Origin of the sequence: Enterobacter sp. AN-K1 (assembly GCF_020971765.1) — a bacterium.
Taxonomy (GTDB): domain Bacteria; phylum Pseudomonadota; class Gammaproteobacteria; order Enterobacterales; family Enterobacteriaceae; genus Enterobacter; species Enterobacter hormaechei_C.
The window spans coordinates 4,236,290-4,292,757 of record NZ_CP087390.1; the positions used below are offsets into that span (position 1 = coordinate 4,236,290).

55 protein-coding genes (2 of these 55 running past the window's edge) are annotated in these 56,468 nt (G+C 55.4%); 19 read left to right on the forward strand and 36 right to left on the reverse strand.

The features are described 5' to 3' along the window. Positions 1-450: the 5' portion of a YdgA family protein gene (locus tag LOC22_RS20160; RefSeq protein ID WP_039270897.1), read on the reverse strand. 1,077 nt of this gene lie to the left of the window's left edge; only the first 450 of its 1,527 coding nucleotides appear in the window; it begins with the start codon at positions 448-450; its stop codon lies off the left edge, out of view. Positions 451-549: 99 nt separating this feature from the next. Next, positions 550-1,725 carry a mannose-6-phosphate isomerase gene (gene manA, locus LOC22_RS20165; protein WP_230239156.1) on the reverse strand — a complete coding sequence of 392 codons (1,176 nt, stop codon included), beginning with the start codon at positions 1,723-1,725 and terminating at the stop codon, positions 550-552. Between the two features lie 199 nt (positions 1,726-1,924). Between manA and fumA the strand changes: the two genes are divergently transcribed. Continuing rightward, complete coding sequence (gene fumA, locus LOC22_RS20170) at positions 1,925-3,571, forward strand: class I fumarate hydratase FumA (protein ID WP_230239157.1); 1,647 nt, start codon at positions 1,925-1,927, stop codon at positions 3,569-3,571. Positions 3,572-3,753: 182 nt separating this feature from the next. Continuing rightward, positions 3,754-5,148 carry a class II fumarate hydratase gene (gene fumC / locus LOC22_RS20175; RefSeq protein WP_045332164.1) on the forward strand — a complete coding sequence of 465 codons (1,395 nt, stop codon included), beginning with the start codon at positions 3,754-3,756 and terminating at the stop codon, positions 5,146-5,148. On the opposite strand, the gene tus is transcribed toward fumC, so the two are convergent. The 3 genes from tus to LOC22_RS20190 form a co-directional block, all read right to left on the reverse strand. Then, the gene (gene tus / locus LOC22_RS20180) at positions 5,149-6,078 is read right to left on the reverse strand and encodes a DNA replication terminus site-binding protein (RefSeq protein WP_230239158.1); all 930 of its coding nucleotides are present in this window, start codon (positions 6,076-6,078) and stop codon (positions 5,149-5,151) included. It abuts the gene before it with no gap. Positions 6,079-6,152: 74 nt separating this feature from the next. Beyond that, the gene (gene rstB, locus LOC22_RS20185) at positions 6,153-7,451 is read right to left on the reverse strand and encodes a two-component system sensor histidine kinase RstB (RefSeq protein ID WP_023296465.1); all 1,299 of its coding nucleotides are present in this window, start codon (positions 7,449-7,451) and stop codon (positions 6,153-6,155) included. Positions 7,452-7,732: 281 nt separating this feature from the next. Continuing rightward, on the reverse strand, positions 7,733-7,960 hold the full coding sequence (locus tag LOC22_RS20190; RefSeq protein WP_017384578.1) for a hypothetical protein: 228 nt from the start codon (positions 7,958-7,960) through the stop codon (positions 7,733-7,735). A 151-nt stretch (positions 7,961-8,111) separates the two neighbouring features. Here LOC22_RS20190 and LOC22_RS20195 point away from each other — a divergent pair, with 151 nt between their 5' ends. Continuing rightward, the gene (locus LOC22_RS20195) at positions 8,112-8,276 is read left to right on the forward strand and encodes a YnfU family zinc-binding protein (protein WP_213083756.1); all 165 of its coding nucleotides are present in this window, start codon (positions 8,112-8,114) and stop codon (positions 8,274-8,276) included. A 161-nt stretch (positions 8,277-8,437) separates the two neighbouring features. On the opposite strand, the gene LOC22_RS20200 is transcribed toward LOC22_RS20195, so the two are convergent. The 3 genes from LOC22_RS20200 to rstA form a co-directional block, all read right to left on the reverse strand. After that, positions 8,438-8,656, reverse strand: a complete 219-nt coding sequence (locus LOC22_RS20200) for a cold shock domain-containing protein (protein ID WP_017384577.1) — start codon at positions 8,654-8,656, stop codon at positions 8,438-8,440. Positions 8,657-9,043: 387 nt separating this feature from the next. Further along, a complete protein-coding gene (gene iraM, locus LOC22_RS20205; RefSeq protein ID WP_015570651.1) occupies positions 9,044-9,463 on the reverse strand; it encodes an anti-adapter protein IraM in 420 nt (139 codons plus the stop codon). 390 nt (positions 9,464-9,853) lie between these two features. Next, a complete protein-coding gene (gene rstA / locus LOC22_RS20210; protein WP_015570649.1) occupies positions 9,854-10,570 on the reverse strand; it encodes a two-component system response regulator RstA in 717 nt (238 codons plus the stop codon). A gap of 127 nt (positions 10,571-10,697) precedes the next feature. Between rstA and LOC22_RS20215 the strand changes: the two genes are divergently transcribed. Continuing rightward, entirely contained in the window at positions 10,698-11,033 is a 336-nt protein-coding gene (locus LOC22_RS20215; RefSeq protein ID WP_032670034.1) for a GlpM family protein, read from the forward strand. On the opposite strand, the gene folM is transcribed toward LOC22_RS20215, so the two are convergent. From folM to ydgH, 3 genes are all read right to left on the reverse strand, one after another. Then, complete coding sequence (gene folM / locus LOC22_RS20220) at positions 11,030-11,752, reverse strand: dihydromonapterin reductase (protein WP_062932604.1); 723 nt, start codon at positions 11,750-11,752, stop codon at positions 11,030-11,032. The genes LOC22_RS20215 and folM overlap by 4 nt on opposite strands. 39 nt (positions 11,753-11,791) lie before the next feature. Beyond that, a complete protein-coding gene (locus LOC22_RS20225) occupies positions 11,792-13,174 on the reverse strand; it encodes an amino acid permease (protein WP_003857548.1) in 1,383 nt (460 codons plus the stop codon). 185 nt (positions 13,175-13,359) lie between these two features. Then, the gene (ydgH, locus tag LOC22_RS20230; RefSeq protein WP_000769339.1) at positions 13,360-14,304 is read right to left on the reverse strand and encodes a DUF1471 family protein YdgH; all 945 of its coding nucleotides are present in this window, start codon (positions 14,302-14,304) and stop codon (positions 13,360-13,362) included. A 535-nt stretch (positions 14,305-14,839) separates the two neighbouring features. Between ydgH and pntA the strand changes: the two genes are divergently transcribed. The 3 genes from pntA (at position 14,840) to LOC22_RS20245 (ending at position 18,985) form a co-directional block, all read left to right on the forward strand. Beyond that, the gene (gene pntA / locus LOC22_RS20235) at positions 14,840-16,369 is read left to right on the forward strand and encodes a Re/Si-specific NAD(P)(+) transhydrogenase subunit alpha (protein ID WP_047727403.1); all 1,530 of its coding nucleotides are present in this window, start codon (positions 14,840-14,842) and stop codon (positions 16,367-16,369) included. A 10-nt stretch (positions 16,370-16,379) separates the two neighbouring features. After that, positions 16,380-17,768 carry a Re/Si-specific NAD(P)(+) transhydrogenase subunit beta gene (gene pntB / locus LOC22_RS20240; protein WP_003857541.1) on the forward strand — a complete coding sequence of 463 codons (1,389 nt, stop codon included), beginning with the start codon at positions 16,380-16,382 and terminating at the stop codon, positions 17,766-17,768. A 107-nt stretch (positions 17,769-17,875) separates the two neighbouring features. Further along, positions 17,876-18,985, forward strand: coding sequence for a mechanosensitive ion channel family protein (locus LOC22_RS20245; protein WP_017694101.1), 1,110 nt, complete (start codon positions 17,876-17,878; stop codon positions 18,983-18,985). 42 nt (positions 18,986-19,027) lie between these two features. Here LOC22_RS20245 and uspE read toward each other — a convergent pair whose 3' ends face one another. The 6 genes from uspE to LOC22_RS20275 all read right to left on the reverse strand — a co-directional run bounded on the left by uspE (position 19,028) and on the right by LOC22_RS20275 (position 25,903). Then, on the reverse strand, positions 19,028-19,978 hold the full coding sequence (gene uspE / locus LOC22_RS20250; RefSeq protein ID WP_006808916.1) for a universal stress protein UspE: 951 nt from the start codon (positions 19,976-19,978) through the stop codon (positions 19,028-19,030). Positions 19,979-20,115: 137 nt separating this feature from the next. Further along, the gene (fnr, locus tag LOC22_RS20255) at positions 20,116-20,868 is read right to left on the reverse strand and encodes a fumarate/nitrate reduction transcriptional regulator Fnr (RefSeq protein ID WP_000611906.1); all 753 of its coding nucleotides are present in this window, start codon (positions 20,866-20,868) and stop codon (positions 20,116-20,118) included. Positions 20,869-21,051: 183 nt separating this feature from the next. Continuing rightward, positions 21,052-21,567 carry a methylated-DNA--[protein]-cysteine S-methyltransferase gene (gene ogt / locus LOC22_RS20260; protein WP_015570643.1) on the reverse strand — a complete coding sequence of 172 codons (516 nt, stop codon included), beginning with the start codon at positions 21,565-21,567 and terminating at the stop codon, positions 21,052-21,054. A 9-nt stretch (positions 21,568-21,576) separates the two neighbouring features. Next, entirely contained in the window at positions 21,577-23,103 is a 1,527-nt protein-coding gene (abgT, locus tag LOC22_RS20265) for a p-aminobenzoyl-glutamate transporter (RefSeq protein WP_017694100.1), read from the reverse strand. Between the two features lie 44 nt (positions 23,104-23,147). Then, positions 23,148-24,593: a M20 family metallopeptidase gene (locus LOC22_RS20270; protein ID WP_017694099.1), complete on the reverse strand. Its 1,446-nt coding sequence runs from the start codon at positions 24,591-24,593 to the stop codon at positions 23,148-23,150. Continuing rightward, positions 24,593-25,903 (reverse strand): M20 family metallo-hydrolase, encoded by a 1,311-nt coding sequence (locus LOC22_RS20275; protein ID WP_045339709.1) that lies wholly within the window; start codon positions 25,901-25,903, stop codon positions 24,593-24,595. The genes LOC22_RS20270 and LOC22_RS20275 overlap by 1 nt, the downstream gene beginning before the upstream one ends. 175 nt (positions 25,904-26,078) lie before the next feature. Between LOC22_RS20275 and LOC22_RS20280 the strand changes: the two genes are divergently transcribed. Continuing rightward, positions 26,079-26,984 carry a LysR family transcriptional regulator gene (locus LOC22_RS20280; protein ID WP_032648168.1) on the forward strand — a complete coding sequence of 302 codons (906 nt, stop codon included), beginning with the start codon at positions 26,079-26,081 and terminating at the stop codon, positions 26,982-26,984. Positions 26,985-27,334: 350 nt separating this feature from the next. After that, positions 27,335-27,898 carry a DNA endonuclease SmrA gene (gene smrA, locus LOC22_RS20285; RefSeq protein WP_015570640.1) on the forward strand — a complete coding sequence of 188 codons (564 nt, stop codon included), beginning with the start codon at positions 27,335-27,337 and terminating at the stop codon, positions 27,896-27,898. A gap of 32 nt (positions 27,899-27,930) precedes the next feature. On the opposite strand, the gene tcp is transcribed toward smrA, so the two are convergent. Further along, on the reverse strand, positions 27,931-29,592 hold the full coding sequence (gene tcp, locus LOC22_RS20290) for a methyl-accepting chemotaxis citrate transducer (protein ID WP_017384568.1): 1,662 nt from the start codon (positions 29,590-29,592) through the stop codon (positions 27,931-27,933). 145 nt (positions 29,593-29,737) lie between these two features. Here tcp and LOC22_RS20295 point away from each other — a divergent pair, with 145 nt between their 5' ends. After that, a complete protein-coding gene (locus tag LOC22_RS20295; RefSeq protein ID WP_015570639.1) occupies positions 29,738-30,604 on the forward strand; it encodes an aldo/keto reductase family oxidoreductase in 867 nt (288 codons plus the stop codon). 46 nt (positions 30,605-30,650) lie between these two features. On the opposite strand, the gene LOC22_RS20300 is transcribed toward LOC22_RS20295, so the two are convergent. After that, positions 30,651-30,851 (reverse strand): hypothetical protein, encoded by a 201-nt coding sequence (locus LOC22_RS20300; RefSeq protein ID WP_015570638.1) that lies wholly within the window; start codon positions 30,849-30,851, stop codon positions 30,651-30,653. 325 nt (positions 30,852-31,176) lie between these two features. On the opposite strand from LOC22_RS20300, the gene LOC22_RS20305 reads away from it, so the two are divergent. Then, positions 31,177-31,596, forward strand: a complete 420-nt coding sequence (locus LOC22_RS20305; protein ID WP_003857514.1) for a translesion error-prone DNA polymerase V autoproteolytic subunit — start codon at positions 31,177-31,179, stop codon at positions 31,594-31,596. 346 nt (positions 31,597-31,942) lie between these two features. Continuing rightward, positions 31,943-34,372 carry a glucose/quinate/shikimate family membrane-bound PQQ-dependent dehydrogenase gene (locus LOC22_RS20310; RefSeq protein WP_063859267.1) on the forward strand — a complete coding sequence of 810 codons (2,430 nt, stop codon included), beginning with the start codon at positions 31,943-31,945 and terminating at the stop codon, positions 34,370-34,372. Positions 34,373-34,458: 86 nt separating this feature from the next. Here LOC22_RS20310 and pqqF read toward each other — a convergent pair whose 3' ends face one another. The 9 genes from pqqF to yajD all read right to left on the reverse strand — a co-directional run bounded on the left by pqqF (position 34,459) and on the right by yajD (position 43,082). After that, positions 34,459-36,729 carry a pyrroloquinoline quinone biosynthesis protein PqqF gene (pqqF, locus tag LOC22_RS20315; RefSeq protein ID WP_230239159.1) on the reverse strand — a complete coding sequence of 757 codons (2,271 nt, stop codon included), beginning with the start codon at positions 36,727-36,729 and terminating at the stop codon, positions 34,459-34,461. A 5-nt stretch (positions 36,730-36,734) separates the two neighbouring features. Next, positions 36,735-37,877, reverse strand: a complete 1,143-nt coding sequence (pqqE, locus tag LOC22_RS20320; RefSeq protein ID WP_023296519.1) for a pyrroloquinoline quinone biosynthesis protein PqqE — start codon at positions 37,875-37,877, stop codon at positions 36,735-36,737. Next, the gene (pqqD, locus tag LOC22_RS20325; RefSeq protein ID WP_003857508.1) at positions 37,864-38,142 is read right to left on the reverse strand and encodes a pyrroloquinoline quinone biosynthesis peptide chaperone PqqD; all 279 of its coding nucleotides are present in this window, start codon (positions 38,140-38,142) and stop codon (positions 37,864-37,866) included. The genes pqqE and pqqD overlap by 14 nt, the downstream gene beginning before the upstream one ends. 2 nt (positions 38,143-38,144) lie before the next feature. Then, on the reverse strand, positions 38,145-38,900 hold the full coding sequence (gene pqqC, locus LOC22_RS20330) for a pyrroloquinoline-quinone synthase PqqC (RefSeq protein WP_003857506.1): 756 nt from the start codon (positions 38,898-38,900) through the stop codon (positions 38,145-38,147). A gap of 2 nt (positions 38,901-38,902) precedes the next feature. After that, on the reverse strand, positions 38,903-39,820 hold the full coding sequence (gene pqqB, locus LOC22_RS20335) for a pyrroloquinoline quinone biosynthesis protein PqqB (RefSeq protein ID WP_017384563.1): 918 nt from the start codon (positions 39,818-39,820) through the stop codon (positions 38,903-38,905). 55 nt (positions 39,821-39,875) lie between these two features. Next, on the reverse strand, positions 39,876-39,947 hold the full coding sequence (gene pqqA / locus LOC22_RS20340) for a pyrroloquinoline quinone precursor peptide PqqA (protein ID WP_002905689.1): 72 nt from the start codon (positions 39,945-39,947) through the stop codon (positions 39,876-39,878). Positions 39,948-40,085: 138 nt separating this feature from the next. Then, positions 40,086-41,105, reverse strand: coding sequence for a dipeptidase (locus LOC22_RS20345; protein ID WP_032653397.1), 1,020 nt, complete (start codon positions 41,103-41,105; stop codon positions 40,086-40,088). Positions 41,106-41,209: 104 nt separating this feature from the next. Continuing rightward, entirely contained in the window at positions 41,210-42,475 is a 1,266-nt protein-coding gene (locus tag LOC22_RS20350; RefSeq protein WP_032609083.1) for a Y-family DNA polymerase, read from the reverse strand. A gap of 259 nt (positions 42,476-42,734) precedes the next feature. Then, positions 42,735-43,082 carry an HNH nuclease YajD gene (gene yajD / locus LOC22_RS20355; RefSeq protein WP_006808895.1) on the reverse strand — a complete coding sequence of 116 codons (348 nt, stop codon included), beginning with the start codon at positions 43,080-43,082 and terminating at the stop codon, positions 42,735-42,737. Positions 43,083-43,289: 207 nt separating this feature from the next. Between yajD and LOC22_RS20360 the strand changes: the two genes are divergently transcribed. Then, the gene (locus tag LOC22_RS20360; RefSeq protein WP_017384559.1) at positions 43,290-44,324 is read left to right on the forward strand and encodes an LLM class flavin-dependent oxidoreductase; all 1,035 of its coding nucleotides are present in this window, start codon (positions 43,290-43,292) and stop codon (positions 44,322-44,324) included. Beyond that, positions 44,317-45,264, forward strand: coding sequence for a zinc-dependent alcohol dehydrogenase family protein (locus LOC22_RS20365; RefSeq protein ID WP_230239160.1), 948 nt, complete (start codon positions 44,317-44,319; stop codon positions 45,262-45,264). Before LOC22_RS20360 ends, LOC22_RS20365 begins: the two co-directional genes overlap by 8 nt. On the opposite strand, the gene LOC22_RS20370 is transcribed toward LOC22_RS20365, so the two are convergent. Continuing rightward, on the reverse strand, positions 45,261-46,301 hold the full coding sequence (locus LOC22_RS20370; RefSeq protein WP_003857467.1) for an AI-2E family transporter: 1,041 nt from the start codon (positions 46,299-46,301) through the stop codon (positions 45,261-45,263). The genes LOC22_RS20365 and LOC22_RS20370 overlap by 4 nt on opposite strands. Positions 46,302-46,721: 420 nt before the next feature. Here LOC22_RS20370 and mdtJ point away from each other — a divergent pair, with 420 nt between their 5' ends. Continuing rightward, entirely contained in the window at positions 46,722-47,084 is a 363-nt protein-coding gene (gene mdtJ, locus LOC22_RS20375) for a multidrug/spermidine efflux SMR transporter subunit MdtJ (RefSeq protein WP_015570633.1), read from the forward strand. After that, entirely contained in the window at positions 47,071-47,400 is a 330-nt protein-coding gene (mdtI, locus tag LOC22_RS20380; RefSeq protein ID WP_003857463.1) for a multidrug/spermidine efflux SMR transporter subunit MdtI, read from the forward strand. Before mdtJ ends, mdtI begins: the two co-directional genes overlap by 14 nt. A 5-nt stretch (positions 47,401-47,405) precedes the next feature. Here the strand turns inward: mdtI and LOC22_RS20385 are convergent, their stop codons facing one another. From LOC22_RS20385 to LOC22_RS20400, 5 genes are all read right to left on the reverse strand, one after another. Further along, entirely contained in the window at positions 47,406-48,227 is an 822-nt protein-coding gene (locus tag LOC22_RS20385; protein ID WP_230239161.1) for a trypsin-like serine peptidase, read from the reverse strand. Between the two features lie 102 nt (positions 48,228-48,329). Continuing rightward, positions 48,330-48,413: a hypothetical protein gene (locus LOC22_RS22335; protein WP_057979992.1), complete on the reverse strand. Its 84-nt coding sequence runs from the start codon at positions 48,411-48,413 to the stop codon at positions 48,330-48,332. Between the two features lie 92 nt (positions 48,414-48,505). Further along, a complete protein-coding gene (asr, locus tag LOC22_RS20390) occupies positions 48,506-48,811 on the reverse strand; it encodes an acid resistance repetitive basic protein Asr (protein ID WP_003857459.1) in 306 nt (101 codons plus the stop codon). 149 nt (positions 48,812-48,960) lie between these two features. Continuing rightward, complete coding sequence (locus LOC22_RS20395; RefSeq protein ID WP_015570631.1) at positions 48,961-50,445, reverse strand: carboxypeptidase M32; 1,485 nt, start codon at positions 50,443-50,445, stop codon at positions 48,961-48,963. Between the two features lie 74 nt (positions 50,446-50,519). Continuing rightward, positions 50,520-51,773 carry an MFS transporter gene (locus LOC22_RS20400; RefSeq protein ID WP_230239162.1) on the reverse strand — a complete coding sequence of 418 codons (1,254 nt, stop codon included), beginning with the start codon at positions 51,771-51,773 and terminating at the stop codon, positions 50,520-50,522. Positions 51,774-51,894: 121 nt separating this feature from the next. On the opposite strand from LOC22_RS20400, the gene LOC22_RS20405 reads away from it, so the two are divergent. The 3 genes from LOC22_RS20405 to bioD all read left to right on the forward strand — a co-directional run bounded on the left by LOC22_RS20405 (position 51,895) and on the right by bioD (position 54,967). Then, positions 51,895-52,800 carry a LysR family transcriptional regulator gene (locus tag LOC22_RS20405; RefSeq protein WP_165729922.1) on the forward strand — a complete coding sequence of 302 codons (906 nt, stop codon included), beginning with the start codon at positions 51,895-51,897 and terminating at the stop codon, positions 52,798-52,800. Between the two features lie 121 nt (positions 52,801-52,921). Further along, positions 52,922-54,142: a sugar metabolism global transcriptional regulator Mlc gene (gene mlc / locus LOC22_RS20410; RefSeq protein WP_003857451.1), complete on the forward strand. Its 1,221-nt coding sequence runs from the start codon at positions 52,922-52,924 to the stop codon at positions 54,140-54,142. A 129-nt stretch (positions 54,143-54,271) separates the two neighbouring features. Continuing rightward, a complete protein-coding gene (gene bioD, locus LOC22_RS20415) occupies positions 54,272-54,967 on the forward strand; it encodes a dethiobiotin synthase (protein WP_015570628.1) in 696 nt (231 codons plus the stop codon). Here the strand turns inward: bioD and clcB are convergent. Then, positions 54,902-56,212 carry a voltage-gated ClC-type chloride channel ClcB gene (gene clcB / locus LOC22_RS20420; RefSeq protein ID WP_023296525.1) on the reverse strand — a complete coding sequence of 437 codons (1,311 nt, stop codon included), beginning with the start codon at positions 56,210-56,212 and terminating at the stop codon, positions 54,902-54,904. The two genes, bioD and clcB, sit on opposite strands and share 66 nt — an antisense overlap. A gap of 105 nt (positions 56,213-56,317) precedes the next feature. Then, positions 56,318-56,468 carry the end of an osmoprotectant ABC transporter ATP-binding protein OsmV gene (gene osmV, locus LOC22_RS20425; protein ID WP_003857446.1) on the reverse strand. 998 nt of this gene lie beyond the right edge of the window, so 151 of the gene's 1,149 nt are visible here — the last part of the coding sequence; its start codon lies beyond the right edge, outside the window; it ends in the stop codon at positions 56,318-56,320.

Sequence of the window (56,468 nt, forward strand, 5' to 3'; positions counted from 1 at the left end):
GGCATAGCTGATGCGGGTATTGATCTCAAACGGCGACTCATTTTTCGCCATATCGAAAATCGGCTTCGTCACCTCGTTATTCACCAGTACGGTTCTGGCGGATGCCATGGAGGGGATCAGGTTAAACTTTTTCAACTGCGCCAGCGGGAACGGACCGTGGCTGACCACTTCATCCAGCACCACGCTCTGGCCCGGTTTCAGCCAGGCGTTCTGATTACCCGCAACCGGCTTCACCACCACCTGCATATGGCTGGTAAACACGCCACGCTGGTAGTTCTGGTAGCTCAGCTCCAGACCTGCTTCAGGCGCGCTGCGCTTAATCTCGCTGTTTGCCTGCGTCATCATCTCTGCCAGACGGCTTTCCAGCTGTTTCCCGGTATACCAGGAAGCACCCGTCCAGATCACGCCTAAAGCAACAATCACTCCTACCGCTACGACCGATTTTTTCATTGCGATTATCCCTAAAATGAAACCAGGCGGTTAAAACCGCCTGGTGTTACAACGCCTGTTACTAGCTTAGCAAGAGTTGTTAAAAAATTCAGTAAGTCCCTAAAGCTTATTAAAAACACGCGCCAGGCGACCGGTGCCGCTCACCCGGACAGGCGACTCGTTGGCCGCGACAAAGGCGGATTCACCCGGTTTAAGCACCAGACGCTCGCTATCTTTGTGCAACGTCGCTTCGCCTTCTACACAGAACAGGATCGCGGCGCTCTCCTGTGCAATGGCGGTTTCGTCTGCGCTGAGGTCGTGCAGCGAGAAGGCAAAATCGTCAACCGGAATCGGGAAGTCCAGCTCTGCGCCGTTTTTCACCGGCTGAGTAAGCAGCTCCGCAGCAGGTTTTGCCACGAACTTCACGTTGGCAACCAGCTCAGGGATGTCGATGTATTTTGGCGTCAGGCCCGCGCGCAGTACGTTATCGGAGTTAGCCATCACCTCCAGTGCCACGCCGTTGAGGTAGGCGTGCGGGGTTTCAGCGAACAGGAACATTGCTTCGCCCGGGTTGAGCTTCACCACGTTCAGCAGCAGCGGAGAGAAGAGACCGCTGTCGTCCGGATAAAACGCGGAAATTACGCGAATGGTGTCCCATGGCTCACCCTGCTGGCTGTTCAGCGCGGCTTTCAGCACCGCCAGCGCGTGGGATTTTTCCTCGCCCTGCATATTCAGCAGGCTGGCAAACAGCTCGCTCAAGGCTTCTGCGTTCGGGTTTTCCAGGAAATGGGCGATCGCGTTGTGAGCCCCGGCGACCGGTTGCAGCAGGGAGATGATCTCGGAAAACTCGCGGAAGGCATTCATCGCCAGGAAAGGGGTAAGGGCGAAAACCAGTTCCGGCTTGTGGTTAGGATCTTTGTAGTTACGCTCTGCGGCGTCTAATGGAATACCGGCGGCATTTTCTTTGGCAAAGCCCAGCTCAGAGGCTTTTTTGTTCGGGTGAACCTGAATGGAGAGCGGCTGGTCGGCGCACAATACCTTGAACAGAAATGGCAGCTCACCAAAACGATTCGCCACTTTATCGCCGAGCAGTGCGGCTTTGTCGGCGTCGATGACGTCACGCAGGCTGCGAACCTGGCTGCTGGCATCTTCAATTTTTGAGCTGCTCTTCGGATGCGCGCCCATCCACAGCTCTGCCATCGGCAGGTTGTCCGGGTTGGCGATGCCGTAGAGATCCGTTAACGCAGTTTTACTTCCCCAGGCGTAGTTTTGCACTGAGTTGATGAGTTTTTGCATTATCAAGCCCTGATTCATATGTGGAATTAACTCCGCGTATTAAAGCAATAAACCGAATGGAAGTAACCTGCGGATGTAAAAAGTCGTACTAGTCTCAGTTTTTGTTAAAAAATTGTGTAGGATAAGCTGACTCGCTTTTAAGCCGGGCAGCGGAACATCTGCCCTGAATAAACAGACCGAAGCAGTAAGTGAGAGAACAATGTCGAATAAACCCTTCCATTATCAGGATCCTTTCCCCCTCAGTCAGGATCAGACCGAGTATTACCTGTTAACCCGCGATTACGTTTCTGTCTCTGAGTTTGAAGGGCAGGAGATCCTCAAAGTTGACCCGCAGGCGCTGACGTTGCTGGCGCAGCAAGCCTTCCATGATGCTTCCTTTATGCTCCGTCCGGCGCATCAGCAGCAGGTTGCTGATATCCTGAGCGACCCGGAAGCCAGTGAGAACGATAAGTACGTTGCCCTGCAATTCCTGCGTAACTCTGATATCGCGGCGAAAGGCATTCTGCCGACCTGCCAGGACACCGGCACGGCGATTATCACCGGTAAAAAAGGCCAGCGCGTCTGGACCGGCGGCGGTGACGAAGCGGCGCTGGCGCGCGGCGTTTACAATACCTACACCGAAGACAACCTGCGCTATTCGCAAAACGCGGCGCTGGATATGTACAAAGAGGTGAACACCGGCACCAACCTGCCTGCGCAGATTGACCTCTACAGCGTCGACGGTGACGAGTACAAATTCCTCTGCATCGCCAAAGGTGGCGGTTCAGCCAACAAAACCTATCTTTACCAGGAAACCAAAGCGCTGCTTACCCCGGGCAAGCTGAAGAATTATCTGGTCGAGAAGATGCGCACCCTCGGCACCGCGGCCTGCCCGCCGTACCATATCGCGTTTGTGATTGGCGGTACGTCTGCCGAAAGCACCCTGAAAACCGTTAAGCTGGCCTCAACCAAATACTACGATGGCCTGCCAACGGAAGGTAACGAACATGGTCAGGCGTTCCGGGACGTGCAGCTTGAGCAGGAACTGCTGGCCGAAGCGCAGAATCTGGGCCTGGGCGCGCAGTTTGGCGGCAAATACTTCGCTCACGACGTGCGCGTGATCCGTCTTCCGCGTCACGGTGCTTCCTGTCCGGTGGGGATGGGCGTTTCCTGTTCAGCGGACCGTAACATTAAAGCGAAGATCAACCGCGACGGCATCTGGATCGAGAAGCTGGAGAACAACCCGGGCAAATATATCCCTGAAGAACTGCGTAAAGCGGGCGAGGGGGAAGCGGTACGCGTTGACCTGAACCGTCCGATGAAAGAGATCCTCGCGCAGCTTTCGCAGTATCCGGTCTCGACCCGTCTCTCCCTGAACGGGACGATTATCGTGGGCCGCGACATCGCCCATGCGAAGCTGAAAGAGCGCCTGGACAACGGCGAAGGGCTGCCGCAGTACATTAAAGATCACCCGATCTACTACGCAGGCCCGGCAAAAACGCCTGATGGATATGCTTCCGGCTCGTTAGGCCCAACCACGGCGGGCCGTATGGACTCCTACGTCGACCAGTTGCAGGCAAACGGCGGCAGCATGATCATGCTGGCGAAAGGCAACCGCAGCCAGCAGGTGACGGACGCGTGCCACAAGCACGGCGGCTTCTACCTCGGTAGCATCGGTGGCCCGGCAGCGGTGCTGGCGCAGGGCAGTATCAAGAGCCTTGAGTGCGTGGAGTACCCGGAACTGGGTATGGAAGCGATCTGGAAAATTGAAGTGGAAGACTTCCCGGCGTTCATCCTCGTGGATGACAAAGGTAACGACTTCTTCAAACAGATCCAGTCTTCCCAGTGTTCGGCGTGTGTGAAGTAATTCTGTAAATTGCCGGGTGGCGCTGACGCTTACCCGGCCTGCATTCTCGTAGGTCGGGTAAGGCGCAGCCGCCACCCGACATCAAAAAGAGCGCACAAAGCGCCATAACGTTTCTCAGAAGTCATCAATACTTATCTCTTAAGCATGTGAGCAATCCCATCTTTGTTATCAAGGAGTAAGTAATGACAATGCATCGCCGCGAGAAAGACTCCATGGGCGCCATCGACGTCCCGGCCGACAAGCTATGGGGCGCACAAACCCAGCGTTCGTTGGAGCATTTCCGCATTTCGACAGAGAAAATGCCCGTCTCGCTAATCCAGGCGCTGGCGTTGACCAAACGCGCTGCCGCCAAAGTCAATCAGGATCTGGGCCTGCTGGATGCCGATAAAGCCACCGCCATCATCAATGCCGCCGACGAAGTGCTGGCGGGCAAACATCCCGACGAATTCCCCCTTGCCATCTGGCAGACCGGCTCAGGCACCCAGAGCAACATGAACATGAACGAGGTGCTGGCGAACCGTGCAAGCGAGCTGCTTGGCGGCGTGCGCGGCATGGAGCGCAAGATCCACCCGAACGATGACGTGAACAAAAGCCAGAGTTCCAACGACGTGTTCCCGACGGCCATGCATGTGGCGGCCGTCATCGCTATCCGCGAGCAGCTTATCCCGCAGCTCAACGTGCTTAAATCTACGCTTAATGAGAAAGCGCAGGCCTTCCGCGACATCGTTAAAATTGGTCGTACGCACCTTCAGGACGCCACGCCGCTGACGCTCGGCCAGGAGATCTCCGGCTGGGTGGCAATGCTGGAGCACAACCTTAAGCATATCGACAATAGCCTGCCGCATCTGGCGGAGCTGGCGCTCGGCGGGACGGCGGTGGGCACTGGCTTAAACACCCATCCCGAGTACGCGGTGCGTGTGGCCGAAGAGCTGGCGAAGATCACCGGGCAGCCGTTTGTTACCGCTCCGAATAAATTCGAAGCGCTGGCGACCTGTGATGCGCTGGTACATACCCATGGCGCGCTGAAAGGGCTGGCGGCCTCGCTGATGAAAATTGCCAACGACGTGCGCTGGCTGGCCTCCGGCCCGCGCTGCGGCATCGGCGAAATCAGCATTCCGGAAAACGAGCCGGGCAGCTCCATTATGCCGGGTAAAGTGAACCCGACTCAGTGCGAAGCCATGACCATGCTGTGCTGTCAGGTGATGGGTAATGACGTGGCGGTTAACATGGGCGGCGCGTCGGGTAACTTCGAGCTTAACGTCTATCGCCCGATGGTGATCCACAACGTACTGCAATCGATTCGTCTGCTGGCCGATGGCATGGAGAGCTTTAACGAGCACTGCGCGGTGGGCATTGAGCCTAATCGCGAGCGAATCAGCCAGCTGCTGAATGAGTCTCTGATGCTGGTAACGGCGCTGAATACCCATATTGGTTATGACAAAGCGGCCGAAATCGCTAAAAAAGCGCATAAAGAGGGGCTTACCCTGAAAGCCTCTGCGCTGGCGCTGGGCTACCTGACGGACGCCGAGTTTGATGCCTGGGTCCGCCCGGAAGCGATGGTGGGCAGCCTCAGGTAATCACTGCGCCACATACAGGTGCAGCCGCGGAATAATCAGCTGTAGCGGCTGCGCCTGGGGTTTATAGCGATGCTGAACGTTTTCAGCATCGTAGTTCAACAGTTCCCCGATATCCGGCACCACCGCACCCTGATGGGCATCGTAGAGCGCAATCAGCGGCGTCGGGCAGGCGTATTGCACCTGCTTTTGTTGCCCGGCGTACCAGACGCGGGCGATAGGCTGCACCTTCACCGGACGCTTTATTTTAAGACGAGTATCAGCTGGCAGGGAGGCAATGCTGTGGTATTCCTGCTCCAGCCGTTCAATCCACTGTTCCCGCGACCACGGGGCGACCGTTCGCGGCGATTTCAGGCTTTTCTCCAGCTGAGCCATGATCTCATCGCGCGTGAAATTTTTAATGATGTGCTTGTTGGCCCAGCCGAAGCGCAGCGTGGCGGGATGGCGCAGTACCGTCAGCGTGCGGTAAGCATTCAGGGTGATCAGCCCCGGAAGCTGGCGATGCACCCATTCAAAACGGGCAGCCGGCGCCAGCCCGGACTCAACGGTTACAATCTTCTCAAACGCGGCTTTCAGCGTATTGATATGCGTAATCTGCGCCTCAATTCCTTCACGCGTTGCGGCATCCGTTTGCAGGCAGATGACGCCGGGCAGGCGAACGGCGGCCTTACTGCTGCGATTTTCGGACTGCTGCTGGATGAAAAGGCGACGAAAGTGCTGCAACGTCATTTCCAGCGCCGCCTTGCCAATATGCTGCGTCACCTCAATGGTGTTCAGCGGGTCGTGCTCCGCGCCTTTCGCCACCTCGGGCAGGGAAAAGACGCGGGCGGCCAGCAGGCGGCAGTCCTGAAGTTGCCCCGTGAGGGTCAGTAACGCCTGCTCTATTTCCCGAAATGTGGTGTTAAGCCTTTCGATGAGATCGTAAGTTGCCATGGCAGCCCTTAATTAGTTACAACATACTACTGATATAGCATAACACGCCGGGTCAGGCCAGCGTGCGGTTTAGGTCAGGCAGGTACGGGAAGGGGAAGATTGTGATAGATCGGCCAGCTAAAGACGAACCGGGCTCCACCCAGCTCGCTCGCTTCGCAGCGAACCGAACCGCCCATCGCCTGGGCAATAGAACGGACAATAGCCAGCCCCAGACCACAGCCGCCGGTAGCCCGGTCGCGGCTGGGATCGAGGCGCACAAACGGCTCAAAAACTTTTTCACGCTCCGCCGGCTCAATGCCGGGGCCATCGTCTTCCACACACAGAATCGCCTGGCTTCCCTGCAAATCTAAACCTATGCGCAGCGTCGTTTCGCTGTAGCGCATGGCGTTGTTCATCAGATTATCCAGCACGCGTTCCATCAGGCGCATGTCCAGTGCGCCGTACGCGCCGGGGGTAATGGCTGTCAGCAGTTTTCGCTGAGGGTTAACGCTCTGCACATCGTTAATATGCGTCTGTAGCCAGACGGGGAGATCCGGTGAACTGAGGTGCAACTCCGTCTGAGGCCGATCGAGGCGGGCATAGGTCAGCAGCTCTTCAATCAGCGCTTCAAGCTGGCCAATATCCCGATTGAGCGCCTGCGATTCCGCCCCGGTGAGGTTCTCGCTCATCTCCAGGCGATAACGCAGGCGTACCAGCGGAGTGCGCAGTTCATGCGCAATGCCGTCGATCAGCTGCTTCTTGCTGGCAATCAGGGCGTTGATGTTATCGGCCATCTGGTTGAAGGCAATACCGAGCCGGTCAAAACTGGAACCGCTGTCGAAATGTATGCGTTCAGTTAAATGACCCTCCCCAAAACGCTGTGCGGCGGATTCTAGTTTCAGCATGTCCTGCCAGTGCGGTCGCATCCAGATGAACACAGGTAAAGCGAGCGAAATGGCAATAAAGCCCAGCAGAGCGAGATCCAGCAGGCGCATCTGGTGCAGGTAATAGAGATAGGGCACTGGCCCGACGGCCAGAACATAATGGCTGCGTGGAATACGCTGAATGAAGGTATATTTCTCGTCCAGTGCGACGATGTCTCCGTCGCGCAGACGCTGCATCGCAGGCGGCGCTAAGTCAAAATCCTTCATGGGTTCGATACGCAAATCAAACGACAGATTCAGATCCAGCTCTTTTAACGTGCGCGCCCAGTCATGAGGAGGAATTTCTCGCAGCTCGCTACGCATCAGATAGAGCGAGCTTTTCATCAGATCGTCCAGGGATTGCCTGCCCGCGCGCTCTGCGGTGAATTTGTAGACCAGCCCGACCAGCATGGTCATCACCAGAAAGCAGACAAACAGCAGGAGATAAAACTGCACAAACAGCTTTTTCATTGGATAGCACCGCTAAATCAATCAATTAAGAACCCGGCTTTACTTCGTCAGCCCTGCGTGGACATCCATATCACCACAGGAACGAAGAAGGTTGATGATACACTTTCTTCGGAAACAGAGGGAGCAAAGTGAACAGCACGATTATGCGGAATAGTTAAATTTAAAGGGCAATGTCGTAAAAAAGCCTGCATTTTGCAGGCATTAATAATGATGGATTGTAATTTTTCTCATTCTGAGTGAAATAAATGCTGTGTTGTTAACCGGACTAGTGACAGAAAATATTATAAATATTGTTTGGCAGCATCAGATATTTCCTGAGAGGTAAGTTCCCTGTCTGAAGCAACATAGATAGAATTATGATCTCCCGTCAACGACGGAAAGCTTGCAGTCATGATCTGAAGATTAATTTCTTCACCATCCGGATATGTCTGGCGTACAGACGTTATGCCCTTAAGCACGATAATGACTTTGCTGGGGTTGGCATTAAAAAAAATGATCACCTTTTTCATATATCACTCTATATCTCTTTGTTATTGTGCAAGGTAAGAATGTTCCAGAAGCGTGGCTCCTTTCCTTTTTTTGCTCTCTTTGGGAAATAAAAGCAAGCAATATCCTGCCTTAACGTGTATGGTGGCAATCCTTTTCATTCAGGAGCAGCCTATGTCGGGACGTAAAAACTCGCAACTTCGTCGCAATTATTTAGTCAAATGTTCATGTCCAAACTGCGCTAAAGAGTCAGAGCACAGTTTCACTCGCATACAAAAGGGGGCCCAGCTTGTCTGTCCCTACTGTAGCGCTTTGTTTAAATCCTCTCAGCGTCTCTGAAGAAATACTCATACAAGAAGTGGAAGAGACGATGTTTTTCGCGGCCGCCTGACCTCAATAACACTTTACTGATTTACAAGCAGTTAGCATCGGATTGTAGACTGCTTGTGCAGTCCACGAGCCAGAAGCAACATCATCGTCAACGCGGCTGTGTGCTGATATTATTTATCGCAAAGCGTTACATTCGCAGCAGCAGGGCCTTTATCGCCGCTTACGATGATAAATTCGACTTTCTGACCTTCAAAAAGTGTTTTGAAGTTCTCTCCCTGAAGGGCAGAGAAATGCACGAAAACATCTTTGCTGCCATCTACAGGGGAGATAAAACCAAAGCCTTTATCTTCCTTAAACCACTTAACCAGACCTAAAATTTTTGATGACATAAAGACTCCATTTGAACATTTCCGAAGTGATATAAAAGCTAATAAACATATAATGCTAAGGTGTGGACTCAAAAGGAGGGGATATCAGCGATAGCGCCTGGTTATGAGAATTGTCATGCAACTTGTCCAACTATTATTGGATCGGACTAACGAGACCATTAATGCACGGGCAGGGTTAATTAGCAATTTTTATTTTAGCCTTCCGGATGGCTTGCTTAAAATTGCACAATAAAAATTAATTTGGTACAAGAAGCCAGAGTTGCCAGGCGTGACTACAGCCCAAATGTCCCCACAGGAGCATTTGGGCTGTAGTCACGGAGATTTATCCGGACAAAGGCGGTGCAGCAGAAATATTAATTATCTTGATCTCAATATTTCCGATTTTCGCTAATGTCTGGATTTACCTGTGCTGACAATCAGTGGGTTGGTGGCAAACCCATGCGGGCATTTCCGCGCGTTGCAATGCACCGCGTAAGTGCATATCTCCTCGTGCTGGTTTCGATTGTATGGGCAGGCCATCTTGTTTTTAATTTCACTCCACAACATTTCGTTGTAAGGTGATATGTTGTATATCGATATAGGCTTGAAAACACCATTTATGAAGACGCCATTTTTTGTCGGATATATCCTGTCACCGGGGTACAAATAGACATCGCTTTCATACCAAATGATGAGTTTCAAGAACTTGAGTCCCAAGATGCTTGAATAAACGATTCCCGTGTTAGGACAAATTACCGAGCTAATGACTCTCCATGACATTGCTATACCTCTTTCATTAAATAATTGAGAGAGTATAAGGTTTAGCATGAGAATTAGATTTCTGCAAACACGTAAGCTATTGAAAAAGATCGATATTATTTATATGTTCGCCATTATCCCCTTTGTTTTCATAAGGATAAGATAATGATTGAGTCAATTGTAAAGATCATTTTTAGCCTAATGTGCATTTAAGTGACGGATTTTTGATCGATGATGGTGCCTGCTCTGCTGAATATATATTGTACTATAGCAATCAAATACATTAGCGCTACTTTTGTTTACGCGAAAAATGCACATCGAAATAGAACTGGAGAGAGGAATCAGACCAGGGGATATGTCATAACTGACGATGCATATAATCGATAACTTTCGACGAATATCGATAACAATTCCGATGCATCGTCAGTTATTTTTCGAATATTCCTGTTTGCTCCTTTTTCAGGTTTCCCAGGCGTGCGGTGCAAACAGATAGCCCTTGTTGCGTACGGTTTTGATGCGGTAAGGTTCCGTGGCGTTATCCAACAGTTTTTTACGCAGTCGTGAAATCGCCACATCAACGCTACGATCCATTCCGTCGTAACTTACGCCGCGCAGATTTTTCAGTAATGCATCCCGGTCCATAATTTGTCCGGCATGGGTTGCCAGCTCCCACAGCAGGTCAAAATCTGCGGTTGAGAGCGCAATCAGCTCCCCGGAAAGCATAACCTGTCGGTTGACCGGGTCGATAGAAAGTGTGCCGAAACGCATCGCTTTATGCGGCGTTAAGGAGGGCGCAGGCGCTTCACGCTCAGCGCTGGCACGCTGACGCAGATGGAGGCGTAAACGGGCTAGCAGAACCGCCGGCGGCGTGGTTTTCAGGATGTAGTCGTTTGCGCCCATCTCAAGCGACAGAATATGATTCATATCGCTGTCGAGAGAGGTCAGCAGCACGATCGGGCCGTCCCATTTCGCGCGCAGATCCCGGCAGAGCGTCATACCATCTTTCCCGGGCAGCATGATGTCCAGCAACACCAGATCCGGATTTTCGCGGTTGACGACGTCTTCAGCGCGATCGCCACGAGGCTCGACAACCACTTCCATATCATGTTTACCCAGATAAGCGGCGATTAATTGCCCCACCTCGGGTTCATCTTCAACATAAACAATCTTATTCATACAACGTCTGTCATCGCGAAAAACGTCAACATACACCGCGCAACCTTAACCTTCCATTAATCTTTCAAAATTAGCCGGAGTTCCGTTATCCTGCACGGGAATGTTATTTGATTGTTAAGGGAAAAGAATGGGGCTGGTGATAAAAGCCGCGCTGGGTGCGCTGGTCGTGCTGCTGATTGGGGTGCTGGCTAAAACGAAGAACTATTACATTGCCGGACTGATCCCGCTGTTTCCCACCTTTGCGTTAATCGCGCACTATATTGTGGCCTCTGAGCGGGGTATTGAGGCGCTGCGCGCCACCATTGTGTTCGGGATGTGGTCGATCATCCCGTATTTTATCTACCTGCTGTCGCTGTGGTACTTCACCGGTTTTCTGCGTCTGCCCCTGGCGCTGGGCGGGGCGGTGGTCTGCTGGAGCCTCAGCGCCTGGGTGCTCATCTTCTTCTGGAGCCGCTTTCACTAGCGCAGCGGGCGGCCGCCGTCCACGGCAAACGTTCGGCCCGTGACGTAACAGCTGGTCAGCAGATAATCGACCAGGTCGATCACCTCTTTCTCGCCGGGCGCGATTTTCATCAACGACTTGTTGAGCGCCTGCTGACGATACTCGGCATCATCGCCTTCGTTAAATAAAATCATCGCCGGAGCAATCGCGTTGACCTTTACCTCGGGCGCCAGCTTGCGCGCGAACGAGCGGGTCATATTATCCAGCGCGGCTTTGCTGGCGGCGTAGGCGATGTGTTTGTCGCTTCCTCGCTCTACCACGTAATCGGTGAAATGGATAATGTCGCCTGCGGCATGGCCGTGTCCGCGCAGCAGATCCTGTAGGGCGTGGTTGAGCAGATAAGGCGCATTAACGTGGATCTGCATCATGCAGGCGAGCGTTTCGCTGAGCGAATGTCCTGCTTTTTCGGGAAGCCAGGTACTGGCGTTGTGAATAACCGCCCGCAGCCCGTGGGTGGTCGATTTCACTTTGTCCGCGAAGGCGAGAATACCTTCATCCGTGGAGAAATCCGCCTGAATGCAGACTGCTCCGGCATTTCGTAGCCCTTCAATGGAGGGATATTCCGTGCGGTAACTGACGATAACCGGATGGCGAAGGTTGAGAAAGTGATGGGCGAGGGCGAGGCCGATGCGACGGCCTGCGCCAGTGATCAATATTGGGCGTTGCTGCGTGTGTCCCATCGTAATCTCCTTTTCAGTTCAACAATGGGACAGGCGGCGCTATCCCATTAACATCCACGTTGCCGGTACGGCAGCGACTAACAGCAAACCTATCAATGCCATTTCGCGGCGCTTAAGGGCATTATCAAGCTGATGTGTACGGCGAGCGTAGATAAACACCAGCAGGCCCGGCGCGTAGAGCACCACGGACAGCAGCAGATGCATCGGTCCGGAAGCATACAACAACCATAGACCGTAAATACAGGCGCCGACGCCTACCGCATAGTGTGCCGGGCGGGTCGCAATTTTTAACAGATATGCGCCCACTAAGAAATAGGGTACCAGAATCATCTCGGAGGCAATGGTCAGCAGCGTGTTATAGTCCGATCCTGTGAGCCAGATCAGCACCAGACAGACCTGCACGCTGATGTTGGTGAGCCACAGAGAGGCCGATGGTGCACTGTTTTTGTTCTGACGGGCAAACAGGCGCGGGAAAGCTTTGTGCGTGGCGGCCAGGAACGGGACTTCCGCTGCCATAATGGTCCAGCTCAGATAGGCGCCGCAAACGGAAACAATCAGACCCGCCGCGATAATCACGTCCCCCCAGGGGCCCAACATTTTCACCATCAGCCCGGCCATGGACGGGTTACGCATTTCCGCCAGTTCAGGGCGGGCCACCACGCCGAGCGACAACAGCGTCACCAGCAGATAAACGCCCAGCGCCGCCAGTACGGCCAACAGCGTGGCGCGTCCCACATCGCGCTTGTTACGCGCGCGGGCAGAGACCACGACGGCACCTTCAACGCCGATGAACACCCACAGGGTGATCAGCATGGTATTTTTCACCTGTTCCCAGACGGGGACGCCCAGCGCAATGCCGCTGAAATCGAGCGTAAAGACATCGAGACGGAAGGCGAGGAAGGCCAGCACGACGAACAGGCCAAGCGGCACCAGCTTGGCCAGCGTCGCCACCAGGTTAATGCTGGCTGCGGTCTGGACGCCACGCAAAATCAGCCAGTGAACTATCCACAGCAGGACCGAGGCGCCGACGATGGACTGCCAGGTATTGCCGTCGCCAAACAGGCGCAGTTCGGGCGTATCGGTAAAGAAGCTGAGCGCCGAGAAGACGATAACCAGATAGGAGACGTTGGCGATCACCGCGCACAGCCAGTAACCCCAGGCGGAGCAGAAGCCGATCAGCTCGCCGAAACCTTCCCGGGCGTAAGTGAATATTCCGCCGTCCAGATCCGGTCGGATACGGGTCAGCAGCAGCATGGCGAACGCCAGCAGCAAAATCCCGACACCGGTAATGCCCCAGCCAATCAGTAATGCGGCCGGGCTGGCGACGGCCGCCATGTTCTGCGGCAAACTGAATACGCCCGCGCCCAGCATTGAGCTCAATACAAGTGCAGTTAAAGCACTCAGGCCAAGTTTCTTTTCCATTGGCTTCCTGTTATGAAAAGTCCAAATCCAGAATAATTATTTCGCTAAGGCGCATAAAAATGGTGGATCACGCTAAGGCGCGGGATTTTACGGAGTGTGAAGGATGCATGCAATGACGTGTGGCAGAAATCAGAAAAAAAGTAACAAAAAAGGCGGCACTGCGCCGCCTTTATGAAACCGTTTTGTTACTTGTACAGATCGGCGCTGATGGTCAGGTTGTTACCACGTTCCTGCCACTGGCGGGTGATGTGGTAATACTTCGCGCCTTTCTTCGCAGCACGCTTCGCCACCTGATAGGAGATTTCCGTCATGTTGCCATAGTTGCCCGTAAACTTGATGCTGTCGAACGGAACCATCTGCGCGGCAGTGGCTTTGTTCAGCTCTTCAATTTTCGTGCCGTCTGGTAACGTAACGGTATAACGACCGCCTTTGGTGGATTGGGTTTCAAAGAAACGACCCACTTCAGCGCTTGGTGCCGCCGAGGTTGCAACGCCCGGAATTTCCACTTTCTTCGCTTCTTCACCGCCTTTCGCTAACGCGGCACGTCCCGCATCTGAATCCGCTGGAATGGCATCCGGGCTTTGTACTACGCGTTTTTTCGCATCTTGCTTATAGATGAAGGCGGTGATGCGCTGGTTTCCGCCCTGGTTGGCATCAACCTGACGCACGATATAGAACGCGTAAGCGCCTTTTTCTCTCGCGGCTTTGGTGATGGCATCGTTAACTTCAGGCTGGCTGCGGTAGAAGCCCTGAACGGTCACGGTGTCATACGGTTCCAGCTGAACAGCCTGATCTTTCGGCAGTTCAACAATGCCGTTAATCACGCGGTTTTTCTGTTCATCTGCTTTTGGGGCATTCTCTTTGTACAGCGCAATCGTCACGCGCTGGTTGCCGCTGTTGCCCTGATCGGACTGGTCAACAACGTAAAACGAGGCAGCGCCGTTTTTATCGGCGGCTTTTGATGCGGCGGCGACGGCATCGCCAATAGAGTTATAGCGACCCACAATGACCGTATGGTCAAAAGGTTTTAACGCTGCCGCTTGCTCCGGCGTCAACTCTGTCGCGGCATTCGCAGACAGGGCGGTCGCGGAAAGAAGTGCGGACGCCAGGAGTGTGTTCTTAAGCTTCATAAAAATAATCCTTCGCCTTGCGCAAACCATGTACTGGTGTTGTTGTTAATTTGAGACGGTCCCGATTATGGCATTTAACACCCGTCGCTGTCTGCGGCATTTTTCACAGCCTGTGCTCACCAAAGGACCTGATTCGATAACATTTTGTGATATGTGGAAAAAACAGGCGCTTCACAAGCAAAACTGATTAAGCATATGACTTTTACAAGTTAATTTAATGTTAATGAGTTGTTCTTTTATGGCGCTATATCATGTTTTTACCGCTTCGCTTGCGCGATTTATCGGTCCTGAAGGCGAATTTAAGGTAAATATCTCTGTCAGTGACCCCGATCGCTTATTTTTCACAGATAAAGTAAGAAATAGTGTTTTCTGGCGGTAGATCACGGGCGCTATTTTCAGTAGGTTATAGAAAGTTTGTTACTGTTTTATTTTCCGGGGTTAATCATTCTCCGTCGATATCTCGATGGTGAAAATTGATACAAACCGTGGGCAATTATCGACAAACCATCATCAAAAACCGATGGAAGGGAAAACTATGCGTATTGGGGTACCAAAAGAACGGTTAGCCAATGAAACCCGCGTAGCGGCGACACCAAAAACGGTGGAGCAACTGCTTAAACTGGGTTTTACCGTCGCGATTGAAAGCGGCGCGGGCAAACTGGCGAGTTTCGATGACGAGGCCTTTACTCAGGCTGGCGCGGAAGTAGTGGACGGTGCTGAGGTCTGGCAATCACCCATCATCCTGAAGGTCAACGCACCGGAAGAGAGTGAAATTGAACTGCTGAACGCGGGCACGATGCTTGTGAGCTTTGTCTGGCCAGCCCAAAACCCGGAGCTGATGGAGAAGCTGGCAGCACGCGGTGTCACCGTGATGGCGATGGACTCCGTGCCGCGTATTTCGCGCGCGCAGTCTCTGGATGCGCTGAGCTCCATGGCGAACATTGCCGGCTATCGCGCCATTGTCGAAGCTGCGCATGAGTTTGGTCGCTTCTTTACCGGTCAGATTACGGCGGCAGGTAAAGTACCACCCGCGAAGGTGATGGTGATTGGTGCCGGTGTGGCAGGTCTTGCCGCTATCGGGGCCGCAAACAGCCTGGGCGCTATTGTTCGCGCGTTTGATACCCGGCCGGAAGTGAAGGAGCAGGTGCAGAGTATGGGCGCCGAATTCCTTGAGCTGGACTTCAAGGAAGAAGCGGGCAGCGGTGATGGTTACGCGAAGGTCATGTCTGAAGCCTTTATTAAGGCGGAAATGGCGCTCTTTGCGGCGCAGGCAAAAGAGGTGGACATCATTGTCACCACCGCGCTTATTCCGGGTAAACCGGCGCCGAAGCTGATCACCCGTGAGATGGTGGATTCCATGCAGCCGGGCAGCGTTATTGTCGATCTGGCGGCGCAAAACGGCGGTAACTGTGAGTATACCGTGCCAAACCAGGTCACGACGACCGCGAACGGCGTGAAGGTGATCGGTTATACCGACCTGCCAGGGCGTCTGCCAACCCAGTCCTCTCAGCTGTACGGCACGAACCTCGTTAACCTGCTGAAGCTGCTCTGCAAAGAGAAAGACGGCAACATTACCGTTGATTTTGATGATGTGGTGGTGCGTGGCGTTACCGTGGTGCGTGAAGGGGAAATCACCTGGCCTGCACCGCCGATTCAGGTTTCCGCTCAACCTCAGGCTGCGCCGAAAGCGGCGCCAGATCCCGCGGAGCCAGCAAAACCTGCGTCGCCGTGGCGCAAATACGCCATCATGGCGCTGGTTATTATCCTGTTTGGCTGGCTGGCGGATGTCGCGCCAAAAGAGTTCCTTGGCCACTTCACCGTCTTCGCGCTCTCCTGCGTGGTGGGTTACTACGTCGTGTGGAACGTTTCTCATGCGCTGCATACCCCGCTGATGTCGGTCACCAATGCCATCTCCGGGATTATCGTGGTCGGGGCATTGCTGCAAATTGGTCATGGCGGCTGGATCAGCTTCCTGAGCTTCATTGCGGTGCTGATCGCCAGTATCAATATTTTCGGTGGTTTCACCGTGACTCAGCGCATGCTGAAAATGTTTCGTAAAGGCTAAGGGGTAGCATATGTCTGGAGGATTAGTTACAGCCGCATACATTGTTGCTGCAATCCTGTTTATTTTCAGTCTGGCGGGGCTTTCCAAACACGAAACGTCTCAGCAGGGAAATAACTTTGGTATCGCCGGGATGGCGATTGCGCTGATTGCCACCATCTTTGGGCCGGATACCGGCAACGTGGCGTGGATCCTGGTGGCGATGATCATCGGCGGCGCGATTGGTATTCGTCTGGCGAAACGCGTTGAAATGACCGAGATGCCGGAGCTGGTTGCCATTCTGCACAGCTTCGTGGGTCTGGCGGCGGTGCTGGTGGGCTTCAACAGCTACCTGTACCACGAACCGGGCCTGGAGCCGATTCTGGTGAACATCCACCTGACCGAAGTGTTCCTCGGCATCTTCATCGGTGCGGTGACCTTCACCGGGTCGATTGTGGCGTTCGGCAAGCTGCGCGGGAAGATCTCTTCCAAACCGCTGATGCTGCCTAACCGCCACAAGCTGAACCTGGCGGCGCTGGTCGTTTCCTTTGTGCTGCTGGTGGTCTTCGTGCGTACCGAAAGCGTAGGCTTGCAGGTGCTGGCGTTACTGGTGATGACCATCATCGCGCTGGCCTTCGGCTGGCATCTGGTGGCGTCTATCGGCGGAGCAGATATGCCGGTGGTGGTTTCCATGCTGAACTCCTACTCCGGTTGGGCGGCGGCGGCGGCAGGCTTTATGCTGAGCAACGACCTGCTGATTGTCACCGGTGCGCTGGTCGGTTCTTCCGGTGCGATCCTGTCTTACATCATGTGTAAGGCGATGAACCGTTCGTTTATCAGCGTCATTGCGGGTGGCTTCGGTTCTGACGGCTCATCAACCGGTTCTGATGAGGAAGTGGGTGAACACCGTGAAATCAGCGCGGAAGACACCGCAGAGATGCTGAAAAACTCGCATTCCGTCATCATCACCCCAGGCTATGGCATGGCGGTGGCGCAGGCGCAGTATCCGGTGGCGGAAATCACCGAGAAACTCCGCGCGCGCGGCATCAAGGTTCGCTTTGGTATTCACCCGGTGGCGGGGCGTCTGCCAGGCCACATGAACGTGCTGCTGGCGGAAGCGAAGGTGCCTTACGACATTGTGCTGGAAATGGACGAGATCAACGATGATTTCGCCGACACCGACACCGTGCTGGTGATTGGCGCGAACGACACCGTTAACCCGGCGGCGCAGGACGACCCGCGTAGTCCGATTGCGGGTATGCCTGTTCTCGAAGTGTGGAAGGCGCAGAACGTCATTGTCTTCAAACGCTCTATGAACACCGGCTATGCTGGCGTGCAGAACCCGCTGTTCTTTAAAGATAACACCCACATGCTGTTTGGCGACGCCAAGGCTAGCGTGGATGCGATCCTGAAAGCGCTGTAATTGCGCTTCATCCTGACAAACCGCCCCCTGGGGCGGTTTTCTTATTTCTGCGGCCAGCTTTTCTCCTCTGTCTATACTTTACCCTTTGTGTAATACGAGGAGGTGTAATGCGATTTTTGTCCCGCTTCGACATCATCGAGCTGATGATGACGCCATCTTTCTGGATCGGCGTCGCCACGGTGGTTTTTGTGACTCTGCTGGTGTACTGGCTGCTGACGCGTCTGATAGCCTTCGTTAAGAAAGGGATCACTACCTGGGGCGACAAGCACCCCACCACCAACCGGATGCGTTTTATCCTGACGGATATGCTTAACCGCACCAGCCGCTTCCTGCTTTTTGTCGTGGCGCTGTTGTTCAGCCTGCGTTTCGTCGACTTACCGGATCATCTCTTTGGTACCGTGAGCCACGCCTGGTTCCTGGTCTTCGCTATCCAGGTGGCGCTGTGGATGGATCAGGGGGTGGTGTCGTGGCTTCGTCACGTCATGCTGGCGCCGGGAAGCCATAAAAACCCGGTGACGCTGGTGATCACGGGGCTTATCCTCCGTGCCATAGTCTGGTCAGTGATGCTGCTGTCTATTCTTGCTAACGCGGGCGTCAACATCACTGCTCTGGTTGCCAGCCTTGGGGTAGGGGGTATTGCTATCGCCCTCGCGGTGCAAACGATCCTGAGCGACGTGTTTGCATCGCTTTCCATCGGTTTTGATAAGCCGTTCGAAATTGGCGATTTTGTGGTGTTTAACGATGTCGCAGGGACAGTAGAGCACATTGGCCTGAAAACCACCCGTATCCGCAGCCTGAGCGGGGAGCAGATTGTCTGCGGGAACGCCATTCTGCTGCAACAGACGCTGCATAACTACAAACGGATGCAAACGCGCCGGATCGTCTTTACCTTCGGGGTTGCCAGCGACACGGCGCCGGACAAACTGCGTTCAGTGGGTGATATGGTCAAACAGATCATTACCGACGTCGGGGAAACGAAGTTTGACCGCGCCCATTTCCTGGGCTTCGATCGCGATCGCCTGACCTTCGAGGTGGTCCATATCGTTAATACGGCGGACTACAACAAGTACATGGATATTCAGCAGGAGATCAATATCCGTATTCTGGAGGGGCTGAACCAGCAGGAGATCAAGCTGGCGCTGCCGAGCATGGTTCTGCACGCGCCCTGGATGAATGCCGGCGACGAGGCACCGACGCAGCGGTTGAGCGAAGCGTAACAAAAAAAGCCCGCCGTTACCGGCGGGCTTTTATTTTGGGGGTCAATCGTCTTCCTCATCGTCCAGTTCAACCGGCGTTTGATACTGATCCGGTTTGATGACCAGAAGGTCGCAGCGCAGATGGTCGATCACCTGCTCGGCGGTATTTCCCAGGAACGCGGCAGAAATACCGGTCCGGCCAATGGTGCCCAGCACCACAATCCCGGCCTGCAAATGCTCCGCCAGATCCGGAATAACCTCTTCCGGTAACCCTTTTTCTACGTGCGTCATATTCTCATCGATACTGAATTTCTGGCGCAGCGCTTTCATGGCCAGCAGATGCTGACCGCGAATCGCGTCGTTATACACGCTCGGGTCAAATTCAGGCAACTCGATGGCGATATTGATTGGCGTAACCGGATAGGCACCCACCAGATGGACTTCGGTGTGGTTAACCTGGTCGGCAAGCTGGATGGTTTCCTTCACCAGCTTCTCGTTCAGCGAATTGTGATAATCCTCTTCGCTGGCCAGATTCACCGCCACGACGGCTTTCCCGCCCTCAGGCCATGGCTGATCTTTCACCATCCATACCGGGCAAGGGCATTTGCGCAGCAGGTGCCAGTCGGTTGGAGTGAAAATCACAGATTCCAGTTTGTCATGCTGGTGCGCCATTTTCAGCAGCAGGTCATGCCCACCGGCCACCACTTCCTGAATAATGGCTTCGAAAGGTCGGTTGTGCCAGACCACTTTGATATCAATCGGTACGCCCGCTTCCAGGTAATATTTCGCCTGCTCGCGGATCCACGCGGTACGCTGGCTGATCACTCCCTGACGCATAGCGGTGCGCTCGTCAGGCGACAGAAGGGTGGTCATCTCGTATGAGAAGTCATAAATCGGCAAAAAGGCTTTAATTTTGCCACCAATCCGTTGATGTAAATACACAGCACGTCGTAATGCCGGCTGATCGTCCTGATTAGGATCGATAGCCACCAGCATGTTTTGATACTTTGCCATACAGGTCTCCTTACTACTGTCACCACAGTCTGTAAGTAAAAGAGTAACCTATATATCTTGAATGAAACAGGGGGGAAGTTTTTGCCAGATCAATAATCATGAAAATTTATCGACCTGGCATAAGATATCCGGGAGAGTTATGCCACGTTACGTGAGTGACCCGCCAGAATGGCCAGCGCTTCACCGTTTTCGATGGTGATGTACTTACCTTTAACCGCCAGCATTCCGCTCTTCTGGAAGCGACCCAGCAGACGGCTGATGGTTTCCACGGTCAGGCCCAGATAGTTGCCAATATCGCCGCGCGTCATGGTCAGACGGAATTCACGCGGGGAGAAGCCACGTTCCGCGAAACGGCGGGAGAGGTTATAGATAAAGGCGGCCAGACGCTCTTCGGCATTCTTTTTGGAAAGCAGCAGGATCATATCCTGATCGCCTTTAATCTCACCGCTCATCAGACGCATCATCTGCTGACGCAGGTTCGGCATCTTACCGGACAGATCGTCCAGCGTCTCAAACGGAATTTCGCAGACCATAGAGGTTTCCAGCGCCTGAGCAAAGCTCGGGTGATGGCCACTGCCGATGGCGTCAAAGCCGACTAAATCGCCTGCCAGATGGAAGCCGGTGATCTGCTCGTCGCCCTGTTCGGTAATGGTGTAGCTTTTGATGGTGCCAGAACGGATAGCATAGAGCGATTTCAGTTCGTCTCCCGCCTTAAACAGCGTCTGCCCTTTCTGAATAGGCTTTTTGCGCTCGATGATATTGTCAAGCTGATCGAGTTCGTGCTCATTCAGAGTAAACGGGATACAGAGCTGGCTGATGCTGCAATCCTGGCAATGGATAGCACAACCGCCAGACTGAATGCGTCGTATAATTCGCTTTTCCGGGATCATAGGTTTGCTCAAGCCTTAATTGATATTGGTCAATTTTAACATCTTTTTGGTAAGGACGTAAGTCTGGCAAACCCCCAATAAAGACAAGAGACGGCAGCGTGTTGCCATCTCCTTGAAATTCCACAGAATGATTAAGGATTATGAACCTAACAGGAAGAAAATTAAGCACAAAAAGCCTGGGAATTACAGCAGAAAATACCCTTCGTGACGCAGCAGCCACTCTTTGCGCTGTACGCCCCCGGCATAGCCGGTGAGGGTGCCGTTGCGCCCGATCACGCGATGGCAAGGCACCACAATGCTGACGGGGTTAGAGCCATTTGCCGCACCGACCGCGCGCGCCGCGCCGGCACGGCCAAGCTGTTCTGCCAGCTGACCGTAGTGCATCACCTGCCCGCAGGGAATATTACGCAGCGCCTGCCACACCTCGCGCTGGAAAGGGGTGCCCGCCGTGGCGGTTGGCAGGGTATTAATAATGCTGAGATCGCCCTCGAAGTAGGCCGTCAGTTTATCGCTCAGCCCGCCAGGATTACGGGCAGTAATACGCTCGTAACCCTCGGCGCGATAATGGATGTTGAGCAGCTCAACCATCCGGTCGCTGTGCTCTTCCCATTCAACCGCGCGCAGATTGAACGCTTCATCCGCGATAACCCACAGCGGCCCCAGCGGCGTCGCAATCTTATCTTCGAGTAATCTCAGCATCAGTACTCCTTAGTTCAGCCTCGGGTAAACACCCGGTCCAATCGGCAGGCCGACAAGATACCACGCCACCAGCATCACCAGCCATACCCCTAAGAAGATAAGCGGATAGGGCAGAACCAGCGAATAATAGGTACCCAGCTTAGCCTCCGGTCTGTAGCGTTGCAGGAAGCCTAAAAACAGCGGAACGAAGGGTGACACGGGCGCCAGCGGGATCACCGAGGAATCGGCGACACGGAACAGGATCTGGGCGAACGCAGGATGGAAGCCGAGCATCATAAACATGGGGACAAAGATGGGCGCCAGAATCGACCAGATGGCCGACCCGCTGGCAATAAACATGCACAGCAGGGACGACAGCAGCGCCAGGCCGACAAACGCCGGAACACCGCTCAACCCCGCCGCCTCCAGCGCGTCCGTCAGGCTCACGGCCATAAACTTGCCCATATTGCTCCAGTTAAACATGGCGACAAACTGCGCCAGCGGGAACACCATCACGATAAAACCCGCCATCTCCTTCATCGGCTCGATCATCAGGTGCGGCAGATCTCCCTGACGGCGGATTTTGCCGGTGGCGATGCCGAACGCGAGCGAAACGACGAAGAAGAAGAGAATTATCAGCGGCACAATGCCCTGTATAAACGGCGAGGGCAGTACGGTGTGTTTGATCGGATCGCGCAGCACGCCATTTTCCGGCACCACCATCAGCGCCACCACCGCAATGAACGCCAGCGAGACGATCCCGGCTACGCGCAGGCCGAACTGCTGCTCTTTGCTCAGCGTCTCCAGCTTTTCATCGCTCCGGCCTTCCCATTTACCCAGGCGCGGCTCAATGATCTTATCGGTAATCAGACCCCCGACAATCGTCAGGACAATCACCGAACTGGCCATAAAGTACCAGTTGTCGATCACGCTGACGTGCATAGTCGCATCGATGGTGCTGGCTGCCTCTGTGCTGATGCCGGAGAGCAGCACATCGGTGGTCACGATAAGCAGGTTAGCGGTAAACCCACAGCCGACGCCCGCAATCGCCGACAGCAGACCCGCAACAGGATGACGGCCAACGGCGAGGAAAATCAGCGCCCCCATCGGCGGCATGATCACCAGCGCCGCGTCGGACGAGATATGGCTGAAGAAGGCAATAAACAGCACCATATAGCTGGCATAACGCGCGCTGACGTGCGAGGCCATTTTCACCATCAGCGCGGGCAGCAGACCCACGCGTTCGGCCAGTCCCGCGCCTAACACCAGCGCCAGGATGGCGCCCAGCGGCGCAAAACCGCTGAAGTTTTTAATCACGTTCGGCAAAAACCAGTGCAACCCTTCAACGCTGAGCAGGTTTTTCACTGCCACCATGCTGCCGTCGGCCGGGCTGCGCACGCTCACATCAAAGGCGGACAGCACGGCCGTCGCGACCATCAGGATGACAATTAAATAGATAAAAAGCAGGAAAGGGTGCGGCACTTTATTGCCGATCCTTTCAACCCAGCCATAGAGCTTACCGGATGGGGAATGCGAAGGTATGGAAGACATACTCATGGGCGTTCCTCGGGACTGTTGTTGTGTTGTTGTGTTGTGTTTTTTTATTTTAAAGGTGACGGTGTCACGCCCTGCGGGATCGGACACTCGTACGGTTTTTCTGTTATGTGTTGTTCGAACTCTTCCCGGCATTTTCGCAACAGGTCGGCATCCTGAAGCAGATGCAGCGCGGTCGCGCCCATCACTTTTCCGGCCAGCAACATGCCTTTATGGGCAATTGAGGTACGCCCCTGCGCCACTAATTGCCAGGTATGCAGTGGGGTGCCGACGGTAAAACAGGGGCTAAAGCACTGTGCGACAGGCATCTTCCAGCTGACATCCCCCACATCGGTGGAGCCTGCCAGCACGTTATCGGTGATGGCGTAAGGGGCAACTTCATCCACCAGCAGCGTCTCCTGATGGCGTCGGGCAAACGCTTTTCCCTCTTCGGCCCCCGTTGCGGCAATGTTTTTCAGGCTGTTTTGCAGGTCGTTTGCCGTGAGCGTGGCGCGGATTTCACGGGCAAATTCGCGTTCCTCTTCCGTCCAGGCCGGCGTGCCATAATGCTGCAATGCGCGGTACATCGCCGCTTCGAGCGTACGGTTCGGCAGATAGCTGGAGCAGGCTTTATCAAAGCGGCACTCGACGGTGGTTTCGGTCATCATCGCCGCACCCTGGGCGATTTTCTCGATGCGCGCGTAGATCTGCTGCGCATCGGCCATCTCCGGGGCGCGGATCAGGTACAGCACCTCGGCCTGGGCCTGTACCACGTTGGGCGAAATCCCGCCGGTATCGGTGATGGCGTAATGAACGCGCGCTTTTTCAATGATGTGTTCGTTAAGGAAGTTTGTACCGGTGGTCATCAGCGTCACGGCATCCAGCGCGCTGCGCCCCAGATGTGGGGAGTTTGCGGCATGAGCGGCGATCCCCTTAAACCGCCAGGCGGCCTGAATATTGGCCAGTGTGCTGACGTTAAACATCCCGGCAAAGGCCTCCGGGTGCCATGTCACGGCAGCGTCCACGTCGTTAAACAGCCCTTCACGTACCATAAAGGTTTTACCGGAGCCGCCTTCCTCGCCGGGGCAGCCGTAAAATCGTACCGTTCCGCTGCCGCCGTGTTGTTCCAGCCAGCTTTTCACCGCCACCGCCCCGGCGAAGGCAGCAGTGCCTAACAGGTTATGCCCGCAGCCGTGGCCGTTCGCCCCCGGGGTGGCGGATTGCGCCGTCGCGCAGTGCGCCTGCTGGCTTAGCCCGGCCAGGGCATCGTATTCGCCCAGAAGGGCGATAACGGGCTTGCCGCTGCCGTAGCTGGCAATAAAGGCATTGGGAATGCCTCCGGCTTCCCGCGTCAGGGCAAAGCCCTCGGCTTCCAGCGCACTGGCGAGCCGTTCGGCGGACCAGAACTCTTCGAAGCGCGTTTCGGGATGATCCCAGATGTCGTCGGCAATATCGGTAAACGTCTGACATCGCGTGTCGATGGCATCGGCGATAAAAGCGTAGTTCTCCTGCATTACACACCTCGCGTCCACGGGAAATTAAGCGCAGTTCGCGCCAGCGTTTCGATGGCAACGTTCATCACCTGCTCATCAAAATCGAATTTTTCGTTGTGATGTCCGGCGCTCAGCTCGGTGCCGAAGACCATATACGAGGCCATGCCGCCGTTCTGCTGTACGCGGGCCATCATTAGCGTGGCATCTTCGGAGCCCGCAGGCGCTTTGACCTTATCAATGGCATGAGTCACGCCGGGCACCTGGCTTGCCTGTTCGCGCAGATAATCGACCCAGGCCGGAGAAGGGGCGCTGGAGGTCGCCGCCCCCATCAGGTTTACCCCGGCTGTTACGCCGTAGAGCGCCGCCGCGCCGGTAATTACCGCCTGTGCGCGCTCAAAGACATACTGATTAATAGCCTCGCTTTCGCCGCGGGTTTCAACCTTAAGCAACGCATCAGCCGGAACCACGTTGCGTCCGCTGCCCGCCTGCATGACCCCGACGTTAACCCGGGACGCGCCTTCGCTGTGTGGTGCGATGCCATGCAGCGCGATGGCGGCCTGGGCAGCCGCGAGCAGGGCGTTACGGCCCTCTTCTGGTTTACCGCCAGCGTGTGCGGCGACCCCGGTAAAGCGCACGTCAAATTTGGTGGTCGCCATGAAGTTATCGCTGCCGCAGATCACCGTCCCTTCCGGAACGCCGGTCCCGATATGAATGGCGGTAAAGTAGTCCACGCCGTCCAGCGCGCCTGCGGCGACCATAGCCCGCGCGCCGCGCGTACCCTCTTCAGCAGGCTGGAAGATCAGTTTGATGATGCCGTTGAGCTGCGCTTCATTCTGCTTAAGCACCTGCGCCAGCCCCAGACCAATGGTGGTGTGGCCGTCGTGCGCGCAAGCATGCATCATTCCCGCATTGCAGGAGGCAAAACCGTCGCGGAAGGGGCGATGACTTTCGTCAAGCGCTTCGCTTAAATCAAGTGCATCCATGTCTACCCGAAACGCCAGCGTCGGGCCCGGACGTCCGGTATTCAGGGTCGCCACAATGCCGGTAAATCCGCCCTCAAACGGCGCCAGCCATTTCTCCGGCGCACCCTGCGCCCGGGCGCGGGCAAACTCTCGCGAAAGGGTGGCATCATCGGGCAGTCCCATACGGCTTTCGGCATCGACCACGTCGCGCCCCATCGCCAGTTCGTAGCCCAGCGAGTCGAGGATCTCCGCGACTTTCGCAGCTGTTCGAAACTCTACCCAGCCGGATTCCGCAAAATGGTGGAAATCGCGACGCCATGCGCTCAGTTGTGGAGCTAATGTCTGAATGTACTGCGCCAGTGCGTTCATATCTTTTCCTGTCATCATTAAAATATGTGAACTGCTTCACGCTGTGATAGTTTTTACTTATCACTAATCGTTTTTTCACAGTTTTAACCGTTCAGGAATTACCCTCGCACATCCGTTTCCATTAAAGTAGATGACAGTTTCTTTACTCTGATAAACAACGGTTATCGGTCTCGTTATGTCATTTCAGATTAAATTTCATCAAATCAGGGCGTTTGTCGAGGTGGCGCGACAGGGCAGCATTCGCGGCGCCAGCCGGACGCTTAATCTTTCGCAGCCCGCGCTGACCAAATCCATTAAAGAGCTGGAGGAGGGTATGGCGGCCCAGCTGTTTGTGCGCCGGAGTAAAGGCGTCGCGCTGACCGAGTGCGGGGAAGGGTTTTATCACCGCGCTAATTTGATTCTGGAAGAGCTGCGTGCAGCGCAGGATGACATCCGCCAGCGACAGGGCGAGCTTGCCGGGCAGATCAATATTGGGATGGGGGCCAGTATTTCACGCAGCCTGATGCCGGCCGTCATTACGCGTTTTCATGCGCAGCATCCTCAGGTCAACGTACGGATTATGGAAGGCCAGCTGGTGTCGATGATTAATGAATTACGTCAGGGTGAGCTGGACTTTACCATCAATACCTATTATCAGGGGCCGTACGATCACGAATTTACGTTTGAAAAGCTGTTCGAAAAGCCTTTTGCTGTATTTTGTCGGGCAGGGCATCCGGCGACAGGGGCGACCTCAATTAATGAGCTTTTGCAATATAACTGGACGATGCCTACGCCCCGGGGAAGTTATTATAAGCAGTTGCAGGATACTTTTAGCCATCGATCTCAAATACCGCGAATTGGCGTTGTCTGTGAGACCTTTTCCTCCTGTATTAGCCTCGTCGCACAAAGCGATTTCATCAGCATTTTACCGCAGGAGCTGGGCTGCGATCCGCTTCTGGCGCACCGTCTGATAATGCTGCCGGTTGTCGAAACCCTGCCTAAAGCAGCATATTATTTAATTCAGCGTCGTGATTCTCGCCAGACACCGCTTGCCGAATCATTAATCACGCAGTTTCGAAGGGAAGCCAGGAAATTAATTTAATCAAAATAACAACAATAAAAAAATAGAGTCTGCCCGACATCAGACAGACTCCACAGTACACACAGTCGTGCGTCCTTTCGCGGATCCTACATGCATTATCCATTGGGCAGGTTTATTAAGTTATAACAGCTTTTTCTTAAAAGAGAAGGACGTTGAGTGATTGATTTCACGATTTTTTAACGTAAATTATTTAATTAATTACGGCTGAAATTTAAGTTAAGGTTAGATTAAATTTATTGCGTCTGCGATTATCTGTTCCTTAAGCCATTATTTGAACCCGTGCCTGGATGATTGAGACCCGCAACGGGCGCAGGTATAGTACATCACTCAGATGTAGCCGGAGGATTTCCATGAACCCTGACGACAAATCACTTTTTCTTGACGCCATGGAGGATGTCCAGCCGCTCAAACGCTGCGCGGATATTCACTGGCAGCAGAGCCGCAACACGCGGGCGCGTCAGGAAATAGATACTGAGCAGCTCGATAACTTTCTGACGCTGGGGTTTCTGGAACTGTTGCCCCTTGCCGAGCCGCTCATGTACCAGCGCGAAGGGGTACAGCAGGGGGTATTTGATAAGCTGCGTTCCGGCAAATATTCCCGTCAGGCCAGCTTAACGCTGTTACGCCAGCCTGCGGAGCAATGCCGCCAGCTGGTCTATTCCTTTATTCGCCAGGCCGGACGTGACGGGCTACGCAACCTGATCATCGTGCATGGTAAAGGGCGTGAACAGCAGTCGCATCCTAACGTGGTGCGCAGCTATCTTGCGCGCTGGCTGACCGAGTTCGACGAAGTACAGGCCTTTTGCGAAGCGCAGCCGCATCACGGCGGCAGCGGAGCATGCTATGTCTCGTTGCGTAAGTCAGAGGATGCGAAGCGAGATAACTGGGAGCGCCACGCCAAGCGCAGCCGCTAATCAGGAAGGCGGGCGAGATGCCCGCCTGTCACTCAGAAGGTTTCCCAGTTCGCGTCAGCTGTATTCGCGCCTGCCGCTGACGGGCGCAGCAGTACGGGCGTTTTCACGTTTTTAGGGCGAGCCGCCAGCGATGCCTGAGCGTTCAGCCGGAATGCCGCCACGGCCTGACGCAGCTGTTCAGACTGATCTTCCAGCGCTGCCGCCGCCGTTGCCGACTCCTGTACCAGTGCGGCGTTTTGCTGCGTGACGCTGTCCATCTGCGAGACCGCCAGGCTGACCTGCTCTATACCGCGGCTCTGCTCGTCAGACGCCGAGGAAATCTCAGCCATAATATCGGTTACGCGCGTCACGGCCGCGACGATCTCTTTCATGGTCGCACCCGCCTCGCTCACCTGTTCCGAGCCGGTATTCACCCGGCTGACAGAGTTCTCGATAAGCCCTTTGATCTCTTTTGCCGCCTGCGCGCTGCGGCTGGCCAGCGTCCGTACTTCACCTGCCACGACCGCAAAGCCGCGACCTTGTTCCCCGGCACGGGCGGCTTCAACCGCCGCGTTGAGCGCCAGAATGTTGGTCTGGAAGGCAATGCTATCGATAACGCCGGTGATATGCGCAATTTGCTGAGAACTGTCGGCAATGTCATTCATGGTACGCACCACGTTATCCACCACCTGACCGCCGCGTGCGGCGGTTTCAGACGCATTCTTCGCCAGCAGCGTCGCCTGACGGGCGTTATCCGAGTTCTGTTTCACCGTGGCAGTCAGCTCTTCCATGCTGGCGGCGGTCTCTTCCAGCGAGGCTGCCTGCTGCTCGGTTCGCGCGGAAAGGTCGTTACTCCCGGCGGCAATTTCTCCTGCGCCCGTGTAGATAGAATCGGTGCTGCCGCGCACGGCGCTGACGGTGCTCACCAGCGACTGCTGCATCTCGTGCAGACCAGCAGCCAGCTGGCCCATCTCGTTGCGCCCGGTAATCGCGACATTTTGCGTCAGATCGCCGCTCGCGATGGTGCGAATATGGTTCATGATGGCGTTGAGCGGTTTCAGGAGCAGGTGCTGTAAACCCTGCCAGATCACCACCAGCACGGCGATCACAGTCAGGAAGATCGCCGCCAGCGTCCACTGCATCTGGGTAAAGCTGCTCTGATTCTCTTCGGCGGCGGCTTTCAGCAGCACGTTGTTTTCAGCGCGCCAGCGGGTATAGACCGCCTCCATCTCATCCTGCGCCTGCTGGGCGTCCAGGTCGCCATAGGCCTGATAGTTATCGGCGCGCAGATACTCAATGGACAAGCGCATCACCTCGTGCATTTGCTTCCAGGCTTTCTGCATCTCTTCGGTGAGCGCGGCATTCTGGCCCTTCACCTGCGAAATCGCCTGCCAGTTTTTGTAATAGTCTTCGGCCTTGGTCAGCGAACCGTTCGCGGTGCCCAACAGCGTGTTGATTGCTGCGAGAGAGGCCGGATCGCGCTGGTTTTTCAGGTAGCGGATCGCCACGCGGGTGACGGTAACGCGTGTTTTCACCAGCGTGTTAACGCTGTCGCTCAGGCTCTCCTGTTGGGCATTGAGTAACCCGGAGTTCTGAAAGTTGTGACGATCGTTGTTAACGGCAGAGTAGAACAACCCTCCCGTGACAACTTGCAGCAGACAGAATATGGTGAGGGCAAAGATAATACCGGTAATCACGTGCAGATTTTTCAGCATGGCGGTCATCCGTAAGAGAAGAGGCAGGGTTACATCAATACTATCGTCGTAGCGAATTTAAACTTTAATTTTACTATTGCTTAACTAATGGTTTCGTTGCGGAACCTGTTGTAAATCCGGATCATTTTTTATGAGGAAGGTCAGCATGAGCAGCATAGATAAAAGCGGAACGTTCACGCTCGGAACGCGTACGGTTAAACGATTTGGCTATGGCGCGATGCAGCTTGCCGGGCCTGGCGTTTTTGGTCCGCCAAAAGACAAAAATGCGGCGCTGGCGGTGCTGCGTGAAGCGGTGGCGTCGGGTGTGAATCACATTGATACCAGCGATTTTTACGGACCTCATGTGACCAACCAGCTTATCTGCGAGGCGCTTCATCCGTACCGGGACGACCTTACGATTGTGACCAAGATCGGCGCCCGACGCGGCGAGGATGCCTCCTGGCTGCCGGCGTTTTCCGCGCAGGAGCTGACGCAGGCGGTGCATGACAATCTGCGTAACCTGAAGCGGGATGTGCTGGACGTGGTTAACCTGCGGATCATGTTTAGCGCCCATGGACCGGCGGAAGGCTCGATTGCCGCGCCGCTGAGCATCCTTGCGGAGCTGCAACAGCAGGGGCTGGTTCGCCATATTGGGCTGAGCAACGTCACCGCTTCGCAGGTTGCTGAAGCGCAGAAGATGGTTTCCGTGGTGTGCGTACAGAACATGTACAACGTTGTGAATCGCGGTGACGATGCGCTGGTCGATTCACTGGCGCAGCAGGGGATTGCCTGGGTGCCGTTCTTCCCGCTGGGTGGTTTCACGCCACTGCAATCTTCCGGACTACAGGCGGTGGCGGATTCGCTGGGCGCGACGCCGATGCAGGTGGCGCTGGCATGGCTGCTGCAACGCTCGCCAAATATCCTCTTGATCCCGGGAACCTCATCGGTGGCGCATCTGCGTGAAAACCTGGCGGCAGCCGATCTGGTTTTGCCGCCTGAGGCGCTGGAGACGTTAAATTCGCTGGTGGGGTAATCCCGATGGCAGCAAAAGCCCGGAGGATTTTTCGGGCTTTTGCTGTTTATGATCCAATCTGACTTTTTTGGCGGTGAAGCGCTAATGCTTCCGCCACGATTTCTTGCTTACTTTTCCGTGTTTCATGCGCAGTAATGCGGATGTACTCCATCAGCGCAGGATCGATGCGCGCGCTTAACATCCTGAGTTCGGCCTCCTTTGCGACACCGCGAGCAACACGCTTATCGGGATAATCACGGGCAGGCATAGAAAACGTCCTCCAAAAATTGTCTTGTTAATTTGTGCTGTAAAATATGCGCCAGTCTAAATAGAAAGTCAACGGATAGTGATTACGCAGTGATGCTAAGTTGTCTTTTGTGTATTTTGAAGTCATTGGTAAGTGATTTGATAGTGATGTTTTATGACGCGTTAAGCTTGCCCATGCGTAAAAATTTACAAAACAAATAATCTTCATTGCTATAGGGGGTTATAAGCGAAGCGGTTAAGGCGTAGCCAGCCGCTTATGCTGACATGGCTTGATCGATACCTCAGTTAAAACTACTGTATATAAAAACAGTGTGGAGGTGTTTATCATGATCTTTTTCAGACCCGCAGAGTTGCGTGAAATCGTTGCTATTCCACTTTTCAGCGACTTAGTACAGTGCGGCTTCCCCAGCCCGGCAGCGGATTATGTAGAGCGGCGTATCGATTTAAACGAGTTATTAGTCGCCCATCCCAGCTCCACTTACTTTGTCAAAGCCGCCGGTGACTCGATGATAGAAGGGGGGATCAATAACGGTGATTTGCTGGTGGTGGACAGTTCCCGCAAGCCTGAGCATGGCGATATCGTGATTGCGGCGGTAGAGGGCGAATTTACCGTGAAGCGCCTCCAGTTGCGTCCCAATATTCAACTCAACCCCATGAACAGCGCCTATTCACCGATTATTGTCGGCAGCGACGATACGCTCGATATCTTTGGTGTAGTGACGTATATCGTGAAATCCGCGAGCTGATCGTGTTTGTGAAGCTTAATTAATAGGCAATAAGTTAATTCTCATCATGCAAAAATCTTAGGTTATCGGGGCTGTCTTGTCGGCAAACCTGATATTCATCGCATAAGCCGGAACTGACTGGTCAAATATTCTGGTATTGGCGAATTACAGAGTGATATCCCATTTTTTTATTTTGTTATGTTCCTGCACTTTAGTGAGTTTTCTTTTCTTCCGACAGAATACATTTTGTCTACATTATAATTTTAATTTATGATTCGCACACGAACAATTGATGTTATGCAGGGTTTTAGCATCGTGGCAGTCAATAAAACCCTGCTGTTATAAAGTAATCAGGAGATTCATTTTTATGTCAGACAATAATCCCCGCCCATCCGGCTGGTTAGGCCCGTGGTGCCTGCTGGTGGGTGTGATACTTCTTGTAACGGGGCTCTTTTTTGCCATCGGCGGTTTTAAACTGGTTTCCCTGGGGGGGAGTTGGTATTTTCTCATCGCCGGGGTTATCACTCTGCTCTCTGCGATTCAGTTCTTCCGCCGCAAGTCCTCTGCCGTGGGGCTGTTTGCCCTGGTGTTTCTTGGCACCCTGATTTGGGCATTTTTCGATGCCGGGCTCGACTTCTGGCCGCTGGTTTCCCGTTTAATGGTACCCGCCGGGCTGATGGTGCTGGCAGCCGCCACCTGGCCTGCATTGCGTAAACGTGAAGGAAAACCGTCCTGCGCAAAAGGGGCCCTGGGGGTCTGCGCGGTCCTTATTGTCGCCATGGGCGTCACCTTTGTTCAGATGTTTCAACCCCATCCGACCGTGCCGTTTAGCGGTGAAAAACGCCCGCTGGTGCCGGTAAAAGATGATGCGAAACAGCAGAACTGGGATCACTACGGTAATACGGCTGGCGGTAGTCGCTTTGTGGCGCTGGACCAGATAACCCGTGACAACGTGAAAAACCTGAAACCGGTCTGGACCTACCATACCGGTGACGTACCGGAAAGTCCGGACGGCAATGGCGCAGAAGATCAGCAAACGCCGCTACAGGTTGGCGATCGTGTCTTCCTCTGTACGCCGCATAACAACGTGATCGCCGTGGATGCCGATAGCGGGAAAGAGATCTGGAAAGCGGAAATCAACGCCAAGTCTGCAATCTGGATGCGCTGCCGTGGCCTGGCGTACTTTGATGCCACCAAACCGCTGGCACAGCCAACGGTAGCCGGCTCCACGCCGGTCCTGCCAGCGCAGGTGGCACCGGGCGCTGCATGCCAGCGCCGTATCCTGATGAACACCATCGACGGTAAGCTGATCGCGTTAGACGCCGATAACGGCAACTTCTGCCCGGACTTCGGTACTAACGGCAGCGTTAACCTGCATGAAGGGATGGGCGACGCGTCAGATCCCACCTACGTGCTGACGTCGGCCCCGACGCTGGCGGGTACGACGGTTGTCGTTGGCGGCCGCGTTGCGGATAACGTCAGCACCGATATGCCGGGAGGCGTTATACGTGGTTATGACGTGATCACCGGCCAGCTGCGCTGGGCGTTCGACCCGCGTAATCCGGATCCGAACTATGTTCTGAAGCCGGGCGAACACTACAAACGTAGCTCTGCAAACTCCTGGGCCCCTATGTCCTGGGATGCGTCGATGAATACCGTGTTTATCCCGATGGGAAGTTCCTCTGTCGACCTGTGGGGCGCTGACCGTATTCCGGAAGATCACAAATACGCCACCTCAATCCTCGCGCTGGATGCGACTACCGGGAAAGAGAAGTGGGTATACCAGACCGTGCATAACGACCTCTGGGATTTCGATATCCCGATGCAGCCGAGCCTGGTTGATTTCCCGACGAAAGAGGGCAACAAGCCCGCGGTGGTGGTGGGCACCAAAGCGGGGCAAATTTACGTTCTTGATCGCCTGACGGGTAAACCGCTCACTGAAGTGAAAGAGGTTCCGGTAAAACCAGCGGATATTCCACGTGAACAGTACCCGGCAACGCAGCCGCGCTCTGTGGGGATGCCGCAGATTGGCGCGGAAACCCTGAAAGAATCGGATATGTGGGGGGCGACGCCGTTTGACCAGCTGGCCTGTCGTATCAGCTTCAAATCAATGCGTTATGACGGTCTGTACACGATGCCGGGAACCGATATTTCCCTGAGCTTCCCGGGCTCGCTGGGGGGAATGAACTGGGGTAGTCTGTCCACGGATCCGAACAACCAGTACATCTTCGTCAACGACATGCGTCTGGGTCTGTGGGTCCAGCTGATTAAACAAGATCCGCAGAGCGCGGTGGCAAACACGGGCGGTGAAGCCGTGAACGCCGGGATGGGCGCCGTTCCGATGAAAGGAACGCCGTATTCGGTCAACAAAAACCGTTTCATGTCACCGCTGGGCATTCCGTGCCAGAAACCACCGTTTGGCTCTCTCTCCGCGATTGACCTGAAAACGCAGAAAATCGTCTGGCAGGTGCCGGTCGGTACCGTTCAGGATACCGGTCCGTTTGGGGTAAAAATGCGCATGCCAATGCCTGTCGGTATGCCGACGCTGGGCGGTACGCTGGCCACGCAGGGCGGTCTGGTCTTCATTGCGGGAACCCAGGATTACTACCTGCGCGCCTTTGATTCCTCTACGGGGGAAGAAGTGTGGAAAGCGCGTCTCCCGGTGGGTAGCCAGGGCGGACCTGTCAGCTATGTATCACCGAAAACCGGCAAACAGTACATTCTGATCTCTGCCGGCGGTGCACGTCAGTCGCCGGATCGTGGTGACTACGTGATTGCCTACGCGCTGGATAAATAACAGCGAAATAAGCAGCCCGGCCCCGTCATAGTACGGGGCTTTTTTTTGACTAAAAACTACGCACAGGAAGAAAGCGGCGGTTCCGGTCAGCCCGTGAAAAGCACCCGCCAGCGTCGGCGAGTCATCTCGCGCCATAGCGCGATTATCTCGTCAGGTTGCAGGGCATCAATAGCCTGCGGTGTTAACACCGGCAAACCATAGCGCTGGCGCAGGGCGGCCACTGCCGTGGCGCTGGCATCCATCGGTGAGCGGATCTGCGTCGCCAGCTGCTGTCGCAACACGCTGAACGCTGCCTCATCGCACGGCGTCAGCTCACGCAAAAATCGTTTGCAGCAACCCAACAGGTTCACGGGAGAACGGTCAGGCGACTGTAACGCCAGCAGCAGGCCATCGCGATCGGCAATACGCTGATAACGACAGCTGACCACGTAGCCAATCTGCTGTTCCACGCGCAGGCGCTGGAAAAATTGCGGTTCGCAGCATAACGCCAGCAGCCGCAGCGCGGCGAGCGACGCGCCCGGCGGCAGGGGAATAAACACCAGCAGCGCCGAATCCGCGCTGGCGTGCGGGATGTGTTCGATCCCGCCGGGACAACCGCTTAACGGCAACGGCTTAGCGTTAACCGGCACCCGGAGCAGGCCAAGCTGCCGGGCTAACCCGTGCGCGTGCCCGGCGCTGCCGCCAACTAACGCCGCCAGCCAGCCGTCCCGCGGCGGATCCGATGCCAGACGTTCAGGCAATTGCTGAAGCAGCTCACGGATGGCAATGCCTTCTGGCACTGACGTAATCGCCGGAGCGGGGTGGGAGAGGCGATCGATTATCGCCCCGATGATGGGTTCCGCCGTCACCACGGCGTCAGGAAGCCGCAGCGTGAGCTGCCAGCTACCGTCAACCGTTTGCCACTCGCCGCTGCCGTCGATATGGCGCAGTTCAGCAAGAAGAGGGCGTAACTGTTTGCCCATCGCCACCCCCTGTGACCTGTCCACGCGCGAATAAAAAGGCCTGCGCAGGATCAGCGTCGGCGGTTGTGTCTGCGCCGACAAATGCAGCAGTGGAGCGGCTTCTGACGTCGGGGCTGGCGCAGCATACCTGGCAGTCTGCGGGTAGAAGGAAAACGCGATGGGGCTATCATCTGCAACCGGCTGGCGACGCCAATGGCTAAGCGGCAGGGCAAAACCCTGGCTGGCAATAATTTCAGCGGTTTCCATTTTTTTGCAGGCCAGATACGAGACTGGCGCCGCCAGTAAGTCAGCACAGAAGGCGGAAAAACCTACGGGCGCCGCGCCGGGCGCAAAACCAAATGCCCGCTGGCGCAGCTGCTCCAGCGTCGGCAGGGCGCTGAAACGCTGCTGTGCCAGCCGATAATAATGCCGCTGCTGCTCATCCGTCGTTTGCTGTAGCGCCCGTAGCCAGTGGGTAATATGCGGGTCAATGTCCTCGGGCCGTTCGCTATCAACCGTTAGCGCCAGCCAGCCGTAATCGTCATCCTGATAAAGCCAGTTCAGGGCTACCTCTTCTGCCAGTCCACGCGCCCGTAGCCCGGCAATCAGGCTTCCGGGGGCGTCGTCCAGTAAAAACTCCCGAAATAAAGTGACGTTGTCACTTTTTCGGATTAACGGACAACGCCACAGTGCGGGTCGCTCCGTCACCGCCAGCTGATAATCTGCTTCAGCGCTAAGACGCAACGGGGGAGCGGTTTCAGGCATGCCTCCTGACGCAAAATCTGACGCAAACGTATGGGCAAGCTCGGCCAGCGCATCCAGCGTTTGCGGCCCTTGCAGCCACAATTGCAGGTGTCCGGCCACATAATAGCGACGATGAAAGTCGCGCAACGCGGCTTGCAGCGATCCCGGGTCCTGCCCGAGAGACTCCTTGCTACCCACCTGAAAACGGCGAAAAACCGCGGGTTCTTCCATCGCGTGGCGCGCCGCCGCTTCGCGCCGGGCGGAATCATGTTGCTGGATGAGCCGGTTTTCCGCATCAATGACCGCCACTTCGCGCTGTATGTCATGCGGTGAAAGCAGCGGCGCCAGCAACATATCCCGCAGCCGCGCGACGCCGTCGGACAGGTTATCGGCGGCAACGTCGAAGAAAAAAGCGCTGTGGCGAGCCAGCGTGGTGGCATTGACGCTGCCGCCCTGGCGCTGGACCCAGGCCATGAGTCGATCATCGCCCTGATAGCGCTGGCTACCGCGGAACAGCAGGTGCTCAAGCAAATGCGCAAGACCGGCGAAGCGCGGTGGTTCGTGATGGCTTCCGGCACTCACGCGCGCCAGCGCCGCCGCGCGTGTCGCCTGCGGCTGATGCACCAGCGTTGCGCGTAAACCGCCTGCCAGTTCCACGATGCGGGTGGTCATTATCGTTACAGTTCCCGGGTTTTGTAGATAAGCTGAGAACGGGTACGGTTGCGGAACTGAAGCTGACCGATCTTCATATCACTACAGGCTGCTTCGCGTCGCGCCTCGAGGATTTTATGATGATGCGGCGATTTGCTGCACACCGGATCGGCGTTATCCGCATTCCCGGTGAGCATAAAGGCCTGGCAGCGGCAGCCGCCGAAGTCCTTCTCCTTTTCATCGCAGGAGCGGCACGGCTCCGGCATCCAGTCAAACCCGCGATAGCGGTTGAAGCCGAAAGAGTCATACCAGATGGATTCCAGACTCTGCTCAAGCACCGACGGGAAATCCACCGGCAGCTGGCGCGCGCTGTGGCAGGGCAGCGCCGTGCCTTCCGGGGTCACGCTGAGGAAAATCGACCCCCAGCCGCCCATACAACCTTTTGGCCGCTCTTCGTAATAATCGGGGGTGACGAACAGCAGGTTGGTCAGATTGCCGCTGGCGGCCATTTTTTGCCGATATTCGGCAACCACGCGTTCCGCGCGGGCGATCTGTTCCCGCGTCGGCAGAAGCCCCTGACGGTTAAGGAACGCCCAACCGTAGAACTGGCAGGTGGCAAGTTCGACGTCGTCGGCGTCCAGTTCGATGCACAGCTCGATGATTTTATCGATCTGATCGATATTGTGCCGGTGCAGGACGAAATTCAGCACCATCGGGTAATCGCGGGCTTTGACCGCTCTGGCCATCGCCAGCTTCTGCTGGAAGGCTTTTTTGTTCCCCGCCAGCGCAGCGTTGAGCACTTCATCGCTGGCCTGAAAGCTAATCTGGATATGGTCCAGACCGGCCTCGCTGAACGCGTCGAGCTTGCTTTCCGTCAGGCCAATTCCCGAGGTGATCAGGTTGGTATAAAAACCGAGATCGCGAGCGGCGCGGATCAGCTCCGGCAGATCTTTACGCGTCAACGGTTCGCCGCCGGAAAAACCTATCTGCACGCTGCCCATCGCCCGCGCCTGGCGGAAAACCTCAATCCACTGTTCGGTGGTCAGCTCCTGATCCTGCCGGGCGAAGTCCAGCGGGTTAGAGCAATAAGGACACTGTAGCGGACAGCGATAGGTCAGCTCCGCCAGCAGCCACAGCGGTGGATTGACGGCGGGTTTATTCTGGCTCACGGAAAATAATCCACTTCTGTTGATAAGCGATTTGCAGGAATTCTACGACGTCGTCATCCACGCCGCCGGCTTCCGGGAACCGTTCGTTGAGTATGGCAATGATGGCCGCCGCGTCGCGTTGGCCATCGACCAGTTCGAGGATCGCGGCCGCGGTCTCATTGAGTTTAGCCATGCCTTCCGGATAGAGGATGACATGGCTGTCCTGAGCGGCTTCCCATTGCAGGCGATAGCCGCGACGAAAGGCGACGATGGAGTTTTTTTGCATGCTTATACCAGTCGGGTTGTGTGCCAGGCCGCTTTGTCGGTGACCGTGTGATAAGGCGGACGCTGTAGCGCGTAGGCCATGGTCATCGCGTCGAGCATCGACCACAGGATATCGAGTTTGAACTGAAGGATCTCCAGCATCCGATTCTGCTTTTCCGCGCTATCGCAGTAACGCTTCGCCAGCTCCAGGCCGTGTTCAACGTCGCGGCTGGCCTGGCTGAGGCGGCTGCGGAAATAAAAATAGCCTTCCTCTTTGATCCACGGGTAGTGCTGTGGCCAGCTGTCGAGACGCGACTGATGGATTTGCGGGGCGAACAGTTCGGTGAGCGAGCTGCATGCCGCCTCCTGCCAGTTGGCGCGGCGGGCGAAGTTAACGTAAGCGTCGACGGCGAAACGGACGCCGGGCAGCACGTGGCGTTCGCTGATTAAGTCCTCGCGGCTGAGCCCCACGGCTTCGCCCAGCTGTAGCCAGGCTTCGATACCGCCGTCATGACCGTTACTACCGTCGTGATCGAGGATCCGCTGCACCCATTTGCGACGCGTGTGCGGATCCGGGCAGTTCGCCATAATTGCCGCGTCTTTCAGCGGGATCGTCGTCTGGTAGTAAAACCTGTTCGCCACCCAGCCCTGGATCTGCTCGCGGCTGGCCTCGCCGTTATGCATCGCGATATGGTACGGATGGTGAATATGATAGTAGGCGCCTTTCGCCCGGAGGGCGTGCTCAAACTCTTGCGGTGAGAGCGTTTCGCGAATGTGCATAGTTAGTCCTGAAGCGTGATGTTCATCCCGTCCCAGCTCACTTCTATTCCCTGCTGCGCAAGGGCGTGACGCTGCGGCGACTGCTCGTTAAGGATCGGGTTGGTGTTATTAATGTGGATCAGAATCTTGCGCTTTGCCGGCAGCGAGGCCAGCAGCGCCATCATGCCGTGTTCATCGCCGAGCGCCAGATGGCCCATGTCGCGGCCGGTATTGCGCCCGACGCCGGTGGCCTGGAGTTCATCGTCCTGCCAGACGGTACCGTCAATCAGCAGACAGTCCGCTTTTTTAAGCCACGGCAGGATGGTGTCATCGGGTTCACCGAGACCCGGTGCGTAGAACAGCGTCTGACCGTTGCGGCGGTTTTCGATAAACAGCGCCACGTTATGCCCCGGCAGCGGGCGGTCGCGCCACGGCGAATAGGGCGGTGCGTTACTGGCGATGGGGACAGCGGTAAACTGCAAATCAGGGCAGGCTTCCACGCTAAAGGCGGTAAGCGGCGCGATCGGGTGATGAATCAGGCCGCCGTTCCAGTGCCGGAGCATGGTAAAAATCGGGAATCCGCTGGAAAGATCTTCATGCACCTCCGGCGTACACCATACCTGATGCGGGCACCCTTCGCGCAGGCTGAGCAGCCCGGTGGTGTGGTCAATCTGGCTATCGGTGAGAATAATGCCGCCAATATGCGTGCCGCGCAGAACCTCTTTCTTATTCAGTTCTGGCGTATGGGCAATCTGCTGGCTGATATCGGGGGAGGCGTTACACAGCACCCACTCTTTGCCGTTATCGCTGACGATGATCGACGACTGGGTGCGAGGGGTCGCCTGAAGGGTACCGTCGCGCAAACCCTGACAGTTGGCGCAGTTACAGTTCCACTGGGGGAAACCACCGCCAGCGGCGGAACCGAGGACTTTTATAAACATGAAGATGGGCCAGGTAGTCAAACAAAAATGCCCGCACGGATGGCGGGCAGAGCGATTAGCGGTTGGAAATGTACAGGGTCACTTCCAGGCCAAGACGTAAATCAATAAAAGCAGGTTTCTTCCACATCGTTTTTTCCTCTTTAAAAATGCAGCACCAACGCCATTGTTTGTGCCAGTTTTGTGATGGTCATCAAATAATGCGTCACAGGAGGGCAAAGCTCAACCCGAAAGATGTAAGGAATTAACTTAATGTTTACAACGTAACCTATTGTTGCCAAACATTTTGCAATACCTTTTGCCAGTTGCCCCACAGCAGCTTATTCAGCACAAATTGATCATAGCCGCTGTCACGCAATGCGCTGATTAGCCGCGGTAAACCACTCACATCGTGTAAGTCATCAGGCAACGTAATGCCGTCAAAATCGGAGCCCAGCGCGACATGATCGTCACCCATGATGTTAATAAGATAGTCGATATGGCGAACAATCGTACTCAGCGGGGTATCGCTATCGCGTTTACCGTCGGCGCGCAGAAACGCGTTGCCGAAATTGACGCCTGCCACGCCGCCGCTGTCGCGGATAGCCAGCAGCTGCCGATCGGTCAGATTGCGCGGTTGCGGGCATAGCGTATGGGCGTTGGAATGGGTGGCGACCAGCGGTGAAGAGGAATGACGAGCGGTATCCCAGAACGCTTTTTCATTCATATGCGAAACGTCAATCAGCATGTTCAGGGCGTTAGCGTGCTTAATGAGGGCGATACCCTCAGCGGTAAGCCCTGGGCCGCTGTCCGGGCTGCCGGGAAACGCCCCGTTAACGCCGGTGCCGAAACGGTTAGCAATGTTCCAGAAAGGCCCAATGCTGCGCACCCCGGCGGCATAGAAAGCCTGTAGATCGTCTCCCTCGCCGTCAAAACCGCCCGCGCCCTCAATATGCGCCACCATCGCCAGCACTTTATCCTGACGGCAGCGTTCGATATCCGCCGCGCTCAGGCACAATCGTGCCCGGCCATCGGAGTGTGCGACAAGCTGCTTAAGGATCGTCAACTGCTGCCAGAGAATGTCGACCGGCTGCCACGGCTCGCTGGCGTATTGTGGCGCCATGCGGGCGATATACTCCTGCGGCGGCACGAACAGCGCGAACAGCCCGCCGGAAAATCCGCCTTGCTGCATACGCGGATAATCGAGGTGTCCCTTCTCAATGCCGGAGAAGAAGGCCGTTACCGGATCCTGGCGATGGTGAAGCCATAAATTAAGCAACAGGTCATTGTGACCATCAAAAATCGCCATAGCGCATCCCACTGTCTTTTATTGCTGCGAAAGTTGCCTGGCACGATAACCGATTTGTCCGGTCCGGCAAGGGGAAAATTACAACTTAGCAGCAATTGTTAATATCACTTAACAGTGAGGAGATCCGCAAAGCGGGTGGTGTAGCGGGGTGAAAGCATTTCCCGTTTCATCTGCCACGGCTGCTGAATACCCTGTCCCGCGAAGTAAAGCGTGCCACGGCCATTTTCAGCATTCAGATGGTCTAATACATCCATTAACTTTTGGCTGTTTTTCCTGGGTGCGTTGTCGTCAAACAGATTAAGTTGCGCGACGCCCTGGCTATAAAAATCTCCCAGCATCACTCCGGCTTTCTGGTACCGATGGCCGTTCTTCCAGACCGCATCCAGACAACGAACTGATGCGCCGATAATATCCCGACTATCCTGGGTTGGGGTGAGCAGTTTTACCGACGCGCTATTGCCATAATATGGCTCGTTAAGCGCGAAGGGCGAGGTTTTAACAAATACGGAGATAAAGCGGCAATGCTGATGCTCATTGCGAAGTTTTTCTGCTGCCCGGGCGGCATAACTACAGATGGCCTGGCGTACATCGTCATATTCCGTGATGCGTTCGCCAAACGAGCGCGAACAGACGATTTCTTGCTTTACCGGGGCAAACTCTTCCAGTTCAAGACACGATTCGCCCCGTAATTCACGCACCGTTCTCTCCAGCACGACATTGAAATGTTTTCTTATGAACCGGATATCGGTGTCTGCCAGTTGCAGGACGGTCTTAATCCCCATCATCTCAAGCTTCTTCGCTATGCGACGTCCTACACCCCAAACGTCTTCGACGGGTAGCGCCGCCATCAGCTTTCTCTGACGATCCACATTGGATAAATCAACAACGCCTCCCGTCTGGCGCTGCCAGCGTTTCGCCGCGTGATTTGCCAGTTTCGCCAGCGTCTTTGTGGGTGCGATGCCCACTCCGACGGTCAGATGGGTGCGTTGCAGTACGGTCGCTCTCATTTCATGCCCAAAGTCGGAAAGATCGCGACAATTACGCACGCCGGTAAGATCGCAAAAGATCTCATCAATTGAGTATATTTCGCTACGAGGCGACATCTCTTCAAGCGTGTTCATTACCCGGTTGGACATATCCGCGTAAAGTTCATAATTACTGCTGAAACAAACCACGCCATGATGCCTGAAGAGATCTTTCTGTTTGAAGTACGGTTCACCCATTTTCACAAAGGGTTTGGCTTCAGCGGAGCGAGAGATGACGCACCCATCGTTATTGGATAACACGACCACCGGTCGTCCCTTCAGGTCCGGGCGAAAAACCGTTTCACAGGAAGCATAGAAAGCGTTCACATCACACAGTGCAAACATGGTCAGCTCGCTCTGGTATCGCCAGGTGGGGTGAAAAACTGCATTATGATCACCGTTAATCAATACTGTATTTATATACAGTATTGTATATTGATAGCAAAGATCAAGGGGGAACGAGGAGTGACGTCGTACGGGTGCAGGAGGGAGAGGGTTATGTCAAGAATGGTGGCGAGGCAAATCTGGCGGAAAGGGTATTTAATGAAATATTTAAGGAATATAAGTGCCCATACGGCAGGTATGGGCAGTGAAGCCGTCGATATTACTTCTTCTTGTTCATCATCGCCTTGAGATCGGCAAAGGGGTTAAACGTGGCGACACCCACGTCTTTTTGCGCATCCTCACCCGCGACAACGGTGGTGCCATACTGATCCGCTTCGGTGTACTTTGAGTGTTCGTGGTCATGGCAAAACAGGCACAACAGCTCCCAGTTACTGCCATCTTCCGGGTTATTGGTGTGATCGTGGTCGATATGGTGAACCGTGAGTTCACGAAGATTTGAATAAACAAACTCACGCGAACAGCGTCCACAAACCCAGGGGTAGATTTTTAGCGCTTTTTCACGGTAGCCGCTTTCCAGCCGTGCGTAGTTTTTGGGGATCAGAGCCATTGCTGATGTTACCTGTTAAAAAGAGAATAGTTCACACTATATCCCATTATGAGATGTCAGGAGAATGTCTCCTCTGCGGGAAGGCAGCGTGCGATTTGCGTGTTTCTGTCAGTTTATTTGAAGCATTCCGTTAAATAATCACCATTTATTCTCAATCGTTAATGCGTAGAGTAGGGATAACGCAATGCTTTATCAGGATACTCCACTATGAAAAAGATCGGATTTTTGTCGTTTGGTCACTGGACGCCGTCACCCCAGTCCGGCACGCGAACCGCGGCTGACACGCTGCTACAGTCCATCGATCTGGCGGTCGCCGCCGAAGAGCTGGGCGCGGACGGGGCTTATTTCCGTGTGCATCACTTTGCCCGCCAGCTCAGTTCGCCATTCCCCTTGCTGGCGGCAATAGGCGCGAAAACCAAACGCATCGAAATCGGGACGGGCGTGATCGACATGCGGTATGAAAATCCGCTGTATATGGCGGAAGATGCTGGCGCGGCAGATCTCATCTCCGGCGGGCGATTACAGCTTGGTATCAGCCGGGGCTCCCCGGAGCAGGTGATTGATGGCTGGCGTTATTTTGGTTACGTGCCGCAGGAAGGGGAAAACGAATCTGATATGGCGCGCCGCCACACTGAGGTACTGCTTGATGTATTACGCGGTGAAGGGTTTGCGAAGCCTAACCCACAGCCGATGTTCCCAAACCCGCCGGGATTGTTGCGTCTGGAGCCGCATTCAGAAGGCTTACGCGATCGTATCTGGTGGGGGGCTGGCTCTAATGCAACGGCAGTATGGGCGGCAACACTGGGGATGAACCTGCAAAGCTCAACGCTGAAAGATGATGAAACCGGCGAGCCGTTCCATATTCAGCAGGCAAAACAGATCCGTGCCTACAGACAGGCCTGGGCAGAGGCAGGGCATACCCGTCAGCCACGCGTTTCGGTCAGCCGCAGTATTTTTGCCCTGATGGACGATCGCGACCGGATGTATTTCGGCTCAAGCCGCAATGAGAGCGACAGCGTGGGCTATCTGGATGAGAAAACGCGGGCCATTTTCGGACGCAGCTATGCCGCAGAGCCAGACAAGCTGATTGAACAGTTGAAAAAGGATGAAGCGATCGCGGAAGCAGATACGCTGTTACTTACCGTGCCGAATCAGCTGGGCGTGGAATACAACGCACATGTGATCGAGTCCATCCTGAAACATGTCGCACCGGAAATGGGATGGCGCGATCGCAATGCGTAATCTGGCCCTCTGGTATCGCCGGTTTGGTGAGCCTGAATTGGTACTGCAAGCGGAAACCACGCCATTGACGCCGCGACAGCCGGGAGAGATACGTGTGCGCATGCTTTTTTCCCCGGTGAACGCCTCCGATCTCATCCCCATCACCGGAGCATATCGCCATCGCACGCCGCTGCCTGCGATAGCCGGTTATGAAGGGGTCGGAATAGTGACCGAAACGCCCGCCGCTTATCCGGCGCTGCTGGGCAAGCGGGTCCTGCCGTTACGGGGGCAGGGAACCTGGCAGCGCTATGTCGACTGCCCGGCGGCGTATGCGGTTCCCGTCCCGGACGACGTCGACTCGCTTCTTGCCGCGCGGGGGTATATCAACCCGCTTGCCGCACAGATGATGCTGGACCGCTATCCTCCGGTCGGGAAAACGGTGCTGCTCACCGCTGCCGGTTCTGACTGCGCCGTTCTGCTCGGGCAATGGGCACGCCAGGCGGGTGCAGAGGCGGTTTACGGGATCCATCGCTCGCCCGTGCACGCTCAACGTCTGGCTGAAATGGGGATCGTCCCGATTGCGCAACATGATACGGCCGCCGTCAACGCTGCCGCCGCGCAAGCGGAGGTGGTGTACGACGCCACGGGCGGCAGTCTGGCGGAGACGATCCTGAGCGTGATGCCCGAAACCGGCACCTTTGTCTGCTACGGGCTACTCTCCGGGCAGACCTTCCGGCAGCAGCGGCCGTTGCCGCGCGTGGCGTGGTTTCACATTCGTAACTATCTGGACGCGCTGAGCGCTGAGGCGTGGCAGGCGGAGTTTCGGCGCATCTGGCCTAAACTACGCGCCAGCCAGTGCAGCGATGTCACCCTCTACCCGCTGTCGGAATGGCAGCGGGCAGTGGGCAACTACCGCGAAGCGGGAAGAACGGGTAAGCCCATGCTCTCAATGGACAATTAATCGGCCTTATGGCTCATGTCGCTCAGCAGTACAGCGATACTTTGTCCACCGGCGGTCTGCTCCAGGCCAATTTTGACAATAATTGTCAGCGGAACGGAGAGCAGCATGCCGACAGGCCCGAGCAGCCAGCCCCAGAAAATCAGGGACAGGAACACAACAAGGGTTGAAAGCCCCAGCCCGCGTCCCATTATCCGTGGTTCGAGAATGTTCCCGAAGACAAGGTTAATCACCAGATAGCCTGCCAGCAGAATCAGGGCATCATACAAACCGCTGAAAACCAGCACCTGAAGGATAGGGGGGATCGCCGCCAGCACGGAGCCGATGTTAGGAATATAGTTGAGCGCAAAGGCCAGCAGCCCCCAGACAAAGGCAAAACGCACATCCAGCGCGGCGAGCATCCCCCAGACCACTAATCCCGTCACCAGGCTGATGGCCGTTTTCAGCACCAGATAGCGTGAAACGCTGTCGAGCGCGCGCTGAATGGCGCCCATTCCCTCTACCGGACGCACCATGATGTGCTGGAGCTTTGCAGGCAGCTGTGGAACTTCCAGCAGCATAAACACAACCGTCAGGAACAGCAGGAAAATCGAGGTCATGGCGTTGGAGAGTTGTGCCAGCAGGCTGGTGACAATCGTCATGGCGGCATTCGGATCGATGTATTTAAGCAGTTCCTCAACCGAGACTTCGATACCCGCGCGTTGCAGCCAGGGTTCAATTTGCAGCAGCGGGGTCGCCAGGGAAGAGCGGTATGTCGGTAGCGTCCGCGCCAGCTCGTTCAGGGAGGTTCCCAGATAGGCGACTAACAGCACCATCGCAACGATAATAATACTGATAAGCAGGCTTATCGCCAGCACACGCGGGATGCGCAGCCGTACCATTCGCTGCACCAGTGGATTGAGGATCACCGCGATAAAAAGCGCCAGGATAAAAGGCACGATGATATCGGCCGCAAAACGAACGCCGGTCAGAATGATCACCAGCATGCCCAGCATGATGACGATCTTAAGCCCGTTGAGGGTGATAATAGGTTTGGCCATGGACGTTCCTGAACAGTTTTTTATTTATAATAGAGGGGAAAGCGGATTAAAAAAACTAACCAAAATCAAACAGACTGGGTAAAGAAATGAAAAGGCTTTGAGTAAATTCCTGGCTTATGATACAAATCAGGCGTGTTCAACTACCGAGGACAATTTTCATCCGCAAAGACGAGAAGCAACACCGCGGATAATTGTAATTTTATGGACAATTTGTTCAGGACGTATTTTTCAAACAACTCTGCTCTGTTTTCAACCTCCCTCTGCCTGCTTTCTGGTGAGCAACACTGGCGTTCCGCGCTATAGTCACGTCTTCTGCCTGAGCTGGCGCTATGCGCTTAGCTAACTGATTTAATTCCCAATTTTTGGTTTGCTGTCCGCAGCGAGCCTCGATGGATTATATTCTCAAGCAGGAGAAAAAACATGTTTTACTGGATTTTATTAGCTCTGGCGATCGTCGCTGAAATTACCGGCACCTTGTCGATGAAATGGGCAAGCGTGAGTGATGGCAGCACCGGTTTTATTTTGATGCTGGTCATGATTACGCTTTCCTATATTTTCCTCTCTTTTGCGGTTAAAAAAATCGCGCTGGGCGTGGCATACGCATTGTGGGAAGGTATTGGTATTTTATTGATTACGCTGTTTAGCGTCATGTTATTTGATGAAACCCTGACGACAATGAAAATTGCCGGGCTGACGACCCTGGTCGCAGGTATCGTGCTGATTAAATCGGGTACACGTAAACCGGCAAAACAGCAGAAGGAGCAGACCCATGCAGCAGTTTGAATGGATCCACGCGGCCTGGCTGGCTTTCGCCATCGTTCTGGAAATTATTGCCAACGTCTTTCTGAAGTTCTCCGACGGTTTTCGTCGCAAAGCCTACGGCCTGTTATCGATTGCCGCGGTTCTGGGGGCGTTTAGCGCCCTGTCGCAGGCGGTGAAAGGCATCGATCTGTCCGTGGCCTATGCGCTGTGGGGGGGCTTCGGTATTGCCGCCACCCTGGCGGCAGGCTGGATTATGTTCGGGCAGCGTTTAAACAATAAAGGCTGGATAGGGCTGGTATTACTGCTCGCCGGCATGATCATGATAAAACTGGCCTGAGTGACCTACTGATGCGCCAGGGCTTCCAGCCGGTCGCGAAAACCGGTCACCGACAACGCCCGGTTATCGGCGCGCCAGCGGTCTTTCGCCGCTGGCGCAGAACTCTGAACGCCAATCAGCTGCCAGCCGTTATCGGTTTTTAACATCAGGGGCGATCCGCTATCACCCGGTAGCGTATCGCACTGATGCGACAGTACGCTGTTTTGCGCCCAGCCCGTCACCACGCAGTCCGTATGGGTGTACAGCGAATCGAGGTGATCAACAGGATAACCTGATTGCGTCACTTTTCGATCGGCGGCTTTCAGGGCGGCGGTGAGCGCGACCTTATCGCCATCAAAGAGCGGCAGCGGGGTGATCCCGGACGGCGGATAACGTAAAACGATCAGCCCGAAATCCCAGGAGGCCGCCCCGGGCGGCACAATCCAGCCATCGCCATCCGGTTTCAGGCGTTTGCCAAGCGACGGATCCACACGCCCCTCAATACCGTGAATTTCGTAGCGCCATATTCCTTTTTGCGACACAAAGCGCAGGGCGATCGCTTTATCCGGTTTGCCTTCAGGCGGCATTAACAGGCAATGACCCGCCGTAAGCGCAAGGCGTGGCGTAATGAGGGTTGCGGTACATAAATTGCCGCTGGCGGTTTCCAGTTGCCCGATGGCATCCCAGGGCGATTCGGTAGGATCGGTGACACGCGTACGATCGTCATGACCAAAAAACAGCGTCTTTACCTCTTTGGCGCTAATGGCGTCATCGTCGCCATCATCCGCATGTGAAAAGCCAGCAAAAAGGCTAAACGTTCCCAGTAACAACACAACAGATTTACGCATATCACACTCTGGTGGGGGTAATTATGATTATTAAAAGTGAACCCTATGAAAATACTATAGACGCGACGGCGAGAAAGTGGGAGTAAAATCAGCGTGCTACATTCAGGAAAGATAAAAGTGGCTGGCGATGAGCGCGCATAAAATTAGCAGGATAAGAATGAACTCAAACCGATAGCGCCGCAGCATACGCCCTCCGGATAAAAAAACGGCGCTGACCGCAAACCCGTTCAGCGCCGGTTTACCAACGTGCCCCGAAGGGCACGGTTAAGCTTGTACTCTTACGCTGCTGGCTGTGCAGCAGGTTTAGCCGCTTCGTGTTTTGCCGCTTTTTTGTGATGCTTTTTAGCCGCCTGGGCTTTCTGCTCTACCGCAGGTTTTGCCGCTTTTTTGTGGTGCTTTTTCGCGGCCTGCGCTTTCTGTTCTGCCGCTGGTTTAGCCGCTTTGTGATGTTTTTTATGGTGAACCGTTTTGGCCGGAGCAGCGGTGGATGCCGCAGGCGCTGCGGTGGCGGTAGTTTCAGCCGCGAATGCAGCGGAAGACAGACCCATAGCAGCGGCAACAACCAGAGCTAATACTTTTTTCATTTTCATACCCTCGAATTTGGTTTCTCATTTAACCCCACTGCGGGGCCGTTGAAATAACTATATCCCTGTAAATTCGGGGTTTCCGTGAGTGATTGGTATCGGCGTGTAACCATATGTACAACGCCAGGGTGGACCCCCGGCGCGTTCGGTTACAGGTAGCGGGACGTCAGGTGTTCGCGGAAGTAGCGGATATTCAGATCTTCACCTGTAGCCTGGGTGATGAGCTGCGACGTGCTGAAACGGCTGCCGTGCTGCCAGATATTCTGACGCAGCCAGTCAAACAGCGCCGAGAAATCGCCCCCGGCGATGGATGCCTGCAACCCCGGCAGCGCAGTTTTGGCGGCATGGAACAGCTGTGCCGCATACATTGCCCCCAGCGTGTAAGACGGGAAGTAGCCAAAACCGCCGTCGGTCCAGTGGATATCCTGCATACAGCCGTTGCGGTAGTTATCTTTGGTGGATAACCCAAGCCAGGCCTGCATTTTCTCATCCCATAACGCGGGAATATCATCGACTTCAATTTCGCCATTGATTAGCGCGCGCTCGATCTCATAGCGCAGCACCACATGCGCCGGATAGCTCACTTCATCCGCATCAACGCGGATGTAGCCCGGCTTCACGCGCTGGTTCCAGGCAATAAAATTCTCTTCGCTGAATGCCGCCTGGCTACCGAAACGGGCATGAACCGCCGGAAGCAGATGCTTCAGGAAAGCGTCGCTGCGGCCCAGCTGCATTTCAAAGAACAAGCTCTGGGATTCATGGATCGCCGTAGAGCGCGCCAGCGCAACGGGCTGGCCGGCCCACGCTCGCGGAAGGTTTTGCTCGTAGCGGGCATGTCCGGTTTCGTGGATCACGCCGAAAAGCGCGCTGAGCAGTTCATCTTCATCGTAACGCGTGGTGATACGCACATCTTCCGGCACGCCGCCGCAGAACGGGTGGGCGCTAACGTCCAGACGACCGCCGTTAAAATCGAAGCCAAGCATTTTCATCGCTTCCAGGCCCAGCTCGCGCTGCGTGGCGGTCGGGAAGGGACCCTGTGGCGGAACGAACGATCGTTGAGCCTGTTTTTCCACAACCTTTGCCAGCAGCTCCGGCAGCCAGGACTTCAGATCGCCGAACAGCACATCCAGGCGAGCGCTGGTCATGTCGGGTTCAAAGATATCCAGCAGCGCGTCGTAAGGCGTGCAGCCTTTAGCCTCAGCGCGCAGGCGGGCTTCTTCACGACTGAGTTTCACCACCTCTTTCAGGTTGGCTGAAAAGCCCTGCCAGTCGTTGGCCGGACGCTGAGTGCGCCACGCGTGTTCACACCTGCTGCCTGCCAGCGATTTGGCCTCCACCAGCGATTCCGGCAGTAAAGTGGCCTGCTGGTAGTGGCGCGTCATTTCACGCAGGTTGGCCTGCTCAACGTCGTTCAGATCTTCGTCTGCCGCCGCCGCCAGCCATTCACCCACTTTTTTATCGGTCAGGATCTGATGTTGCAGGACGCTCATCTCCGCCAGCGCTTCACCGCGCGCGGCGCTGCCGCCTGGCGGCATCATGGTGAACATATCCCAGCTGGCGATGGAGGAGAGGTGCGAGAAGCGGGAGAGGCGCTGGAAGGTACGTGTGAGTTGTTGATAGTTATTGTTTTTCATGAAGTCCTCGTGTCTGAATCAGCCGATGACAAAAATTAGCATCGGCTCGATTTAAACACGAAGAGGGCTGAATGTTAATGCAGTCGTTTATGCAGGCTCGCGCCCACCAGCAGTGCCGCGCACAACATCAGCGCGATAAATCCGCCCACGCCGTTCCAGCCGTAGTTATGCCAGAACACCCCGCCGAGCGTACCGGCTATGCTGGAACCAAGATAGTAACTGAACAGATACAGTGAGGAAGCCTGACCTTTAGCGCGGCGCGCGCGCGGGCCAATCCAGCTGCTGGCAACGGAATGCGCGGCAAAGAAGCCCGCAGAGAAGAGCAACATTCCGGAAAAAATCAGCCACAGGGAAGAGAAAAGCGTCATCAGCAGTCCGAACAGCATTACGGCGGTGGATACCAGCATCACCGGACCACGGCCGAAGCGCGCGGTCATGGCGCCCGCTTTTGGCGAACTCCATGTCCCGGTGAGATACGCCACCGAGAGCAAACCCACCAATGCCTGGCTAAGATGCCACGGTGAAAGCATCAGACGATAGCCAATGTAGTTGAACAGCGTCACGAACGAGCCCATCAGCAGGAAACCGGTCAGGAACAAACGGGGCAGCCCTTGATCGCGCCAGTGCAGACGAAAGTTGATAAATAACGTTTTCGGACGCAGGGAGGTCGGGCGGAAATGGCGCGATTCCGGCAGGATTTTCCAGAACATCAGCGCCGAAGCGAGGGCGAAGCAGCCGATAACGGCCAGCGCAATGCGCCAGTTAAAGAAATCGGTAAACACACCGCTGAGCAGCCGTCCGCTCATCCCGCCGATAGAGTTCCCGCTAATGTACAGCCCCATGGAGAAGGCCACGAAGCTCGGGTGGATCTCCTCGCTGAGATAGGTCATCCCGACCGCCGCAACGCCGCTCAGGGATAACCCAATCAGCGCGCGCATGACCAGAATGCCGTGCCAGCTGGTCATCATGGTGGACAGCAAGGTACACACGGAGGCCAGCATTAACGCCGTTACCATGACCTGCTTACGTCCGATGGCATCCGAAAGTGGCCCGGTAAACAGCAGACCGATCGCCAGCATCCCGGTGGAAATGGAGAGCGAAATACTGCTACTGGCTGGCGACACGCCAAATTCATGCGACAGGACCGGCAGGATCGGCTGAACGCAGTAGAGCAGGGCGAAAGTGGCGAGACCCGCTGAGAAGAGCGCCAGCGTGACGCGCATAAACTGGGGGGTACCACGTTTAATAAACTGAACCGGCTGCGGTGCTGCGGGTAAATCATCAATGTCGCTGGCCGGCGCGATATCAACGGTCGTTGTACGGCTCACACATAATCCTTGCTTAAACATCCCCGTGGTTTCTGGTGACGGGTATGACCACAAGATTAGGGTAGGAAAATGTAAATATTCTGTCTAATATATTAATAATCTCAAATGATACTTTAAAAATATGAATATCGAGCTGCGCCATCTGCGCTATTTTGTCGCCGTCGCCGAAGAGCTGCATTTTGGTCGTGCGGCGGCAAGGCTGAATATCTCTCAGCCACCGCTAAGCCAGCAGATCCAGATCCTGGAGCAGCAGGTCGGGGCGCGTCTGCTGGCGCGAACCAACCGCAGCGTGAGCCTGACGGCGGCGGGAAAACAGTTTCTCGCCGATAGCCGGCAGATCCTGAGTATGGTGGAGGACGCCGCCGCCAGAGCGGAACGGCTTTATCTTGGGGAGACGGGAGAGCTGCGCATCGGGTTTACCTCATCGGCCCCCTTTATCAGCGCTGTTTCACAAACGCTATCCTCGTTTCGCCGTAACTTTCCGGATGTGCATATTCAGACGCGCGAAATAAATACCCGGGAGCAGATATCGCCGCTTAACGAAGGATCGCTCGACCTGGGGCTGATGCGTAACACGCAGTTGCCTGATACCCTGGCGTGGCAGGCGATCCTCCGCGAACCGCTGATGGCGATGATCCCCCGGGATCATCCGCTCGCCGCGCAGCACAGCGTCACGCTGGCTGAACTGGCGAAAGAGCCGTTTGTCTTTTTTGACCCACAGGTGGGTACCGGGTTGTATGACGATATTCTTGGTCTGATGCGGCGATATGGCCTTGTCCCGACTATCGCGCAGGAGGTGGGGGAAGCCATGACGATCATTGGTCTCGTTGCCGCAGGGCTTGGCGTGTCGATTCTCCCCGCCTCATTTAAACGGGTACAACTGGCGGAAATGCGCTGGGTGAAGATAGCCGAGCAGGATGCAGTCTCAGAGATGTGGCTGGTGTGGTCTAAACATCATGAACAGAGCCATGCGGCACAGCGTTTCAAAGAACAATTAATTACCGCTTCTCGCGGGCGTTATTTATAGGGAAAAGTGGGCGAAAATGTGCAGTAAATCACATGGCTAAGTAAAAATTTGACGTCAGCCATTGAAGTGCTTCACCATAGCCCTCAGTTTATTTCGAAGCTCGAAAATAAGGGAGTACGAGGTGGTTGCTGATAGTCAGCCAGGGCATATCGATCAGATCAAGCAGACCAACGCGGGTGCCGTTTATCGCCTGATTGATCAGCTTGGTCCGGTTTCGCGTATCGATCTTTCGCGTCTGGCACAACTGGCACCCGCCAGTATTACCAAGATTGTCCGCGAAATGCTGGAAGCCCATCTGGTTCAGGAGACAGAAATTCAGGAGCCGGGCAGCCGTGGCCGTCCGGCGGTAGGGCTGGTGGTGGAAACGGAAGCCTGGCACTACCTGTCGCTGCGGATTAGCCGCGGGGAAATCTTCCTCGCGCTGCGCGACCTCAGCAGCAAGCTGGTGGTGGAAGACCGGCTGGAACTCCCGCTTAATGCAGAGCAACCACTTCTCGATGCCATTCTGACCCACATCGACCAGTTCTTTATTCGTCACCAGCAGCGTCTTGAACGTTTAACGGCGATTGCGATCACCCTGCCGGGAATTATTGATACCGAAAATGGCATTGTTCACCGCATGCCGTTTTATGAAAACGTCAAAGAGATGCCGCTGGGCGACGTGCTGGAAAACCACACCGGTGTGCCGGTCTACATTCAGCATGATATCAGCGCCTGGACGATGGCGGAGGCATTGTTTGGTGCCTCCCGGGGGGCGCGCGACGTAATTCAGGTGGTGATTGATCATAACGTTGGCGCAGGTGTGATCACCGACGGGCGTCTGTTGCATGCTGGCAGCAGTAGCCTGGTGGAGATCGGCCATACGCAGGTCGATCCGTACGGAAAACGCTGCTACTGCGGTAACCATGGCTGTCTGGAGACGATTGCCAGCGTCGAAAGCGTGCTGGAGCTGGCGCAGGTGCGGCTCAGCCAGTCGATGAGCTCCACGCTGCACGGTCAACCCTTAAGCGTCGAGGCACTGTGCGCTGCGGCAAGGCAGGGCGATCTGCTGGCGAAGGACATTATTACCGGCGTGGGCAATAATGTCGGGCGCATTCTGGCCATTATGGTGAACCTGTTTAACCCGCAAAAAATACTGATCGGCTCCCCGCTCAGTCAGGCGGCGGATATCCTCTTTCCGGCGATTTCCGCCTGCATCAATCAGCAGGCGCTTCCCGCGTACAGTAAAAACATCGTGGTCGAGAGTACGCAATTTTCCAACCAGGGTACGATGGCCGGCGCCGCGCTGGTAAAAGATGCGATGTACAACGGCTCGTTACTGATTCGTTTGCTACAGGGCTAACTCTTTTCCAGAGATGTACGAAAAATTGCGCTATCTCAAGCCCGGTAGCGCACGCATCCCGTAGACTTTCCCCACTGAATTATTTACCTGGTTTATATTTTGAAGCATACCCAAGAGGTGGAATGAGTCATGCTTAAGCGTTTCTTTATTACTGGTACGGATACGTCTGTCGGGAAGACAGTCGTATCCCGCGCGTTACTTCAGGCCCTGGCGGCAAGCGGTAAACGCGTTGCAGGATACAAGCCGGTTGCAAAAGGCAGTAAAGAGACGCCAGAAGGGCTGCGCAATAAGGATGCCCTGGTTCTGCAAAGCGTCTCGTCTCTGGAACTGCCTTATGATGCCGTTAATCCTATCGCCTTAAGCGAAGAGGAAAGCAGCGTCGCTCACAGTGGGCTTATCAACTACAGCCTGCTTTCTGATGGCCTGGCAAATCTGAGTGAAAAGGTTGACCACGTTGTCGTTGAAGGGACCGGCGGCTGGCGCAGCCTGATGAACGATTTACGTCCCCTTTCCGAATGGGTGGTGCAGGAGCAGTTGCCGGTGATTATGGTCGTGGGCATTCAGGAAGGGTGCATCAACCATGCCTTGCTGACGGCGCAGGCTATCGCTAATGACGGCCTGCCGCTGATTGGTTGGGTGGCGAACCGTATTAACCCGGGCCTTGCGCACTACGCTGAAATCATCGATGTGCTGAGCAAAAAGCTGCCTGGCCCGCTGGTGGGCGAACTGCCTTATCTGCCCCGCGCCGAGCAGCGCGAATTAGCGCACTACATCGATCTCTCGGCTTTCGGCGGTATGCTGGCCGTAGATCGAGTCGTGGCGTAGCGTTCTCGACAATACCGACGCCACAACACAGGCAACCAGCAAACCGGGAAGTAAAAAATACTGCCCGGTCATCTCACATACCATCAAGGCCGACATGATTGGCGCATGCGTTGTGGCGGCGAGCAGCGTCGCCATACCCGCCAGCCCGAGCAGGATCGCCGTCTCAGAGCCAGGAAACCACAGCGCAAAGATCTGCGCAAACAGCATTCCCGTTGCCATACCGACAAACAAGGTTGGCGTGAACACGCCTCCCGGCGCGCCGGACCCGCTGCTTGCCAGCACCGCCAGCAGTTTGCAAATAAAGACGCCAGCAATCACCGACAGCAGCGGCGGCGACTGCAAAAACGCCTGAACCACGCTATAGCCATTCCCCCATACCTTCGGCGTCAGCAGCGACAGCAGCCCGACGATCAGACCACCCAGCGCCAGCTGCCACGGCGGTGAAAGTTTGAGACGCAGAAACAGCCTGTGGCTGGCCGCCATCAGCCACATCAGCAGCGGGCCGCAAACGCCAGCCAGCAGACCCACGCCAACGATCAGGAAATAATCCACCGCCGTAAGCATCTCGCTGAGATGGACATCATATAGCGTATTCGCGCCGGGACTTAACAGGCGCGTGGTCAGCAGGGCCACTACAGCAGCAATCACCACCGGGCCGAGGGAGGCCAGCATCAGCGTGCCAAACAGGATCTCTGCGATAAACAGGCTGCCCGCCAGCGGCGCATGATAGGCGCTGGCCATCCCGGCGGCGGCACCGCAGGCGATCCACAGTTTCCATTCGGATTTCGGCGTACAACGTTGTGCAAAAAAGGAGGCGGCGAGGGCAGCAAGCAGGATCATGGCGCCTTCACGGCCGATGGCGCTGCCGCTGGCGACCACCAGCAACGACGCGAGGGATTTCACCAGGCTGGCGCCGTAATCAAACTGGCCGTCACCCGTCTCAAGCGCTTCCATATAATCGGTGGGGGCGTGGGGACGTTGTGCCGTCATGCGCTGCCATCCCCACAGTAGCATTCCCGCGGCCAGACCACCCAGCGCAGGCGTCAGCGCCCGCCGCCAGGGCGATAACGCGGCTGCGGCGTTCACCAGACTTCCGCTTTCGTTGCTGAGAAATAGCCACTCCAGCAGATACATGCTGTGGCGGAACACCGCAACGGCCAGCGCCGCCAGCACGCCGGTGACGGTAGCAATCAGGAGACGACGAAACATCGCGCGGATGTCGGGGTAAGCGTGAAGACGTTGCATGAAGCCGTGATTTAACGGGGACGATACAATATTGTGGCGGTAAATCGGGAGGTTAGCAAAAGGTATGCGTGCGGAAAAAGGCCGGGCAGTACCCGGCCTGAATGCTTAACTCTCGCTATGAATATTCAACGCCCGGCGCGTACGCCCTGAGCTCAAATACTCCGCAATATAATCCTGGGATATTTCGCCGTTATAGCGTCCGTCCTCGTCCACAATCGGCATCCAGCTGGTGTTGCTCTCATACAGGCGAGAAAGC

Excerpts from the sequence above, each read along its gene's own strand:
- manA (WP_230239156.1), bottom strand. The coding sequence starts at position 1,725 with ATGCAAAAACTCATCAACTCAGTGCAAAACTACGCCTGGGGAAGTAAA.
- fumA (WP_230239157.1), top strand. The coding sequence starts at position 1,925 with ATGTCGAATAAACCCTTCCATTATCAGGATCCTTTCCCCCTCAGTCAG.
- fumC (WP_045332164.1), top strand. The coding sequence starts at position 3,754 with ATGACAATGCATCGCCGCGAGAAAGACTCCATGGGCGCCATCGACGTC.
- tus (WP_230239158.1), bottom strand. The coding sequence starts at position 6,078 with ATGGCAACTTACGATCTCATCGAAAGGCTTAACACCACATTTCGGGAA.
- rstB (WP_023296465.1), bottom strand. The coding sequence starts at position 7,451 with ATGAAAAAGCTGTTTGTGCAGTTTTATCTCCTGCTGTTTGTCTGCTTT.
- LOC22_RS20190 (WP_017384578.1), bottom strand. The coding sequence starts at position 7,960 with ATGAAAAAGGTGATCATTTTTTTTAATGCCAACCCCAGCAAAGTCATT.
- LOC22_RS20195 (WP_213083756.1), top strand. The coding sequence starts at position 8,112 with ATGTCGGGACGTAAAAACTCGCAACTTCGTCGCAATTATTTAGTCAAA.
- LOC22_RS20200 (WP_017384577.1), bottom strand. The coding sequence starts at position 8,656 with ATGTCATCAAAAATTTTAGGTCTGGTTAAGTGGTTTAAGGAAGATAAA.
- iraM (WP_015570651.1), bottom strand. The coding sequence starts at position 9,463 with ATGCTAAACCTTATACTCTCTCAATTATTTAATGAAAGAGGTATAGCA.
- rstA (WP_015570649.1), bottom strand. The coding sequence starts at position 10,570 with ATGAATAAGATTGTTTATGTTGAAGATGAACCCGAGGTGGGGCAATTA.
- LOC22_RS20215 (WP_032670034.1), top strand. The coding sequence starts at position 10,698 with ATGGGGCTGGTGATAAAAGCCGCGCTGGGTGCGCTGGTCGTGCTGCTG.
- folM (WP_062932604.1), bottom strand. The coding sequence starts at position 11,752 with ATGGGACACACGCAGCAACGCCCAATATTGATCACTGGCGCAGGCCGT.
- LOC22_RS20225 (WP_003857548.1), bottom strand. The coding sequence starts at position 13,174 with ATGGAAAAGAAACTTGGCCTGAGTGCTTTAACTGCACTTGTATTGAGC.
- ydgH (WP_000769339.1), bottom strand. The coding sequence starts at position 14,304 with ATGAAGCTTAAGAACACACTCCTGGCGTCCGCACTTCTTTCCGCGACC.
- pntA (WP_047727403.1), top strand. The coding sequence starts at position 14,840 with ATGCGTATTGGGGTACCAAAAGAACGGTTAGCCAATGAAACCCGCGTA.
- pntB (WP_003857541.1), top strand. The coding sequence starts at position 16,380 with ATGTCTGGAGGATTAGTTACAGCCGCATACATTGTTGCTGCAATCCTG.
- LOC22_RS20245 (WP_017694101.1), top strand. The coding sequence starts at position 17,876 with ATGCGATTTTTGTCCCGCTTCGACATCATCGAGCTGATGATGACGCCA.
- uspE (WP_006808916.1), bottom strand. The coding sequence starts at position 19,978 with ATGGCAAAGTATCAAAACATGCTGGTGGCTATCGATCCTAATCAGGAC.
- fnr (WP_000611906.1), bottom strand. The coding sequence starts at position 20,868 with ATGATCCCGGAAAAGCGAATTATACGACGCATTCAGTCTGGCGGTTGT.
- ogt (WP_015570643.1), bottom strand. The coding sequence starts at position 21,567 with ATGCTGAGATTACTCGAAGATAAGATTGCGACGCCGCTGGGGCCGCTG.
- abgT (WP_017694100.1), bottom strand. The coding sequence starts at position 23,103 with ATGAGTATGTCTTCCATACCTTCGCATTCCCCATCCGGTAAGCTCTAT.
- LOC22_RS20270 (WP_017694099.1), bottom strand. The coding sequence starts at position 24,593 with ATGCAGGAGAACTACGCTTTTATCGCCGATGCCATCGACACGCGATGT.
- LOC22_RS20275 (WP_045339709.1), bottom strand. The coding sequence starts at position 25,903 with ATGAACGCACTGGCGCAGTACATTCAGACATTAGCTCCACAACTGAGC.
- LOC22_RS20280 (WP_032648168.1), top strand. The coding sequence starts at position 26,079 with ATGTCATTTCAGATTAAATTTCATCAAATCAGGGCGTTTGTCGAGGTG.
- smrA (WP_015570640.1), top strand. The coding sequence starts at position 27,335 with ATGAACCCTGACGACAAATCACTTTTTCTTGACGCCATGGAGGATGTC.
- tcp (WP_017384568.1), bottom strand. The coding sequence starts at position 29,592 with ATGCTGAAAAATCTGCACGTGATTACCGGTATTATCTTTGCCCTCACC.
- LOC22_RS20295 (WP_015570639.1), top strand. The coding sequence starts at position 29,738 with ATGAGCAGCATAGATAAAAGCGGAACGTTCACGCTCGGAACGCGTACG.
- LOC22_RS20300 (WP_015570638.1), bottom strand. The coding sequence starts at position 30,851 with ATGCCTGCCCGTGATTATCCCGATAAGCGTGTTGCTCGCGGTGTCGCA.
- LOC22_RS20305 (WP_003857514.1), top strand. The coding sequence starts at position 31,177 with ATGATCTTTTTCAGACCCGCAGAGTTGCGTGAAATCGTTGCTATTCCA.
- LOC22_RS20310 (WP_063859267.1), top strand. The coding sequence starts at position 31,943 with ATGTCAGACAATAATCCCCGCCCATCCGGCTGGTTAGGCCCGTGGTGC.
- pqqF (WP_230239159.1), bottom strand. The coding sequence starts at position 36,729 with ATGACCACCCGCATCGTGGAACTGGCAGGCGGTTTACGCGCAACGCTG.
- pqqD (WP_003857508.1), bottom strand. The coding sequence starts at position 38,142 with ATGCAAAAAAACTCCATCGTCGCCTTTCGTCGCGGCTATCGCCTGCAA.
- pqqC (WP_003857506.1), bottom strand. The coding sequence starts at position 38,900 with ATGCACATTCGCGAAACGCTCTCACCGCAAGAGTTTGAGCACGCCCTC.
- pqqB (WP_017384563.1), bottom strand. The coding sequence starts at position 39,820 with ATGTTTATAAAAGTCCTCGGTTCCGCCGCTGGCGGTGGTTTCCCCCAG.
- LOC22_RS20345 (WP_032653397.1), bottom strand. The coding sequence starts at position 41,105 with ATGGCGATTTTTGATGGTCACAATGACCTGTTGCTTAATTTATGGCTT.
- LOC22_RS20350 (WP_032609083.1), bottom strand. The coding sequence starts at position 42,475 with ATGTTTGCACTGTGTGATGTGAACGCTTTCTATGCTTCCTGTGAAACG.
- yajD (WP_006808895.1), bottom strand. The coding sequence starts at position 43,082 with ATGGCTCTGATCCCCAAAAACTACGCACGGCTGGAAAGCGGCTACCGT.
- LOC22_RS20360 (WP_017384559.1), top strand. The coding sequence starts at position 43,290 with ATGAAAAAGATCGGATTTTTGTCGTTTGGTCACTGGACGCCGTCACCC.
- LOC22_RS20365 (WP_230239160.1), top strand. The coding sequence starts at position 44,317 with ATGCGTAATCTGGCCCTCTGGTATCGCCGGTTTGGTGAGCCTGAATTG.
- LOC22_RS20370 (WP_003857467.1), bottom strand. The coding sequence starts at position 46,301 with ATGGCCAAACCTATTATCACCCTCAACGGGCTTAAGATCGTCATCATG.
- mdtJ (WP_015570633.1), top strand. The coding sequence starts at position 46,722 with ATGTTTTACTGGATTTTATTAGCTCTGGCGATCGTCGCTGAAATTACC.
- mdtI (WP_003857463.1), top strand. The coding sequence starts at position 47,071 with ATGCAGCAGTTTGAATGGATCCACGCGGCCTGGCTGGCTTTCGCCATC.
- LOC22_RS20385 (WP_230239161.1), bottom strand. The coding sequence starts at position 48,227 with ATGCGTAAATCTGTTGTGTTGTTACTGGGAACGTTTAGCCTTTTTGCT.
- LOC22_RS22335 (WP_057979992.1), bottom strand. The coding sequence starts at position 48,413 with ATGCTGCGGCGCTATCGGTTTGAGTTCATTCTTATCCTGCTAATTTTA.
- asr (WP_003857459.1), bottom strand. The coding sequence starts at position 48,811 with ATGAAAAAAGTATTAGCTCTGGTTGTTGCCGCTGCTATGGGTCTGTCT.
- LOC22_RS20395 (WP_015570631.1), bottom strand. The coding sequence starts at position 50,445 with ATGAAAAACAATAACTATCAACAACTCACACGTACCTTCCAGCGCCTC.
- LOC22_RS20405 (WP_165729922.1), top strand. The coding sequence starts at position 51,895 with ATGAATATCGAGCTGCGCCATCTGCGCTATTTTGTCGCCGTCGCCGAA.
- bioD (WP_015570628.1), top strand. The coding sequence starts at position 54,272 with ATGCTTAAGCGTTTCTTTATTACTGGTACGGATACGTCTGTCGGGAAG.
- clcB (WP_023296525.1), bottom strand. The coding sequence starts at position 56,212 with ATGCAACGTCTTCACGCTTACCCCGACATCCGCGCGATGTTTCGTCGT.